At 72.6% G+C, this 56,138-nt stretch carries 55 protein-coding genes (2 of these 55 only partly in view); 24 read left to right on the forward strand and 31 right to left on the reverse strand.

Annotated elements, in window-relative coordinates; all coding sequences use genetic code 11:
- The 4 genes in view from ACE3QY_RS07775 to benA are tightly spaced (at most 49 nt apart) and all read right to left on the reverse strand, a layout consistent with a single transcriptional unit that may run on beyond the window.
- A protein-coding gene (locus ACE3QY_RS07775; protein ID WP_374455437.1) for an MFS transporter crosses the window boundary here: on the reverse strand, positions 1-546 show its 5' end (the start). 819 nt of this gene lie to the left of the window's left edge; 546 of the gene's 1,365 nt are visible here — the first part of the coding sequence; the start codon lies at positions 544-546; its stop codon lies beyond the left edge, outside the window.
- Between the two features lie 49 nt (positions 547-595).
- Positions 596-3,232 carry a benzoate 1,2-dioxygenase electron transfer component BenC gene (gene benC, locus ACE3QY_RS07780; protein ID WP_374455438.1) on the reverse strand — a complete coding sequence of 879 codons (2,637 nt, stop codon included), beginning with the start codon at positions 3,230-3,232 and terminating at the stop codon, positions 596-598.
- Positions 3,233-3,270: 38 nt separating this feature from the next.
- Positions 3,271-3,828 (reverse strand): benzoate 1,2-dioxygenase small subunit, encoded by a 558-nt coding sequence (gene benB / locus ACE3QY_RS07785; RefSeq protein WP_374455439.1) that lies wholly within the window; start codon positions 3,826-3,828, stop codon positions 3,271-3,273.
- Complete coding sequence (gene benA / locus ACE3QY_RS07790) at positions 3,825-5,192, reverse strand: benzoate 1,2-dioxygenase large subunit (protein WP_374455440.1); 1,368 nt, start codon at positions 5,190-5,192, stop codon at positions 3,825-3,827. The genes benB and benA overlap by 4 nt, the downstream gene beginning before the upstream one ends.
- 216 nt (positions 5,193-5,408) lie before the next feature.
- Between benA and ACE3QY_RS07795 the strand changes: the two genes are divergently transcribed.
- The 8 genes from ACE3QY_RS07795 (at position 5,409) to ACE3QY_RS07830 (ending at position 15,567) form a co-directional block, all read left to right on the forward strand.
- On the forward strand, positions 5,409-6,338 hold the full coding sequence (locus ACE3QY_RS07795; RefSeq protein WP_374455441.1) for a LysR substrate-binding domain-containing protein: 930 nt from the start codon (positions 5,409-5,411) through the stop codon (positions 6,336-6,338).
- Complete coding sequence (locus tag ACE3QY_RS07800) at positions 6,335-7,435, forward strand: mandelate racemase/muconate lactonizing enzyme family protein (protein ID WP_374455442.1); 1,101 nt, start codon at positions 6,335-6,337, stop codon at positions 7,433-7,435. The genes ACE3QY_RS07795 and ACE3QY_RS07800 overlap by 4 nt, the downstream gene beginning before the upstream one ends.
- A gap of 61 nt (positions 7,436-7,496) precedes the next feature.
- Positions 7,497-8,384 carry a catechol 1,2-dioxygenase gene (gene catA / locus ACE3QY_RS07805; RefSeq protein ID WP_374455443.1) on the forward strand — a complete coding sequence of 296 codons (888 nt, stop codon included), beginning with the start codon at positions 7,497-7,499 and terminating at the stop codon, positions 8,382-8,384.
- Between the two features lie 6 nt (positions 8,385-8,390).
- Positions 8,391-8,669 (forward strand): muconolactone Delta-isomerase, encoded by a 279-nt coding sequence (gene catC / locus ACE3QY_RS07810; protein ID WP_374455444.1) that lies wholly within the window; start codon positions 8,391-8,393, stop codon positions 8,667-8,669.
- Between the two features lie 163 nt (positions 8,670-8,832).
- Complete coding sequence (locus tag ACE3QY_RS07815) at positions 8,833-9,450, forward strand: YceI family protein (protein ID WP_374455445.1); 618 nt, start codon at positions 8,833-8,835, stop codon at positions 9,448-9,450.
- 361 nt (positions 9,451-9,811) lie between these two features.
- Positions 9,812-13,564, forward strand: coding sequence for an alkaline phosphatase family protein (locus tag ACE3QY_RS07820; RefSeq protein WP_374455446.1), 3,753 nt, complete (start codon positions 9,812-9,814; stop codon positions 13,562-13,564).
- 87 nt (positions 13,565-13,651) lie between these two features.
- On the forward strand, positions 13,652-13,909 hold the full coding sequence (locus ACE3QY_RS07825; RefSeq protein ID WP_374455447.1) for a hypothetical protein: 258 nt from the start codon (positions 13,652-13,654) through the stop codon (positions 13,907-13,909).
- A 170-nt stretch (positions 13,910-14,079) separates the two neighbouring features.
- The gene (locus tag ACE3QY_RS07830; protein ID WP_374455448.1) at positions 14,080-15,567 is read left to right on the forward strand and encodes an HNH endonuclease signature motif containing protein; all 1,488 of its coding nucleotides are present in this window, start codon (positions 14,080-14,082) and stop codon (positions 15,565-15,567) included.
- A gap of 130 nt (positions 15,568-15,697) precedes the next feature.
- On the opposite strand, the gene ACE3QY_RS07835 is transcribed toward ACE3QY_RS07830, so the two are convergent.
- Positions 15,698-16,168, reverse strand: a complete 471-nt coding sequence (locus ACE3QY_RS07835; protein ID WP_374455449.1) for an NUDIX hydrolase — start codon at positions 16,166-16,168, stop codon at positions 15,698-15,700.
- A gap of 5 nt (positions 16,169-16,173) precedes the next feature.
- Entirely contained in the window at positions 16,174-16,566 is a 393-nt protein-coding gene (locus tag ACE3QY_RS07840) for a hypothetical protein (RefSeq protein WP_374455450.1), read from the reverse strand.
- Between the two features lie 70 nt (positions 16,567-16,636).
- Between ACE3QY_RS07840 and ACE3QY_RS07845 the strand changes: the two genes are divergently transcribed.
- Positions 16,637-16,867, forward strand: coding sequence for a hypothetical protein (locus tag ACE3QY_RS07845; RefSeq protein WP_374455451.1), 231 nt, complete (start codon positions 16,637-16,639; stop codon positions 16,865-16,867).
- A 14-nt stretch (positions 16,868-16,881) separates the two neighbouring features.
- Here ACE3QY_RS07845 and ACE3QY_RS07850 read toward each other — a convergent pair whose 3' ends face one another.
- Positions 16,882-17,226 (reverse strand): DNA polymerase ligase N-terminal domain-containing protein, encoded by a 345-nt coding sequence (locus tag ACE3QY_RS07850; protein ID WP_374455452.1) that lies wholly within the window; start codon positions 17,224-17,226, stop codon positions 16,882-16,884.
- A gap of 55 nt (positions 17,227-17,281) precedes the next feature.
- On the opposite strand from ACE3QY_RS07850, the gene ACE3QY_RS07855 reads away from it, so the two are divergent.
- Positions 17,282-18,748 carry a YdiU family protein gene (locus ACE3QY_RS07855; protein ID WP_374455453.1) on the forward strand — a complete coding sequence of 489 codons (1,467 nt, stop codon included), beginning with the start codon at positions 17,282-17,284 and terminating at the stop codon, positions 18,746-18,748.
- A gap of 109 nt (positions 18,749-18,857) precedes the next feature.
- Here the strand turns inward: ACE3QY_RS07855 and ACE3QY_RS07860 are convergent, their stop codons facing one another.
- A complete protein-coding gene (locus ACE3QY_RS07860; RefSeq protein WP_374455454.1) occupies positions 18,858-20,465 on the reverse strand; it encodes an amidohydrolase in 1,608 nt (535 codons plus the stop codon).
- Between the two features lie 64 nt (positions 20,466-20,529).
- Here ACE3QY_RS07860 and wrbA point away from each other — a divergent pair, with 64 nt between their 5' ends.
- Genes wrbA through ACE3QY_RS07875 form a run of 3 tightly spaced genes read left to right on the forward strand, consistent with a single transcriptional unit; the run spans position 20,530 to position 22,930 of the window.
- A complete protein-coding gene (wrbA, locus tag ACE3QY_RS07865; protein ID WP_374455455.1) occupies positions 20,530-21,123 on the forward strand; it encodes an NAD(P)H:quinone oxidoreductase in 594 nt (197 codons plus the stop codon).
- Between the two features lie 54 nt (positions 21,124-21,177).
- The gene (locus tag ACE3QY_RS07870) at positions 21,178-22,605 is read left to right on the forward strand and encodes a short-chain fatty acid transporter (RefSeq protein ID WP_374455456.1); all 1,428 of its coding nucleotides are present in this window, start codon (positions 21,178-21,180) and stop codon (positions 22,603-22,605) included.
- Between the two features lie 31 nt (positions 22,606-22,636).
- Positions 22,637-22,930, forward strand: coding sequence for a hypothetical protein (locus tag ACE3QY_RS07875; RefSeq protein ID WP_374455457.1), 294 nt, complete (start codon positions 22,637-22,639; stop codon positions 22,928-22,930).
- Positions 22,931-22,954: 24 nt separating this feature from the next.
- Here the strand turns inward: ACE3QY_RS07875 and ACE3QY_RS07880 are convergent, their stop codons facing one another.
- Both ACE3QY_RS07880 and ACE3QY_RS07885 read right to left on the reverse strand, forming a co-directional pair.
- Positions 22,955-23,818 (reverse strand): universal stress protein, encoded by an 864-nt coding sequence (locus tag ACE3QY_RS07880; protein ID WP_374455458.1) that lies wholly within the window; start codon positions 23,816-23,818, stop codon positions 22,955-22,957.
- Positions 23,819-23,890: 72 nt separating this feature from the next.
- Positions 23,891-24,214 (reverse strand): putative quinol monooxygenase, encoded by a 324-nt coding sequence (locus tag ACE3QY_RS07885; protein ID WP_374455459.1) that lies wholly within the window; start codon positions 24,212-24,214, stop codon positions 23,891-23,893.
- Positions 24,215-24,287: 73 nt separating this feature from the next.
- Between ACE3QY_RS07885 and ACE3QY_RS07890 the strand changes: the two genes are divergently transcribed.
- Together ACE3QY_RS07890 and ACE3QY_RS07895 are read left to right on the forward strand one after the other, a co-directional pair.
- Positions 24,288-25,283, forward strand: a complete 996-nt coding sequence (locus ACE3QY_RS07890) for a 5'-3' exonuclease H3TH domain-containing protein (protein WP_374455460.1) — start codon at positions 24,288-24,290, stop codon at positions 25,281-25,283.
- A 54-nt stretch (positions 25,284-25,337) separates the two neighbouring features.
- Positions 25,338-26,165: a VOC family protein gene (locus ACE3QY_RS07895; protein WP_374455461.1), complete on the forward strand. Its 828-nt coding sequence runs from the start codon at positions 25,338-25,340 to the stop codon at positions 26,163-26,165.
- Positions 26,166-26,168: 3 nt separating this feature from the next.
- Here the strand turns inward: ACE3QY_RS07895 and ACE3QY_RS07900 are convergent, their stop codons facing one another.
- On the reverse strand, positions 26,169-26,420 hold the full coding sequence (locus tag ACE3QY_RS07900; RefSeq protein WP_374455462.1) for a DUF3253 domain-containing protein: 252 nt from the start codon (positions 26,418-26,420) through the stop codon (positions 26,169-26,171).
- A gap of 264 nt (positions 26,421-26,684) precedes the next feature.
- Here ACE3QY_RS07900 and ACE3QY_RS07905 point away from each other — a divergent pair, with 264 nt between their 5' ends.
- From ACE3QY_RS07905 to ACE3QY_RS07915, 3 genes are all read left to right on the forward strand, one after another.
- Complete coding sequence (locus ACE3QY_RS07905; RefSeq protein ID WP_374455463.1) at positions 26,685-28,628, forward strand: PhoX family phosphatase; 1,944 nt, start codon at positions 26,685-26,687, stop codon at positions 28,626-28,628.
- A gap of 32 nt (positions 28,629-28,660) precedes the next feature.
- Positions 28,661-29,464, forward strand: coding sequence for a ceramidase domain-containing protein (locus ACE3QY_RS07910; protein ID WP_374455464.1), 804 nt, complete (start codon positions 28,661-28,663; stop codon positions 29,462-29,464).
- A gap of 63 nt (positions 29,465-29,527) precedes the next feature.
- Complete coding sequence (locus tag ACE3QY_RS07915; RefSeq protein ID WP_374455465.1) at positions 29,528-31,345, forward strand: bifunctional UDP-sugar hydrolase/5'-nucleotidase; 1,818 nt, start codon at positions 29,528-29,530, stop codon at positions 31,343-31,345.
- Between the two features lie 48 nt (positions 31,346-31,393).
- Here ACE3QY_RS07915 and ACE3QY_RS07920 read toward each other — a convergent pair whose 3' ends face one another.
- The 12 genes from ACE3QY_RS07920 to ACE3QY_RS07975 all read right to left on the reverse strand — a co-directional run bounded on the left by ACE3QY_RS07920 (position 31,394) and on the right by ACE3QY_RS07975 (position 40,347).
- Positions 31,394-31,861, reverse strand: a complete 468-nt coding sequence (locus ACE3QY_RS07920; protein WP_374455466.1) for an Hcp family type VI secretion system effector — start codon at positions 31,859-31,861, stop codon at positions 31,394-31,396.
- Positions 31,862-31,882: 21 nt separating this feature from the next.
- The gene (locus ACE3QY_RS07925; protein WP_374455467.1) at positions 31,883-32,491 is read right to left on the reverse strand and encodes a hypothetical protein; all 609 of its coding nucleotides are present in this window, start codon (positions 32,489-32,491) and stop codon (positions 31,883-31,885) included.
- Positions 32,492-32,537: 46 nt separating this feature from the next.
- Positions 32,538-33,242, reverse strand: a complete 705-nt coding sequence (locus ACE3QY_RS07930) for a hypothetical protein (RefSeq protein ID WP_374455468.1) — start codon at positions 33,240-33,242, stop codon at positions 32,538-32,540.
- The gene (locus tag ACE3QY_RS07935) at positions 33,235-33,813 is read right to left on the reverse strand and encodes an RNA polymerase sigma factor (protein WP_374455469.1); all 579 of its coding nucleotides are present in this window, start codon (positions 33,811-33,813) and stop codon (positions 33,235-33,237) included. Before ACE3QY_RS07935 ends, ACE3QY_RS07930 begins: the two co-directional genes overlap by 8 nt.
- Positions 33,814-33,876: 63 nt before the next feature.
- Positions 33,877-34,788: a DUF222 domain-containing protein gene (locus ACE3QY_RS07940; protein ID WP_374455470.1), complete on the reverse strand. Its 912-nt coding sequence runs from the start codon at positions 34,786-34,788 to the stop codon at positions 33,877-33,879.
- On the reverse strand, positions 34,785-35,132 hold the full coding sequence (locus tag ACE3QY_RS07945; protein WP_374455471.1) for a hypothetical protein: 348 nt from the start codon (positions 35,130-35,132) through the stop codon (positions 34,785-34,787). The genes ACE3QY_RS07940 and ACE3QY_RS07945 overlap by 4 nt, the downstream gene beginning before the upstream one ends.
- Positions 35,133-35,493: 361 nt before the next feature.
- Positions 35,494-36,285, reverse strand: a complete 792-nt coding sequence (locus ACE3QY_RS07950) for an HpcH/HpaI aldolase/citrate lyase family protein (protein WP_374455472.1) — start codon at positions 36,283-36,285, stop codon at positions 35,494-35,496.
- A gap of 299 nt (positions 36,286-36,584) precedes the next feature.
- Positions 36,585-37,619 (reverse strand): citrulline utilization hydrolase CtlX, encoded by a 1,035-nt coding sequence (gene ctlX, locus ACE3QY_RS07955; RefSeq protein WP_374455473.1) that lies wholly within the window; start codon positions 37,617-37,619, stop codon positions 36,585-36,587.
- Positions 37,620-37,682: 63 nt separating this feature from the next.
- Entirely contained in the window at positions 37,683-38,765 is a 1,083-nt protein-coding gene (locus tag ACE3QY_RS07960) for a low specificity L-threonine aldolase (protein ID WP_374455474.1), read from the reverse strand.
- A gap of 1 nt (position 38,766) precedes the next feature.
- On the reverse strand, positions 38,767-38,970 hold the full coding sequence (locus ACE3QY_RS07965; RefSeq protein WP_374455475.1) for a hypothetical protein: 204 nt from the start codon (positions 38,968-38,970) through the stop codon (positions 38,767-38,769).
- A 53-nt stretch (positions 38,971-39,023) separates the two neighbouring features.
- Entirely contained in the window at positions 39,024-39,761 is a 738-nt protein-coding gene (locus tag ACE3QY_RS07970; RefSeq protein WP_374455476.1) for a thermonuclease family protein, read from the reverse strand.
- 64 nt (positions 39,762-39,825) lie between these two features.
- Positions 39,826-40,347 carry a 2'-5' RNA ligase family protein gene (locus ACE3QY_RS07975; protein WP_374455477.1) on the reverse strand — a complete coding sequence of 174 codons (522 nt, stop codon included), beginning with the start codon at positions 40,345-40,347 and terminating at the stop codon, positions 39,826-39,828.
- Between the two features lie 54 nt (positions 40,348-40,401).
- On the opposite strand from ACE3QY_RS07975, the gene cobT reads away from it, so the two are divergent.
- The 4 genes from cobT to ACE3QY_RS07995 are packed head-to-tail and all read left to right on the forward strand — an operon-like array spanning position 40,402 to position 43,226.
- Positions 40,402-41,439, forward strand: coding sequence for a nicotinate-nucleotide--dimethylbenzimidazole phosphoribosyltransferase (gene cobT, locus ACE3QY_RS07980; protein ID WP_374455478.1), 1,038 nt, complete (start codon positions 40,402-40,404; stop codon positions 41,437-41,439).
- A complete protein-coding gene (locus tag ACE3QY_RS07985) occupies positions 41,436-42,212 on the forward strand; it encodes an adenosylcobinamide-GDP ribazoletransferase (RefSeq protein WP_374455479.1) in 777 nt (258 codons plus the stop codon). Before cobT ends, ACE3QY_RS07985 begins: the two co-directional genes overlap by 4 nt.
- 13 nt (positions 42,213-42,225) lie before the next feature.
- Complete coding sequence (gene cobU, locus ACE3QY_RS07990) at positions 42,226-42,753, forward strand: bifunctional adenosylcobinamide kinase/adenosylcobinamide-phosphate guanylyltransferase (protein ID WP_374455480.1); 528 nt, start codon at positions 42,226-42,228, stop codon at positions 42,751-42,753.
- Positions 42,754-42,776: 23 nt separating this feature from the next.
- Positions 42,777-43,226 (forward strand): CBS domain-containing protein, encoded by a 450-nt coding sequence (locus tag ACE3QY_RS07995; protein WP_374455481.1) that lies wholly within the window; start codon positions 42,777-42,779, stop codon positions 43,224-43,226.
- Here ACE3QY_RS07995 and ACE3QY_RS08000 read toward each other — a convergent pair.
- From ACE3QY_RS08000 to glnA, 8 genes are all read right to left on the reverse strand, one after another.
- The gene (locus tag ACE3QY_RS08000) at positions 43,204-44,781 is read right to left on the reverse strand and encodes an MXAN_6640 family putative metalloprotease (protein WP_374455482.1); all 1,578 of its coding nucleotides are present in this window, start codon (positions 44,779-44,781) and stop codon (positions 43,204-43,206) included. The genes ACE3QY_RS07995 and ACE3QY_RS08000 overlap by 23 nt on opposite strands.
- Before the next feature lie 413 nt (positions 44,782-45,194).
- Positions 45,195-45,584, reverse strand: coding sequence for a hypothetical protein (locus ACE3QY_RS08005; protein ID WP_374455483.1), 390 nt, complete (start codon positions 45,582-45,584; stop codon positions 45,195-45,197).
- Entirely contained in the window at positions 45,581-46,561 is a 981-nt protein-coding gene (locus ACE3QY_RS08010) for a hypothetical protein (protein ID WP_374455484.1), read from the reverse strand. The genes ACE3QY_RS08005 and ACE3QY_RS08010 overlap by 4 nt, the downstream gene beginning before the upstream one ends.
- Before the next feature lie 40 nt (positions 46,562-46,601).
- Positions 46,602-47,336, reverse strand: coding sequence for a hypothetical protein (locus ACE3QY_RS08015; protein ID WP_374455485.1), 735 nt, complete (start codon positions 47,334-47,336; stop codon positions 46,602-46,604).
- Between the two features lie 52 nt (positions 47,337-47,388).
- Positions 47,389-48,036 (reverse strand): SatD family protein, encoded by a 648-nt coding sequence (locus tag ACE3QY_RS08020; protein ID WP_374455486.1) that lies wholly within the window; start codon positions 48,034-48,036, stop codon positions 47,389-47,391.
- Positions 48,037-48,079: 43 nt separating this feature from the next.
- Complete coding sequence (locus tag ACE3QY_RS08025; protein ID WP_374455487.1) at positions 48,080-51,079, reverse strand: bifunctional [glutamine synthetase] adenylyltransferase/[glutamine synthetase]-adenylyl-L-tyrosine phosphorylase; 3,000 nt, start codon at positions 51,077-51,079, stop codon at positions 48,080-48,082.
- On the reverse strand, positions 51,076-51,807 hold the full coding sequence (locus ACE3QY_RS08030) for a type 1 glutamine amidotransferase (protein ID WP_374455488.1): 732 nt from the start codon (positions 51,805-51,807) through the stop codon (positions 51,076-51,078). The genes ACE3QY_RS08025 and ACE3QY_RS08030 overlap by 4 nt, the downstream gene beginning before the upstream one ends.
- Before the next feature lie 22 nt (positions 51,808-51,829).
- Positions 51,830-53,173, reverse strand: a complete 1,344-nt coding sequence (glnA, locus tag ACE3QY_RS08035) for a type I glutamate--ammonia ligase (protein WP_374455489.1) — start codon at positions 53,171-53,173, stop codon at positions 51,830-51,832.
- 120 nt (positions 53,174-53,293) lie between these two features.
- Between glnA and ACE3QY_RS08040 the strand changes: the two genes are divergently transcribed.
- Together ACE3QY_RS08040 and ACE3QY_RS08045 are read left to right on the forward strand one after the other, a co-directional pair.
- A complete protein-coding gene (locus ACE3QY_RS08040) occupies positions 53,294-54,646 on the forward strand; it encodes a M20 family metallopeptidase (RefSeq protein ID WP_374455490.1) in 1,353 nt (450 codons plus the stop codon).
- A gap of 1 nt (position 54,647) precedes the next feature.
- Positions 54,648-56,138 carry the 5' portion of an AbgT family transporter gene (locus ACE3QY_RS08045; protein ID WP_374455491.1) on the forward strand. Its footprint extends 126 nt past the window's final position, so only the first 1,491 of its 1,617 coding nucleotides appear in the window; it begins with the start codon at positions 54,648-54,650; the stop codon falls past the right edge of the window.

Consider the following 56,138-nt stretch of genomic DNA (forward strand, 5'->3'; position numbering starts at 1 on the left):
GAGCCCGCGCCAGCCGATGCTGTCGCCCAGCGCGATCGCGGTGAGCGCCGCCAGCACGCCGCCGGCGGGCACGCCGCTGTAGACGATCGCGTTGTAGCGGTTGCGCTGGCCGGGCGGCGCGACCTCGGCGACGAGCGCGCCCACGGTGGCCACGAGCGCCCCGACACCGATGCCGGTGAAGAAGCGGAACAGGCCGAACGTCGCCACCGACTCGGTCGTGGCGGTGACGCCCATGCCGACGGAGAACCAGGCCAGGTTGACCAGCATCACCTTGCGGCGACCGATGCGGTCCCCGACGGCGCCCGCTGCCAGCGCGCCGACCAGCACGCCGACGAGGGCGTAGCTGCCCAGGGTGCCCGCCTGGGCGGGGGTGACGGTGCCGAGGTGGGACGGGTCGGCCAGCAGGACGGGCACGACCGTGCCGTAGACGACCAGGTCGTAGCCGTCGAAGACGAGCGCGGCAGCGGAGAGGACGACGACCCAGGCGATGCTGCGACGCCGGCGGGCGTCCTGCTCAGGGGTCGCCACAGTGGATGTTTCGGGCATGAGGGTGCTCCGAGAGGTGAGGTGGAGGTGGTGCGGGCGGACGGGGACGTCAGCCCAGGTCACCGCCGGCGACCGGGAGGACCGTGCCGGTGATGTAGGAGGCTTCCTCGCTGGCGAGGAAGGTGATCGCCGCCGCCTGCTCGTCGAGCGAGCCGTAGCGGTGCATCAGGGAGTGCGACAGGGTCTGGTCGATGTGGGCCTGGAACCACTGCTGCTCGCGCTCGTCCCGCGGTGCGGGGGTGCCGCGCGAGATCCGGCGCGGAGGGGCCTCGGTCCCGCCGGGGGCGGTGGCCACGACGCGGATGCCGTGGTCGGCGTACTCCAGGGCGAGCGAGGCGGTGATCGCGTTGATCCCGCCCTTGGCGGCGGAGTAGGGGATCCGGTGGATGCCGCGGGTCGCCGCGGACGACACGTTGACGATCACGCCCGACCCGCTGCGCACCATCGCCGGCAGCGCGGCACGGCACGCGAACAGCGTCGTCATCAGCGAGCGCTGCACCTCGGCGGTGATCTCGGCGTCGGTGAACTCGGTGAACGGCTTGAAGTTGATCGCGCCGCCGACGTTGTTAACGAGCACGTCGACCCGGCCGAAGCGGGCCACAGCCTGCTCGACCACGGAAGCCGCGCCGTCGTACGCCTCGAGGTCGGCGACCACCGCGACCGCACCGGGGCCGGTGGCGGCGAGGTCGTCGGCCAGCTCGTGGACGAGGTCGGAGCGGTCGACCAGCACCAGCAGGCCGTCCTCGGCGCTGATCCGGCGGGCGACGGCCTCGCCGATGCCCTGGGCGGCTCCGGTGACGACGACGACCTTGCCGGCGAAGCGGCCCGGTGTGGTGAAGCGCGGCCGCTCGGCGCTGCGGCTCTCGTCCATCGCGCGCCGCATGGTGGTCTTCGACCGGTCGGCGTGGGCGCTGACGAGCTCGCGGGCGCCGGCCCGGTCACCGCGCTCGATCGCGTCGACGATGTCGAGGTGGTCCTGGGCGCACCGCGGGTGGCACCACGTGGCCGACCGCAGCACCTCCTCCATCCGGCCCTTGACGCCGAGCGCCTGGTAGGCGCGGAGCAGGTGCTCGTTGCCGGTGAGGGTGAAGAGGTAGTCGTGGAAGGCGGCGTTGGTCTCGGTGTACGCCGCCGCGTCGACGAAGCGGTCGCCGTCGACGTAGGGCACGGTGGACTCCGCGAGCAGCCGGTAGCCCGCGACCTGGCGGGAGTCGATGCGACCCAGGACCAGGTCGAGGGCACCGAGCTCGAGCGCCATCCGCGCCTCGAAGATCGCGTCGGAGGCGTGCACAGACGGGTGCTCCTCGCCGATCTCGTAGCCGTCGGGTGCCTCGGTCCGCGGGGTGTCGACCGCCGCCGGCGCCACCAGGGGTGCGACGTCGCGGGACGGGAAGGCCGGTTGACCCGCCAGGGTGCGTGCGGTGGCGGCCACGGCGGCCGGGTCGACCGCCACGCCGCCGCGCAGCCCGGCGACCTCACGGGCCGGGAAGAGCTCCTGCCCGGCGATCGCACGGCCGGCGGAGCCGACGAGGAGAGGCTCGTCGTCGCGCTCGGAGACCGAGCGGACCGGCGCCGGCGCAGACACCGGCTCCTCGGCCTGCGGCTCGGGCTCGGCCGGGGCGTCGCTGATCTCGCCGACCTCGACGGCCGGCTCAGCGTCGGCCTCGGCCGTGGCCGTACCCGACAGCGCGAACTTCTCGTAGTAGAACCCAGTCGGCTCCACGCCCTGCTCGGTGAAGTGGCCGCGCACCGCCTCGACCATCGGCGGCGGACCGCAGAGGTAGACAGCGACGTCTCCGCCGTGGAGGTGCTCGGGCTCGATGAGGCCCATGACGTAGCCCTGGTGGGCGGCGGTGGTGGCCGGGTCGGAGACGCAGTGGTCCCAGGTGAGGGCGGGCATCGCCGCGGCGAGCTCCTCGAGCTCGGCCAGCTCGACGAGGTCGTCGTCGGTGCTGACGCCGTAGACCAGGTGGGTCGGCCGGGTGCTGCCACCCGCCCGCATGGTGCGCAGGATCGAGAGGATCGGCGCGAGCCCGGTGCCGCCGGCGATGAGCAGCAGCGGGCGGTCGGCCTCGCGCAGGAAGAAGCTGCCGTTGGGACCCGTGAAGCTGACCTCGTCGCCGACTGCTGCCTGCTCCGACAGCCACGTCGACATCACGCCGCCCGGGGTGAGCTTGACCAGGAAGCCGAGCGAGCGACCGTCGGTGGCGGTGCTGAAGGAGTAGGACCGGCTCTCCCCCGTGCCGGGCACGTCGATGTTGACGTACTGGCCGGGCAGGAAGGCGAGGTGGTCGCGCTCCTCGGTCTCCAGGGTGAGCGACATCGTCGTCGGTGAGAGCCGCTCGAGTCCGGTCACCGTCGCCTTGTACGTCGCCGCCCGGGTCTTCGCGACCGCGGAGGTGCTCGCGATCTGGAGCACCAGGTCGGAGCGGGGCTTCATGCTGCAGGGCAGCACCATGCCGGCGGCGGCCTCGTCGGCGGACAGCGCGTCCTCGATGTAGGTGCCGCCGTCGTACTCCCCCGACTCACATGTCGCCTTGCACGTGCCGCACGCGCCGTCACGGCAGTCCAGCGGGATGTTGATGCGGGCACGGTAGGACGCGTCGGCGACCGTCTGGTCCTCCGCGCAGGTGATGAAGCGGGTGACGCCGTCCTCGAAGGCGAGGGCGACCTGGTGGCTGCTCATGACTGCTCCAGACTCGAGCGGGCTGGGGGTCGGCGTGCTCAGAAGTGGTAGACGTCCACCACGTGGTGGATGTAGTCGTTCTTCAGCACCACGGTCTTGCGCCGGATCAGCGGGCTCTCGCCGGAGAAGTCGATCGTGTAGAAGGACGTCCCGTAGTAGGGGTCGACCGTCTTGTAGCGGAAGTACATGGTGTGCCAGTTGAAGCGCACGTCGACCACGTCGCCGCGGCGCTCGATGACCTCGACGTTGCTGATGTTGTGGCTGGTGCGCGGCTCGGGGATCGAGGTCGCGCTGGACCGCTCGGTGCGGATCCGGAAGACCCGGTCCTCGAGGCCGCCCTTGTTGGGGTAGTAGATGAGCGAGATGTCGGTCTGCGGGTCCTGGACGAGCTCGTCGTCGTCGGTCCACGCCGGCATCCAGTACTCGCAGTCGTCGGCGTAGCACTCCAGCCACTTCTCGAACTCGCGGTCGTCGAGGAAGCGCGCCTCGCGGTAGAGGAACTGCTCGAGCTCGTTCTGGGTGATCAGCCGGCTGCCGGTCGTGTCGGTCGTGTCGGTCGTGGCAGTCGTGGCGGTCGTGTCGGTCGTGGTGCTCATGCCTCGACCTCCGTCCCGGCCTCGCGGGCCACGGCGGCCCGCATCGTCTCCAGCCAGTAGCCGTGCTGGACGGGGTAGAGCCCCTCGTCCTCGTTCTTCACCCCGGCCGAGATGACGCCCGACATGTCGAGCGCCAAGGCGACCTCGTCGGGCCCGGACAGCCAGTGCTCGGCGCCGCGGCTCATGTCGTTCCACGGGGCGGCGGTGGCCTGGAACGTGAGCTGGCAGGAGCGGAACTCCTCCAGGTCGTCCGGGGTCGCCATGCCGGAGGCGTTGAAGAAGTCCTCGTACTGGCGGATCCGCCAGGCGCGAGACTCCTTCGACTCGCCCTTGGGCGCGATGCAGTAGATGGTGACCTCGGTCTGGTCCGGCGAGATCGGGCGGAAGTGCCGGATCTGCGTGGAGAACTGGTCCATCACGTAGACGTTCGGGTAGAGGCACAGGTTGCGGCTGCCCTTGACCATGAACTCGCCCTTGGCCTCGCCGTAGGTCTCCTTGAGCTGGTCGAGGCGGTCCCACAGCGGCCGGTCCTCGGGGTTGCCGGCCCAGGTCCAGAGGCACAGGTGGCCGTTGGGGTAGGACCAGTAGCCACCGCCCGACTTGCCCCAGCTGCCGGCGTCGAGGGTCTTGGTGGTGTTGGCCGAGTCGCCGGTGTTGCGGCGCGAGGTGGTGGCCGCGTAGTTCCAGTGCGTCGCCGTGACGTGGTAGCCGTCGGCGCCGTTCTCGGCCTGGACCTTCCAGTTGCCGTCGTAGGTGTACGTCGACGAGCCGCGCAGCACCTCGAGGCCGTCGGGCGACTGGTCGACCAGCATGTCGAGCACCTTCGTGGTGTCGCCGAGGTGCTCCTCGAGGCTCGTCACGTCGGGGTTGAGCGAGCCGAAGAGGAAGCCGCGGTAGCTGTCGAACCGCGCGACCTTCGTCATGTTGTGCGACCCGTCGGTGTCGAACGTCGCGGGGTAGCCGGCGCCATCGGGGTCCTTGACCTTGAGCAGGGTGCCGTCGTTGCGGAACGTCCAGCCGTGGAAGGGGCACGTCAGCGTGGTGCGGTTGTCGGTCTTGCGCCGGCAGATCATCGCGCCGCGGTGCGCACACGCGTTGATGAGCAGGTTGAGCTCGCCGTCCTGGCCGCGGGTGATCACCACCGGCTGGCGACCCATGTAGGTCGTGAAGTAGTCACCCTTCTCGGGCACCTGGCTCTCGTGGGCGAGGTAGACCCAGTTGCCCTCGAAGATGTGCTTCATCTCGAGCTCGAAGACCTCCTCGTCGGTGAAGATCCGTCGGTTGGCGCGGTAGACGCCGGCCTCGCGGTCGTCGACGACCGCGTCGGCGAGCACCTGCTCCACACGGGAGAGCGTCTCGGTCATGGGGTCCTCCAGGGGTTGGGTGCCCCGACCGTTCCACGACGTGTCGGTGGTCACACGAGCCAAGTGCCTAGGCCTGACCTAGGCATCCTTTGATCGCTCTGGCGTATCAATCCCCGCGAAACAAGTCCTTGTCCTCGATGAATATCCAGACCTACCGTGAATCAATCGCCGACGACGTGAGCGTCGTCACGCGGACCGTCACCGAGAGGAGGACCCATGGAGCTGCGCCACCTGCGCTACTTCGCGGCCGTCGCCGACACCAAGCACTTCGGCCGCGCCGCCGACCGGCTACACCTGGCCCAGCCCGCGCTCTCGCAGGCGATCCGCCAGCTCGAGGCCGAGCTGGGCACCCCGCTCTTCGTGCGCACCACGCGCCAGGTCGACCTCACACCTGCCGGGGAGTTCCTGCGGGAGGAGACCACGCGGATCCTGGCGGCGATCGACGACAGCGTGCGAGGCGTACGCCGGATCGCCGAGGGCCGGCAGGGCCTGCTGCGGATCGCGTTCACCGGCTCGGCCGCGCACACCCTGCTCCCCCGGATCGCGCGGACCGTCAAGCGCGAGCTGCCCGGCCTCGCCCTGGAGATCCACGCCGACCTGCTGACGCCTGCTCAGGTCGCCGGGCTCACCGACGGCAGCCTCGACCTCGGCGTGCTGCGCCCGCCTACCACCGGCGACGCGCTGACCGTGCGCACCATCACGCGGGAGCCGCTCGTGCTGGCCGTGGCCACCGACCACCGCCTCGCCGAGCAGCCGGAGGTCGCGATGGCCGACCTCCGCACCGAGGACTTCATCGCCTTCGCCGGCGAGCGGTCCGTGGTCAACGACGCCGTGCTCCGCAGCTGCCGCGAGGCGGGCTTCACCCCGACGGTCGCCCACGAGGCGGCCGGCACGACGGTCATGCTGCCGCTCGTCGCGGCCGGACTCGGTGTCGCGCTGGTCCCCGCCTCGGTCCGCGCGGCCCCGCTCGAGGGCGTCGTCTTCCGCGACGTGCCCGACGCCGCGTCGCTCGACCTCGCCCTCGCGTGGCGCACCGACGACCCGGATCCTGCCCTGCTCGCGGTCCTCGAGGTGCTCGAGGCCGCGGACCTGTTCACCCCCACCACCCCCGATTCCACACCCGAGCTCGACGAGGTCGTCCGATGAAGATCACCCAGGTGGAGGCGATCCCCTTCGCCATCCCCTACCGCAAGCCGCTGAGGTTCGCGAGCGGCGAGGTGCACGTCGCCGAGCACGTGCTCGTGCGGGTGACCACCGACGACGGCGTCGTCGGCGTCGCGGAGGCCCCGCCGCGCCCGTTCACCTACGGCGAGACGCAGGCCGGCATCGTCGCGGTCATCGGCTCGATCTTCTCCGGTCAGGTGGTCGGCCTCGACCTGATGGAGCGCGAGCAGATCCACGCCCGTCTCTCCCGCACGGTCGGCAACCCCACCGCCAAGTCCGCGCTCGACATGGCGATCTGGGACGCGCTCGGCCAGTCGCTCGGCTACAGCGTGACCGAGCTGCTCGGCGGCTACACCGACCGGATGCGGGTCTCCCACATGCTCGGCTTCGACGAGCCCGCCGCGATGGTCGCCGAGGCCGAGCGGATGCGCGACACCTACGGCATCACCACCTTCAAGGTGAAGGTCGGCCGCCACCCGTTCCGCCTCGACACCGAGGTCGTGCGCGCCCTGCGCGTCGGCCTGGGCGACGACGTCGAGCTGTACGTCGACGGCAACCGCGGCTGGTCGGCCTCGGAGTCCGCGCGGGCGATGAAGGAGATGTCCGACCTCGGCCTGACCTTCGCCGAGGAGCTGTGCCCCGCCGACGACGTGGTGGGCCGCCGCTGGCTGGTGAAGCAGCTCGACGTGCCTTTCATCGCCGACGAGTCGGTCGTCACGCCGGCCGAGGTGACGCGCGAGATCCTCGGTGGTTCGGCCACGGCGGCCAGCATCAAGACCGCGCGCACCGGCTTCACCACCAGCCGCCGGGTCCACCACCTCGCCGAGGGGCTGGGCATCGAGCTCGTCATGGGCAACCAGATCGACGGCCAGCTCGGCTCGCTCTGCACGGTCGCCTTCGGCTCGGCGTTCGAGCTGACCTCGCGCCGGGCCGGCGAGCTGTCCAACTTCCTCGACATGACCGACGACCTGCTCGCCGAGCCGCTCGAGATCCACGGCGGCGAGCTCGTCGCGCGGCCCGGGCCCGGACTCGGCGCCGTCATCGACCCCGACAAGCTCGCGCGCTACCGCCAGGACTGACCGCGCACCACCCACCCGTCCGACGTACACCCGACACACCCCCATCCCGAGGAGCAGCACCATGAGCACCACCCTGAACGAGAGCCAGACCGAGTCCGTGACCGAGACGGCCAGCGCGGCCGCGTCCGGCGCGAGCGCCACCGAGCGCTTCCACGCCGACAAGTCGCCCTTCGACGCGGTCAAGGACGTCCCCGCCGAGCGCGTCGACACCCTCGCCCGCGAGGTCCTCGACGCGATCTACGCGACGGTCCGCAGGCACAAGGTCACCTACGACGAGTTCAACGCCCTCAAGGCGTGGCTGATCAACGTCGGCGAGGACGGCGAGTGGCCGCTCTTCCTCGACGTGTGGCTCGAGCACGTCGTCGAGGACGTCGCGACCGAGCACCGCGAGGGCAACAAGGGCTCGATCGAGGGCCCCTACTACGTCCCGAACGCCCCCGAGCAGGGCGCGAAGGGCACCATCCCGATGCGCGACGGCGAGGGCGGCACCCCGCTCGTGTGGAGCGGCCAGGTCACCTCGACCGACGGCTCCGCGCTCGGCGGCGCCAAGGTCGAGCTCTGGCACGCCGACGACGACGGCTTCTACTCGCAGTTCGCTCCCGGCATCCCCGAGTGGAACCTCCGCGGCTCCTTCACCACCGACGCCGACGGGTACTTCGAGATCACGACCGTGCAGCCCGCGCCGTACCAGATCCCCACCGACGGCTCCTGCGGCAAGCTCATCGCCGCCGCCGGCTGGCACGCGTGGCGTCCCGCCCACCTGCACGTGAAGGTGTCGGCCCCCGGCCACGAGCTGCTCACCGCCCAGCTCTACTTCCCCGGCGACGAGCACAACGACGACGACATCGCCTCGGCCGTCAAGCCCGAGCTCGTCCTCGACCCCCAGCAGCAGGCCGACGGCTCCGCCACGGTGGCCTACGGCTTCGTCCTCGACCCCGCGAAGGACTGATCGCCCGTGCTCTACCACGTGCGCATGGACGTCCGGATCCCGCTCGACATGGACCCCGAGGTCAAGGCCGACCTGGTCGCCCGCGAGAAGGCCTACGCCCAGGAGGTGCAGCACTCGGGTCGCTGGCCGCACCTGTGGCGGGTCGTCGGCGAGTACGCCAACGTCTCGGTCTTCGACGTCGAGTCCAACGACGCGCTCCACGACCTGCTCTCCGGCCTGCCGCTGTTCCCCTACATGGACATCCACGTCACGCCGCTCGCGAAGCACCCCTCCTCGATCCACTGACACGCTCCATCGCGACCCGTCCCCGCCCGTCGGGGACGGGTCGCGGCCGGTCCGCGGCGTAAGACCCGGATCACACCGACTCGGGAATGAATCTCCTGCCCGCCTCGTTCGATTGATTGAACCGTCAACTACTTGGCACACCCCGACCTCCCAGGAGACCCCGATGTCCTTCTTCCGCCGCAGCAAGACCGTCGAGCAGGCCGCTACTCCCGCCGCCTCCCCGTCCGCCGCCGCCGTCGCCGAGCGCGACTCGATCACCGGTGACTACGTCCTCGACGCCAGCCACTCCCGCCTCGGCTTCTCGGCCCGCCACGCGATGGTCACCACCGTCCGCGGCCAGTTCGCCGACTTCGACGGCACCGCCCACGTCGACGCCGAGAACCCCGCCGCCTCGACCGTCACCATCGACATCCGCCCGGCCAGCATCTCGACCGGCACCCCCGACCGCGACGGCCACCTCGTCTCCGGCGACTTCTTCGACGTGGAGAACCACCCGGCCATCACCTTCGTCTCGACCCGCGTCGAGCGCGACGGCGCCGAGTGGACCATCACCGGCGACCTCACCATCAAGGGCGTCACCAAGCCGGTGACGATCCCCTTCGAGGAGACCGGCACCGCCGTCGACCCCTTCGGCAACACCCGCGTCGGCTTCGAGGGCGCGACCACCATCAACCGCAAGGACTGGGACCTCTCCTGGAACGCGGCCCTCGAGACCGGCGGCGTGCTGGTCTCCGAGAAGATCAAGCTCGAGTTCGACGTCTCGGCGATCAAGAGCGCCTGATCGCGGCGCCCCCACGCCGCCCCCACGCAGCGGGGGGGGGGCCCGCCCCCCCGGGGGGGGGGGGGGGGGGGGCGGGGCCCCCCCCGGTCGGCCCGCGGGGGGGGGGCGGCCCGCGGGCGGGGGCCCCCGCCCGGGCCCCGACCCGGTGGTGTCCGGGCTCGTGCGCGCTCTCCACCGTCTGAGCGCACGGCGGTCTGGACCGGACCGGCGTCGGGCAGCCTGCGCGCGGCACATACCCAACCGGGGGCCTTGACGCCACCGGGGCGCGGGTGGAGGTTCGATCCATCCCCGGGGGAGCCGCGCCTGGGTGCTGCACGGTCCCCGAGGGATCCGGCTCCCCACCCGGCCCTGGAGGGTTGCCGTGAACCGCACACACCGCCGTCCCGTCGTCGTCGCAGCAGCCACCGCGCTGATCGCCCCGGCCGCCGTCGCCGCCCTCGCCGTGGGCCCGACGCAGCTCGCCGCCTCGGCGCACGAGGGCAAGCACCATCCGCCGTCCCACAGCACCTCCCCCACCGACGAGGCGGTCTTCTTCGCCTCCGACGGGCTCCGGCAGGACCTCGTCGAGAAGTACGCCGACCAGGGCGTCATGCCGACGATGAAGAAGTTCCTGAAGAACGGCGTGAAGGCCCGCGGCAACGGCATGCTCACCCAGGCCCCGCCCAACACGGGCGCGGGCTGGTACACGATGGCGACCGGTGCGTGGCCCGGCGTGCACGGCTCGACCAACAACACCTTCCACAAGAACGGCGACCCGTTCGGCGCCAACCGCACCGCCGCGTTCGACCCCGGCGTCCTGCAGGCGGAGTCGATCGCGCAGGCGGCCGAGCGCGACGGCCTCAAGGTCGCGCAGGTGGAGTGGGCCGGCGGGCGCAACGCCTCGATCCAGGGCCCGACGATCGACTTCCGCAGCTTCTTCTCCGGCCGCGGCGTGACGACCAACTTCATCGGCCAGAAGGGCGATCCGCTCTTCGACGACGCTCCCTTCATCACCTCCTTCGGACTCCAGTTCGACCACCCGGCCGGCTACGCCGGGCGGGCACCCTTCCCGGCGGCGGCCCCGACCCCGGCCACCGGCTGGACCGCGGTGCCGACGTCGTACAGCCCGGCGCGGGAGATGCGGATGCGGGTGCTGGACGGCGCGACCGACAAGTACGGCCTGAACGCCTACATCTACGACAGCCGCAACGACGGCCGCACGCGGTACGACCGGGTTCTGTTCTCCCCGACGAAGAGCGGCGCGGACGCGGTCGGCGACCTGCGCCAGGGCGAGTGGGCCGACGTGAAGGTGAAGATCGTCGGCGGCGCGCTCGACGGCAAGACGGCCGGCATGCTCGTCAAGGTCGAGACGCTGTCCCCCGACCTGTCCCGCGTCCGGCTGTTCCACACCTCGGTGAGCCGCGCGATCGCGAGCTGGCCGACGTGGCCGGGCGAGCCGGGCTACACCGACTTCGACGAGTACCTCGCGGCCGAGTTCCCGACCTCGACCGCCGCCGACTTCGCGATCCTCGAGGCCGGTGTCACCAGCGAGGAGACCTACGTCGAGCAGGGCTTCTACTGGTCGACCGGCCACTGGCCGATGCTGGAGTACGTCGCCGAGACCTACCAGCCCGACCTGCTGATGGTCGGCATGCCGACGACCGACGAGTTCCAGCACCAGTTTCTCGGCCTGGTCACCAGGCGGCTGCCCAACGGCGCGCCCAACCCGGCGTACGACGACGTGGACCTCGACGGTGTCAAGGACGGCCGGGTCAAGGAGCGCGCCGCGTTCATCCGCGACGCCTACGCGGAGTCCGACCAGACGCTTCGGCTGGCGCGCCGGCTGGTCGGCAAGGACCCGACGACGTTCGTCGGCTCCGACCACGGCTTCGCGCCGCAGTTCCTCGCCATCGACGCCAGCAAGCCGCTGGTGGACATGGGCCTGCTCTCGACCCCGCAGACCTCGAACTGCCGCACGGCCGCGGGCGAGACGATCGGCAAGGCGAAGGCCTGCTGGGCCGGCGGCACGCTGCAGATCTACCTCAACCTGGCCGGGCGCGACCCGGTCAACCCCAGCTTCCAGCAGGTCCCTGCGGCCGAGGAGGCGGCCACGGTCGCGGCGATCAAGGCGACGTACCTCGGGCTGACCGACCCCAACGACTGGACGCACGACGGCAACCCCGAGGGGTGGAAGGTCATCGACCGTGCCTTCACCAAGGCCGAGGCGCGCTACATCCCCAACGGCCCGGGCAGCACCGCCGACATGGCGCACCCGACCCGCACCGGTGACCTGGTGGTCTTCTCCTACCCGCCCTACCAGTTCGACGCGGAGACCCCCGGCACGCTCGTGGCGCCGTCCCACTTCTTCGGGCAGCACGGCTACGTGCCCGACGTGCAGGACCTCGCCGCCAACATCAACATGCGCGCGACGTTCCTCGCCGGCGGCGAGGGCGTCGGCCACGGCAGGGTGTCGGCACGCTCGATCGACCTGGCCCCAACGCTGGCGTTCATGCTCGGGATCCCCGAGCCGCAGCACAGCCAGGGCAAGGTGCTGCTCGAGGTCGCCGACGGCGGCAAGAAGTACACCCCCGTGCCGATCGTCGGGCTCAACGACTTCCACGGCCAGCTCGACCCGACGACACGGGCGTACGACAACGCCATCAACGCGCGCGTCGGCGGTGCGTCGTTCCTCGCGACGATGTTCGACGAGGACCTCGACGCGCTCCCCGGCCAGGGCCTGATCCTGGCCGGCGGCGACAACGTCGGTGCCTCTCCCCCGAACTCGGCGCTGCTGGAGGACATGCCGGCGATCGACGTGGAGAACGCGTGGGGCCTCGACGCCACGTCGTACGGCAACCACGAGTTCGACTACGGCGTCGCGCGCCTGCTCGAGCACCAGGCGCGGGCCGAGTTCCCGTTCCTGGCCACCAACATCGTCGACGCGGACACCGGCGAGGCGCCGGACTGGGTCACGCCCTCGAAGGTGTTCCGGGTCAACGGCGTCAAGGTCGGCGTGATCGGGGCCGGGCTGGAGGGGACGCCCGAGCTCGTCGCCGCGGGTGCCACCGAGGGCCTGGAGTTCCTCGACGAGGGCCCGCGGATCAAGGCCGAGTCCGAGCGGCTGCGCCGGATGGGGGTCAAGGTCCAGGTCGTCGTCATCCACGAGGGCACCGCGCTCGGCGCCAATCCGGTCGGCACCACGCCCGGAGTGCCGTGGGAGGGCCCGATCCTCGACATCGCCGACGAGCTCCAGAGCACGACCGTCGACGCGATGATCGTCGGCCACACGCACCGGGTCTCGAACCTGATGCGGGGCGACATCCTCATCACCGAGGGCATCAACGCCGGTGCGTCGTACTCCGTGCTCCAGCTGATGGTGCGCAACGGCGACGTGGCGTGGGCCGGCGGCGCCACCCGGGTCGCCAAGAGCCTCGGCGTGACCGGTCGACCCGACGTCCAGGCGATCGTCGACCAGGCCAACGCGGAGACCGCGGTGCTGCGCAACCAGGTGATCGGCACGCAGGCCAACGACGTCCTGCGCGCGCCGACCCGACTCCTCGAGTCGGAGATGGGCAACATGGTGGCCGACGCGATGCGCGGGAAGTACCCCGGCATCGACGCGGCGTACACCAACTCCGGCGGGCTGCGGCAGGACCTCGTCTGCGCGCCGCCCAGCGCCGGGGAGCAGCCCTGCGAGATCACGTGGGGCGAGATGTTCGCGGTCCTGCCGTTCGGCAACCGCACCACGCTGCTCACCCTCACCGGCACCCAGCTGCGGCAGGCGTTCCTCAACGGCTTCTCCCCGGTGTGCAACCCGGCGATCGCCACGGGCCGCTTCCCGCAGGTCTCCGGGCTGCGCGCGACCTTCCACTGCGAGGGCACCACGGCGGTCGTCGACGGCATGTGGAGGACCCCGGACGGGATCGGCGGGACGCAGACACCGATCGCGGACGGCGACAGCATCCGGCTGGTGACCAACGACTTCATGTACACCGGCGGTGACGGCTACTCGGTCTTCGCCGGCGGCACCGACGTGCAGCAGCCCGGCGACGACCTGATGCAGATCGCGACGGACTACGTCACGGCCAACAGCCCGGTCGACCCGCAGGTCGAGGGGAGGCTCACCCAGAACTGAGCTCGCGCGGGCACGGGGTGGCGTACGCTGGCGGGGCCCGTCACGCCGTCGCACCGTGCGCCGGCCCTGCGGTCACTTGGGACGCCCATGCTGGATGCAGGACCCCGCTCCGACCCGCCCGACCGCCAGGACCTCGCCGTCCTGCTCAGCGAGGTGTCCTTGGCGCGCGATCGCCTCGGCATCGCGCGGCAGGGCGCCCGCGCAGCCGACCAGCTGCAGCTGCGTCGCGACCTGCTGCACGCCCTCGAGGCGTACGCGTCGGCCCTGGCCGGTCGCGGAGCACCCCTGCCCTACCGGCTGCGCGACGAGATCGAGCTCTACCGGGGGCTCGGCCTGCGCGGCTGACCGGCGGGCGGGCAAGGCACGAGCGCGTCGCCTTCGGTGGTTGAGGTGCGAGCGCCCTTTCCCGGTGGTCGAGTAGCCGAGCGAGGCACGAGCGACGGCGTATCGAGACCCATCCCCAGAGGTCGATCGGCCGAGGGTGACTGTCGGTGGGTTGCCGTAGTGTCGAACACATGATCGAAGCACAGGAGCGGGAGGCGGAGAGAGTCGCAGACGACCTCTCGGCCAGCAGCCTGCTCGCCTCGATCAAGACCTCCCGGCAGATCGAGCACGCTGAAGCCGCCCGCCAGCTCGACCTGGCCGCCCGCTGGGCCGACCTGCACCCGCCGGAGTCGATCCACTCCGCCGCGACCTTCACCACTCCGGGGTGTGAGCACGAGGAACCCATCGCCGGGCAGGGCACCCCTTTGGTGGCGGAGTTCTGCATCGCCGAGCTCGGCGGCGTGCTCGGCATCTCATCGACGTCGGCGAAGAAGCTCATCGGCCAGGCCCTCGAGCTGCGGCACCGCCTGCCGCGGCTGTGGGCGCAGGTGCACGCCGGGGTCGTGCCGGCCTGGAAGGCCCGCACGGTCGCCGAGACCACCATCCACACCGTCCCCGCCCTCACCGTCGAGGCCGCGGCGCACGTCGACGCCCAGGTGGCCGCGGTCGCCGGGCGGATCGGTCCCGCCCAGCTCGACCGGCTCGTCGCCGACACCATCAAGCGCTACGACCTCGCGCACCCGGATCCGGCGGCTGATCCGGAGGACGGCTACCTCGCGGTCGACCCCCGCCACGCCACGCTGCGTGACGAGGACGTGCACTTCGCCGGGACGATGCGTTTCGAGGCCGAGCTCGACATCGCCGACGCCCTCGACCTCAACAACGCCGTGGCCCAAGACGCCGAGACCCAGAAGGCCCTCGGCTCCACCGAGTCCCTCGACGTCCGCCGCTCCAAGGCCCTCGGCAACCTCGCCCGCACCCAGACCGCCCTCGACCTCACCACCGATGCCGCCTCTCAGACAGGTGGTCGAGCAGCCGGCGCGGACTCCCCAGGTGGTCGAGTAGCCGGTGAGGAACGAGCCGGTGTATCGAGACCCGACCAGGCGTCGGGCCGACCCGCCAGTCCGGCCGCCCGCGAGGTGGTGATCCACGCCCACTTCCAGGCCACCACCGCCGGGGAGGCGACGGTCTTCGGTCCCACCGGCCGGATCGAGGCAGGCCAGCGCCTGGTCCTGCTCGACCAGGTGAAGTCATGGTGCATCGACACCCTCACCAAGGTCACGATCAAGCCGGTCATCGACCTCAACGCCGAGCTGACCGCGCCGGGCTACGAGATCCCCGACCGGATCCGCGAACAGATCATCCTGCGCGACCGCACCTGCGTCTTCCCCTGGTGCACCCGCCCAGCCCGCAGGACGGATGTCGACCACATCGTCGAGTACGACCACCAGGCGGAAGCCGAGGGCCGACCACAACCCGGCCCCACCACGACGTCCAACCTGGCCTGCCTGTGCCGGTTCCACCATCGCCTCAAGACCCACTCCGCCTGGACCTACACGATGGTCGCGCCCGGAGTGTTCGAGTGGACCAGCCCCCACGGCCACCGCTACCGACGCGACCGCACCGGCACGACCCCGACCAACCCTGACGAGCCGCCGGACCCACCCGCCCGACCATGACCCCGCCCCACACCCCGCCCCTCACCAGACGGCGGGGCCACAGGCACGCCCAGGCAGCCTCAGCGCGGGCTCGTAGCGTCAGCCCGGAGGCTCCCATCAACGACTGGTTCTCCCGGCTTGCCTGGCGGGGTCAGGCGGGGCGCGGCTCGGTGATGTCGATCGGCGCCCCCGGAAGTCCGTCCTTCAGCAGCTCGGACAGGAGCCGACCGAGCTCGGGCGGGAAGACAGTGTCGGTGGTCTGCGACAGATCGTGTGCCGTCCACCACCGGAAGCCCGCGATGGTCCTGGTCTCGAAGGCGCTCAGACGCGCCGGCTCAGGGTCGAAGTGGTGCACCCTGTGCAGCAGCCAGTCCTCGTGGACCTCGACGGTCCGCCCGTCGTACTCGTAGATGTGGTCGCGGGTCCAGACGGGTGACCCCTCTGGCAACGACGGCAAGCCGGTCTCCTCGTGAGCCTCGCGGCGCGCAGCCTGCTGCAGGGACTCGCCCGTCTCGACCCCTCCTCCGACGGGATACCAGCACTGGGCCCCGGAGGTCGGGTCTGTCGAGCGGATCAGGAGGACGCGATCCATCTCGTCGAGCAGCAACAGCTTGACCGTCATCCGGCTCAGCAGGCCACCCACAGCGCGAAGGGCCTGGAACCGCCGTCAGGGACCCGGACCCAGCGGTAGCCGACCTCGGCGGGCACCCCCTCCCCCTCGCTCAGGCACGACGGGGTGCTGCGCTCGCCCTCCTGCCCGCCGTGGGACCAGACGACGGACCGGACGTCGAACCCGATCTGGGTGCCGTCCTCGCCCTCGAAGCTGGTGAACCCGCTCGCGTCGTCGTGCAGGACCACGACCCCTTCCTCGACCGTGAGCGGCACGCTGCCCCACGGCAGTCGCGAGCCGAGGAAGAGCCCGACGACCGCGGACACGACCGCGACGACGATGATCAACGGCATCCGTCGGGACGTGAGGGCCACGTCGCCGCGCTGCGGGGCGGCTGGGGTAGTGGTCATGCGCGGATCCTGCCACGCGACGTGCCCGCTCATCGGCAGCCACAGACCCGAGGTGTGCAAGCCTGAGCGCGTGACCAACGAGTCGATGGACCAGAAGCCAGCGTTGTGGATCGCCGTCGGGGTGCTGTCGTTCGTGGCAGGCGCCGGCCTCATCATGTGGACCGAGCTGACGCGGGCAGCCGGCGAGAGCGGCAGTGTGGGCGTCGCCGTGGGTGGCGCGCTGGTCGGGTTCGGCGTGTGGTCGTGGTTCCGGGGCCGCGTGCTGGCGAGGTCGCGGGACGGGCTGCCGCCGACGACGTGAGGTCCTGAGCCGAGCTATCCCTGGCCCTTCACCAGGTGGAGCAGCCACTGCTCGCCGCCGGTGTGGATCAACGCGTAACGCCGTGCACCGGAACGGCCGTGGAGGGTGAAGACGAGCCGCCGGTCGTTGCGGTCGTGCTCCTCCCAGGTGCCCTCGTCGGCGATCGACTTGTGCTCGTCCTCGTAGACGACGTGGTCGAGCTCGTGGTCGTCCACGGCGACGGCGAGGCGGTCATGGGCGGAGTCGTCGGGCAAGCCCTTCGGGACCGCCCAGCTCCGCAGCACGCCGTCCTCCTCGAGCCGCAGGTCGAAGTGCGGGCGCGGCTTGCGGTGGTCGTGCAGCACGAACCGGGACGTCACCCGCCCATCGTGCCTGACGCGACCCTGCTACGCCGCGCCCCGTATCGTCGACCATGTGAGCACGCGCGTGGTCCCGACCGTCGACCTCGGCCACCAGTACGCCGACGACCTCGCCGGGCTGGCGCTGCCGTGGCAGGCCGCCGAGGTGCCCGACCCGCGCCTGCTCGTGCTCAACGAAGCCCTCGCCGCCGACCTCGGCCTCGACCCCGACTGGCTGCGGACCGCCGAGGGCGTCGGGCTCCTGACCGGCACCCGGGTCCCCGAGGGCGCGACCCCGGTCGCGCAGGCCTACGCCGGCCACCAGTTCGGCGGCTACTCGCCGCGCCTCGGCGACGGACGCGCCCTGCTGCTCGGAGAGCTGACCGACACCGAGGGACGACTGCGCGACCTGCACCTCAAGGGCTCGGGACGTACGCCGTTCTCCCGCGGCGGCGACGGCTACGCCGCCGTCGGGCCGATGCTCCGCGAGTACGTCGTCAGCGAGGCGATGCACGCGCTCGGCATCCCGACGACCCGCTCCCTGGCCGTCGTCGCGACCGGCCGCGTGGTGCACCGCGAGACCGTGCTGCCCGGTGCGGTGCTCGCCCGCGTCGCGAGCAGCCACCTGCGGGTCGGCACCTTCCAGTACGCCCGCGCCACCGACGACCGCGAGCTGCTGCGCCGGCTCGCCGACCACGCCATCGCCCGGCACCACCCCGAGGCGGCCGACGCCGACCAGCCCTACCTCGCCCTCTTCGACGCCGTGGTGGCCGCGCAGGCGTCGCTGGTCGCCCGGTGGATGCTCGTCGGCTTCGTCCACGGCGTGATGAACACCGACAACATGACCATCTCGGGCGAGACCATCGACTACGGCCCGTGCGCGTTCATCGACGTCTTCGACCCGGCGACGGTCTTCAGCTCGATCGACACCGGCGGCCGCTACGCGTTCGGCAACCAGCCCGTCGTCGCCGAGTGGAACCTCGCGCGCTTCGCCGAGGCGCTCCTCCCCCTCCTCGCCGACGAGCAGGACGACGCGGTGGCCCTTGCCGTCGCCTCGCTCGAGAGGTTCCGCGGCCTCTACTCCGAGGCGTGGCGGGCCGGCATGCACGCGAAGATCGGGCTGCCCGATGGGCTGGCCGACGACGTCACCTCGGCGCTGGTCGCCGACCTCGTCACCCTGATGCGCGACAACCACGTCGACCACACCTCCTTCTTCCGCGGCCTCTCCGCCGCCGCCCGCAGCGATGCCGAGCCCGCGCGCGGGCTCGTGCTCGACCTGGCGGCGTACGACGCGTGGGCGGAGCGCTGGCTGGCGCTCGCCCCCGACGCGGCGGCGATGGACCGCGTCAACCCGGCCTACATCCCCCGCAACCACCTCGTCGAGGAGGCGCTGGCAGCCGGCACCGACGGCGACCTCGCCCCGCTGCAGGAGCTCCTCGAGGTCCTGTCCGCGCCGTACGACGTGCGCCCCGGCCTCGAGCGCTTCGCCGAGCCCGCGCCGGAGTCCTTCGGTCGCGGCTACCAGACCTTCTGCGGCACCTAGACCTGCTCAGGTCGACCGACGCCGCGCACACGTGTCCGACCTCTTGCCCTTCACCCGCCGATCCGAGGGCCACGTCGCGGACACGTGTCCGACGTCTGCGCTCGAGCCGTCAGGCCTCGAAGACGCACTCCCCGTCGACCCACGTCGAGCGCACCCGTGCCGCCCCGATCTCCTCCGGTGTGCGGAACGGGTCGACGTCGAGCACCACCAGGTCCGCGACGGCACCGACGGTCACCGTGCCGGCGTCGTCGCGGTGGTTCACCCAGGCCGAGCCGCTGGTGTAGGCGGCGAAGGCCACCTCGATCGGGAGCGCCTGCTCGGGGAGGAACGGCTCGGTGCCGGCGGGCGCGGGCTCGCCGTACGACGTCCGGTGCACTGCGGTGTGGATCGCGGCCAGCGGGTCCGGCGTGCTGACCGGCCAGTCGCTGCCCGCGACGAGCCGCGCCCCGGCGGCGTGGAGGTCGGCGAACGGGTACTGCCGGCCGGCCCGCTCGGCGCCGAGGAACGGGATCGTCAGCTCGGTCATCTGCTCGTCGTGGCACGCCCACAGCGCCTGGATGTTCGCCGCGACGCCGAGCCGGCCGAACCGCGGCACGTCGTCGGGGTGCACCAGCTGGAGGTGCGCGACGTGGTGGCGGCGCGCGGGGTCCGTGCCCTCGAGCGCGTCCAGCGCCTCCCGCACGCCGCGGTCGCCGAGCCCGTGGAAGTGCACCTGGAAGCCCTGCGCGTCGAGCGCGGCGACGTACGACGGCAGCCGCGCCGGGTCGACGAAGGAGATCCCCGAGTTGCCGGTCGCGTGGCCGCACCGGTCGAGGTAGGGCTCGACCAGGGCGGCCGTCCCGTTCTCCGCCACCCCGTCCTGCATGATCTTCACCGCCGTCGCGGCGAAGCGCCCACGCGACCAGTCACCGCGCTTCGCGACGAGGTCGGCGACCTGCTCGACGCCGCGGTCGCGCTCCCACCACAGGGCCCCGACGACGGTGGCGGTGAGGTCGCCCGCGGCCGCCGCTCGGGCGTACGTCGGTCCGGCGTCGCGCATGCCCGAGTAGGCCCCGACGATCGCGTCCTGCCAGCTCGTGATGCCGAGCGAGTGGAGGTACCGCTGGCCCTCCAGGAAGCCGGCGTACAGCTGCTCGTCGTCGGCCGCCGGGATCACCCCCGAGAGCAGGTCCATCGCCCCCTCGTGCAGCACGCCGGCGGGCGAGCCGTCGGCGCCGCGCTCGATCCGGCCGTGCGCGGGGTCCGGCGTCGAGGCGGTGATGCCCGCGAGCGACAGCGCGCGGCTGTTGGCCCACATGCCGTGGTGGTCGCGGTTGACCAGGGCGACCGGTCGGTCCGGCACGACGGCGTCCAGCTCGGCCGCGGTCGGCAGCCCGCCGGGGAACGCCGCCATCGCCCAGCCCCCACCCTGGATCCAGCCGGGGCCGGGGTGGGCGGCGGCGTACTCCCCGATGTGCGCGAGGTAGGCGACGGGGTCGACCGCGAGCCCGGACAGGTCGCAGGCCAGACGCTCGAGCCCGCCCTGGACCGGGTGCACGTGCGCGTCGGTGAATCCCGGCAGCAGCAGCCCTCCCCCGACGTCCACGACGGTCGCGCCGACCGGCGCGGCGTCGTCCCCGATACCAGCCACCCGGCCGCCGGACACGACGACGTCGCCGACCGCGCCGAGGTAGGAGTGCCCGTCGAAGACCGTCGCGTTGCGGAAGACCGTGCTCACGCGCCCATCATTCCCACCCCGAAGGGCGGTGGACAGTGTCCCCGCCGGGGCTACCGTCCAACAGATGACGAAGCTCGCGATCGTGTACTACTCCGCCTTCGGGACCGGTCACGCCATGGCGACCCGGCTGGCGGAGACCGCCGAGAAGCAGGGGGCGGAGGTGCGGCTGCGACGGGTGCGCGAGACCGCCCCCGACGAGGTGGTGCAGGGCGTCGATGCGTGGGCCGCCCACGCCGCCTCGGTCGCGGACCAGCCCGTGGCCGAGCCCGACGACCTGGCGTGGGCCGACGCGGTGATCATGGGGTCGGGCACCCGCTACGGCCACGTCACCAGCCAGCTGCAGGCCTTCATCGACACCCTCGGCCCGCTGTGGCAGGAGGGCAAGCTGGCCGACAAGGTCTACTCCGCGTTCACGTCGAGCTCGACCCTGCACGGCGGCCAGGAGTCGACGATCCTGGCGATGATCACCACCTTCTGCCACTTCGGCGGGATCATCGTGCCGCCCGGCTACACCGACCCGACCAAGTTCGAGGACGGCAACCCCTACGGCGTCGGCGTCGTGACCGATGACTCCGACGAGCTCTCGGAGACCGACCTCAACGCGCTGGACCACATGGTCGAGCGCGTGCTCGAGGTCGCCGGTCGACTGCGGGACTGAGCAGAGCACCACCACCCGCGGGCGCCGACGTCGCGTCCGCTACGTTCGTGAGCCATGTCGACGATCTCGGGCACGACCGACGAGCGAGGGCTGGCCCGCCTCGCCCAGCGCAGCGCAGCATGGACCGAGAAGTGGTTCCCGGACGCGTACGTCTTCGCCCTCGCGGGCGTCGTGCTGGTGTCCGTGGCCGCGATGGTCAACGGCTCGAGCCCGGTCACCGTCGCCGAGACCTTCGGCGGCGGCTTCTGGGACCTGGCCACCTTCACGCTCCAGATGGCGATGGTGGTCCTCACCGGCTACGTCGTCGCCACGTCCCCGCCGGTCGCGCGGGTGATCGAACGGATCGCGCTCTACCCGTCCAGCCCCCGTGGCGCGGTGGCCTTCGTGGCGCTGCTGTCGTGCCTGGTCTCGATGCTCAACTGGGGCCTCAGCCTGGTCTTCAGCGGCCTGCTCGCCCGCGCCATCGCCCGGCGCACCGACCTGCGTGCCGACTACCGCGCGCTCGGCGCGGCGGCCTACCTCGGCCTCGGCGCCGTGTGGGCGCTCGGCCTGTCCTCCTCGGCCGCGCAGCTCCAGGCCACCCCGGCGTCGCTGCCGCCGGAGCTGCTCGAGATCACCGGCGTGCTCGACTTCGGCACGACGATCCTCACGTGGCAGTCGCTCGTCATGGCCGCCGTCCTGATCGTGCTCAGCGTCGCCGTCGCGTGGGCGTCCGCCCCGCAGGGCAAGGCGATCCGGACCGCCGAGGACATGGGCGTCGACCTCTCCGACGAGGTCGAGCCGATGCCCGAGCGCGGCCGGCCGGGCGAGTGGCTGGAGTACTCCCGCATCCTGCCCGTCCTCGTCGGGCTGCTCACCCTGGGCTGGCTCGTGCAGCAGCTCGCGACGCTGCCGTTCCTGAGCGTGATCAGCAGCCTCAACGGCTACCTCATGGTCTTCCTCATCCTCGGCCTCGTGCTCCACGGCACCCCGCGCGGCTTCCTCAACGCGGTCGCCAAGGCCGTCCCGACCACCGCCGGCGTGCTCGTGCAGTTTCCTCTGTACGCCGCCATGGCCGCGGTGCTGACCCGGGCCGAGGGCCGCGGCGGCGTCACGGTCTCGGAGCACCTCGCCGACCTGTTCACCAGCATCGGCGGCGGTGGCGCGTTCGCCGTCGTCATCGCGATCTACACCGCGCTCCTCGGCCTGCTCGTCCCCTCGGGCGGCGGCAAGTGGCTCGTCGAGGCGCCGTACGTCATGCAGTCGGCCACCGACGTCGGGATGAACCTCGGCTGGACCGTGCAGATCTACAACGCCGCCGAGGCGCTGCCCAACCTGGTCAACCCGTTCTTCATGCTGCCGCTGCTCGCCGTGCTCGGCGTCCGGGCGCGCGACCTGGTCGGCTTCACCTTCCTGCAGTTCGTCTTCCACCTGCCCGTCGTGCTGCTGCTCCTCTGGCTGCTCGGCACGACCTTCGAGTTCGTGCCCCCGGTGATGCCCTGACCCGCTCCCGGCCCGGGGCTAGCGTGGTGGGGTGGCGGAGGAGCAGCTGAGGCGCTCGGTCGACGCGGCGATGCTGCCGATCGTCGCCTCGCTCGCGCCGGCCGGCGTGCTCGAGGCCCACTGGCTGCCCGACCGCGTGGGCGACCCGGTCGTGTGGATCCGGGTCCACAGCGAGGTCGACCGGGCCGCGATCGAGTCCTACACCTGGGTGCTGCCGCAGGTGCAGATCATCCTCGCGCGCCTCGGTCTGGCGCCCGACAAGGTGCTGGCCCTGCGGCTCGAGGTGACCTCGGGCGAGGCCGAGGACCGGCTGTTCGACGAGTGAGGTCACTCGCGGTCAGGTCGGCGGTCAGCGCACGACGGCGACCGGGCACTCGGCCCGGTGCAGCACGACCTGGCTCACCGAGCCCAGGAGCAGGCCGCTGAAGAACCCGAGCCCGCGCGAGCCGACGACCACGAGCGAGGCGCCCGCGGACGCGTCGACCAGGGCCTGGCCGGGCGCCACCGCGACGACCCCGTGCTCGAGCCGTACGTCCGGGTGGTCCTCGCGGACGCCCGCGAGGCTCTCGGAGAGGAGCCGCTCGCGCTCGTCGCTGTCGACGCTGCGGGCGTCGCTGCTCCAGACGTCGGTGGAGGGCGCGTGCACCCGCCACGCGTGGATCGCCACGACCGTCTCGCCGGTGTCCTCGGCCCGCCGGCAGGCGTAGTCGAGGGCGGCCGAGCTGGACGGCGAGCCGTCGATGCCGACCACGATCCGGCGCGCCCCGGGGTCGCGCGCGGGACGGACGACGACGACCGGGCACGTCGCATGCCGAGCGAGGTGCTGGCTGACCGAGCCGATCAGGGCTTCGCCCGTGCGGCCGTGGCCGTGGCTGCCGACCACGAGGCTGGATGCGGAGTCGGCAGCGCGCAGCAGCTCGTCGACGACGTGCCCGGTCGCCTGGTCCAGGGTCGCGGACCCGACACCGGCCTCCGAGAGCGTCTTGCCGGCCCGCTCGAGGAGGGCCGAGGAGTCACCGGCCGGGATGTCGACCATCCCTGCCATGCCCACGGCACCCGTCATCCCGCCCCAGGTGGGCGGCAGCACCGCGTTGACCGCCAGCACACGCACGGGGACTCCGGTGCGTAGCGACTCGGCCGCGGACCACTGCAGGGCGCGCTCGGCGTCGGCCGAGCCGTCGTAGGCCACCAGGATCGGGAGTGTCGTCGTCATGCCTCCACGCTCGCCGGGCCGGCGCGCGCGGTGCAGGGCCCGAGGTCCCGGATCCGCGGGCGAAGGTCCCCCTCAGTCGACCCGGAGCTCGCCGAGCTCGTTCCAGCCGTCCTGCTCGACGGCAGTGGAGACGATGTCGGGCGTGCGCGAGAGGTACGGCGGCAGCTCGGCCTGCGCGGCCTTGAAGTGGTCGGAGCCGACGTGGGCGGCCCCGGCGTCACCGTCGCGGAACGCCTCGACGAGGACGTACTCAGTGGGATCGTCGAGGCTGCGCGACCAGTCGAACCACAGGCAGCCCTCCTCGGCGCGGGTGGCGTCGGTGAAGGCCCGGGAGATCTCCGGCCACGCCTCGGCGTGCTCGGGCAACACGTGGAACTTGGCGGTGATGAAGATCAAGGCGTCTCCTGTGGGACGAGTGCGGACGACTGCGCTGAGCCTACGAGGACGGCCTAGGCTGACGCTGATCGCCATGGACCACCACGACACCCGCCCCCGCCGGCTGCTGCTGGTCGTGGACGCCCCCTCGCTCCTGCACCGCAACCACCACGCCCGCGCCCACACCGGCCTCCGTGACCGGTCGGGGCGCCCGATCTGGGCCCTGCACGGGATGCTGCGCCAGATCCTGGAGTCGATCGACTCCTTCGCGCCCGACGCCGTGCTCTTCGGCCTCGACGACCGCACCGGGTCGGTGCGCCGTGACGCCTACCCCGACTACAAGGCCGGACGGGCGGAGAAGGACCCCGAGCTCGTCGACCAGCTCGACCGGGCCGGCGCGCTGCTCGACGCGCTCGGGCTGGCCACGCTGACCCCGCCGGGGCTGGAGGCCGACGACGTCAACGCCTCCGGCGCCACCTGGGCCACGGCCAACGGCTGGGACTGCGTGATCGTCACCTCCGACCGCGACGCCTTCGCGCACATCAGCCACCACACCCGGGTCCTGCGCCTCATCGACGGCGGCATCCACGGCTCGCCGATGCTCAACCCGGCCAGCCTCTTCAACATGTACGGCGTCCGGCCGGCCAACTACCTCGCGTTCGCCGCCCTGCGCGGCGACGCCAGCGACAACCTGCCCGGCGTCCAGGGCATCGGCGAGAAGACTGCCGCGATCCTGCTCGACGTCGCCGGGTCGATGGACGCCGCGTGGGCCGACGTCGACCACCTCGGCGGCCGGTCGCTGGCAGAGGCCCTCGACGACTGGGCGGCGGAGAACGGTGCGCGCCGCCTCGGCGAGACCGTCGTACGACGCCTGTCGGCGCCGGGCGCCCGGGCGCGCTACGAGTTCAACGTGCAGATGATGGCCGGCCGTGACGACCTCGACCTCGGCCTGACCCCGGACGTCCCCGGCTCCCGGGGCCTGCTCCCGCTCGACCTGGACCGGGTGACCAAGGTGGTCGGCTTCCTCGACAACGACTTCACGACCGACCTGGCCGTCCGGGTGCTCACCGCGCGACCCGCCTCCGGCTGACAGGTCCTCCCTTGCGGCCAGCCCCTGACCTGATGGCGCCCTAGCGTCGCAGGCATGGACACACAGCAACGGACCTATCCCGACGGCGTCCCCTCGTGGATCGACCTCGAGCAGCGCGACCTCACCGCCACCCGCGAGTTCTACGGCGGCCTCCTCGGCTGGCAGTTCGAGGTGGTCGGCGCCGGGCAGTACGTCATCGCCAGCCTCGACGGCCGTGACGTCGCCGGCCTGGCCGAGCCCGAGGGCGACTGGGCGACGGGCGAGTGGAACACCTACGTCGCGGTCGACGACGCCGACGCGGGCGCGGCCCGGGTGACGGCGGCGGGCGGCAGGGTCGTCGTACCCGTGCGCGAGGCGGGCCCGGCCGGACGGCTCGCGGTGTGCGAGGACCCGGCCGGGGCGCGCTTCCGGCTCTGGCAGGCGGGCCGTCGGCTCGGCGTCCAGGCCGCCAACGAGCCCGGCGCGTGGGTCTTCAGCAACCTCCGGGGCGTGGACGCCGCGAGCGTGGCGCCGTTCTACTCCGACGTCTTCGGCTGGGAGGCCTCCGACCTCGGCTTCACCCACCTGGTCCGACGGCCCGGCTACGGCGACCACCTCGCCGGCACCACCGACCCCGGCATCCACGAGCGCCAGTCCTCCGACTTCGTGCCCGAGGGCTTCGCCGACGCCGTCGGCTGGATCGACCGGCGCGATCCCGCGGTCCCGAGCCACTGGCACACCAGCATCGGCGTCGCCGACCGCGACCGTGCGGTGGCGGACGTGGAACGGCTCGGCGGCACCGTGCTCGCGACCGAGGAGTCCGAGTGGACCCGCGAAGCCCTCGTGCGTGACCCGCAGGGGGCCGAGCTCACCCTCAGCCAGTTCACCCCGCCCGAGGGGTGAGGCTCACCGCCGCCTGATCCGGACCGGCCCCCTCGCCGTGGCGAGGTCGACCTCGCGCCCGCCCTGGGTGACCTCGACCTCGCCCCGGTCGACGAGGCGGGCCGCGGCCTCGCGCGCCGGGTCCATCAGGTCGCGCCAGGAGTCCTCGTCGCCGACCGCGCGGGCCGCGTCGGAGGGACAGATCGTGGCCGTCGGCGCACGCCGCGACAGCAGGTCGAGGATGGCGGCCTCGAGCCGCTGGTCGATGTCGGGCACGACCCCAGTGTGCCCCGGCAGGCCGACCCGGTGACCGGTTCGGTGACCGCCGAGTAGTTCACCTGATGTCCACCTGCGCGCCTCCCCCGGGAACCCACCGGCCGGACAGAGTGAGCGCGACGGCACATCGCACTCACTCGGCACGGAGACACCATGACGGACACCGCCCCTCGCCCGCTCCTCCCCCTGCTCCCGATGGCAGGCCGCACGCACGGCAACCGCAGCGCCGTCACCTGCCACCTCCGGTGCGGTGACGCGTGCTCCATGACGGCACCCAACACGACCGAGACGTCGTACTTCCGCGACGTCGCCGCCCATGCCCTGCGCCGCCGCACCGTCGTGGGCGCGAGCCTCACCGCGGCCGCCGTCGGCGTCGTCGGGGCGTCGCCGGCCGCGGCCGGCAGGGGCGGCCACGGCGACCACGGCGACCACGGCGACCACGGCCACGGTGGCCACCACGGCGGCTCGCTGACGTTCGCCGCGATCGCACCCGTCGCCAGCACGGTCGACGCGCTCACCGTCCCGTCGGGCTACGACTGGCGGGCCATCATCCGCTGGGGCGACCCGATCCTGCGCGGCGCCCCGGCCTTCGACCCCGCCCGGCAGACCCCCGAGGCGCAGGCCGGGCAGTTCGGCTACAACAACGACTACCTCGACATCATCGAGACCAACCGCTCGGGCACCAAGGCCCTGCTGGTGTGCAACCACGAGTACACCAACGAGGGCATCATGTTCCCGCCCGGCACCGACCCGACGACGCTCGTACGCACCGCCTGGGCCGCGCACGGCATGTCGGTCGTCGAGCTCGTGCGCCGCCGCCGCGGCGACACGTGGCGCTACGCCCCCGGCGCCCGGCTCAACCGCCGGATCACCCTGGACACGCCGTTCGTCCTCGACGGCCCGGCCGCCGGGTCCGACCTGCTGAAGACCGCCGAGGACCCCACGGGCACGAGAGTCCGCGGCACCATGAACAACTGCGCCGGCGGCACCACGCCGTGGGGCACGGTGCTCTCCGGCGAGGAGAACTTCAACCAGTACTTCAAGGCCACCGGCACCAGCCCGCGCGAGTCGCGCTACGGCCTCTCCGCCACGCAGGACGCCCGCAACTGGCGGGCCGTCGACCCGCGCTGGGACGCCACGCAGGCGGCGTACGCCAACGAGCCCAACCGGTTCGGCTGGATCGTCGAGGTCGACCCCTCCGACCCGCGCTCCACCCCGGTCAAGCACACCGCGATGGGCCGCTTCAAGCACGAGGGCGCCAACGTCATCGTCAACCGCGACGGCCACGTGGTCGCCTACATGGGCGACGACGAGCGCTTCGACTACCTCTACCGCTTCGTGTCGAAGGACCGCCTCCACGGCCGCGGCGGCAGCTGGCGCCGGCACGGCAGTCGGTCGCCGTTGAGCGAGGGCGATCTCTCCGTGGCGCGCTTCACCGGCGACGGCCTCGAGGACGGCGTCAGCGACGGCACCGGCGAGTGGATCCCGCTGACCAGGGACGGCCAGTCGATGGTGCCCGGCTTCAGCCTCGAGGAGGTGCTGGTCTTCACCCGCCTGGCCGCCGACGTGGTCATGCCCACCAAGATGGACCGCCCCGAGGACGTGCAGCCCAGCACCCACAACGGCAAGGTCTACGTCGCGTGCACGAACAACACCGACCGCGGCAAGGTCGGCAAGGAGGGCCCCACCGAGCCCAACCCGCGCGCCGCCAACAAGGACGGCCACGTCGTCGAGATCACCCCGACCGGCGGCGACCACACCGCCGACACGTTCAGCTGGGACCTGTTCCTCATCTGCGGTGACGCGGCGTCCGCCGGCACCTACTTCGGCGGCTGGACCGGCCCGGTGTCGCCGATCTCCTGCCCCGACAACGTCGCCTTCGACACCGCCGGCAACCTCTGGATCTCCACCGACGGCCAGCCCAGCGCCATCAAGCTCGACGACGGCCTGTTCAAGGTGCCCGTCGAGGGCCCCGAGCGCGGTCGCGTCCAGCAGTTCCTGGCCGTGCCCGCCGGCGCGGAGACCTGCGGCCCGGTGATCCACGACCGCGACGGCTCCGTCTTCGTCGCCGTGCAGCACCCGGGCGAGGACGGCACCTGGGACGCTCCCCAGTCCCGCTTCCCCGACTACGTCGCCGCGGGCGCCACACCGCGCGCCGGCCAGTTCGCCGGACCGCGACCCTCGGTCGTCCAGGTCACCCGCGCCTGACCGGAGCCCGGTCCCGTCCCTACGATCGGGCCATGGCCCGCCCGCTCGCCGTGACCACCACGGTCGCCGTCGCCTCGACGGTGCTGCTGGTGGTCGCGGTCGGGCAGGGCTGGCTCGGGCCCGACGTCGGGCGCGGTGGGAACTTCTGCGAGGCACCCCACGACGGCTGGATCCGGCAGCCGGCCAACACGCTGTCCAACGCGGGCTTCGTGGTCGCCGGACTCCTCGTCGCCGCGCGGGCCGTGCGGCTGCCGCACGACGGCGTGATGTCCTCGACGGTCGCGACGGTCTACGCGTGCGTGGTGGTGCTCCTCGGCCCCGGCTCGGCAGCGATGCACGCCACGCAAAGCGCGTGGGGCGGCCACCTCGACATGCTGAGCATGTACCTCATCGCCGGGTTTGCGGCCGCGTGGGCGTGGGTCCGCTGGACCCGCCGCGGGACGGCCGCGTTCGTGACGGCGTACGCCGCCTGCGTGCTGGCGTGCGAGCTCGTCGGGCTCTGGTCGGACCCGGTGCCGGTGGTGCACTACTCCGGCAACCTGGCGTTCGGGGTGCTGCTGGCCTCCGCGGTCGTGCTGGAGACCCTGATCTGGCGGCGCGGCGAGACCGCCACCGTCTTCCGCCACGGCGTGGTGTCCCTCGCCGCGATGCTCGTCGCCTTCACCATCTGGCTGCTCAGCAACGCCGGCTGGTGCGACCCGCACTCGCTGGTCCAGGGGCACGCCGCGTGGCACCTGCTGTGCGCCGTGGCGGCGTACTGGCTGTTCCGGCTCTACGCGTCCGAACGCTCGGTGAACACCGCCGAGGGGAGGTTGACCCGGGCCGAGGTCGTGTAGGTAGATGGACCGGCTCCCGGGCACCCCCGGGCGCGCTCGGATCTCTCGGAAAGCGGTTCCTGCATGACCTCGCAGCTCACTCCCGCCCGTCGCACCGTCCTCACCGGGGCGGCCGCACTCACCGCCGCCGGCTTCGTCGCGCAACCGATCCCGGCGCTCGCGCACGGCGGCAGGCACCGCACGCGGCTCACCGTGCTCGGCACCACCGACCTGCACGGCAACGTCTTCAACTGGGACTACTTCAAGAACCTCGAGTTCGACAACGCCGCCCGCGACGACATCGGCATCGCGAAGGCCGCCACCCTGATCAAGGCGGCACGCGCGAAGCTCGGCCGCCAGCCGGTGCTGACCCTCGACGCCGGCGACACCATCCAGGGCACTCCCCTGGCCTACTACTACGCCCGCATCGAGCCGATCGGCCGCCGCACCATCCACCCGATGGCCCACGCGATGAACCTCGTCGGCTACGACGCGGCCGCGCTCGGCAACCACGAGTTCAACTACGGACTCGACACGCTCCGCACCTTCGAGTCCCAGCTGAACTTCCCGCTCCTCGGCGCCAACGCCGTCGACCCCGCGACCGGTCGCCCGGTCTTCCCGCCCTACGTCATCAAGCGCTACAAGGTGCACGGCGGACCCGACCTCACGGTCGGCGTGCTCGGCCTGACCAACCCCGGCATCGCGATCTGGGACAAGGCCAACGTCGAGGGCCGCGTGGAGTTCCCCGGCCTCGTCGAGCAGGCCCGCCGCTTCGTGCCCGAGCTCAAGCGCCGCGGCTGCGACGTCGTCGTGATCAGCGCCCACAGCGGCGCCGACACCTCGTCGTCGTACGGCGACGCGCTGCCGTGGCCGGAGAACGCCGCGTCGCTGGTGGCCGAGCAGGTCCCCGGCGTCGACGCGATCCTCGTCGGCCACGCGCACCGCGACATCCCGCAGCGCTTCGTCACCAACTCCCGCACGAAGCAGGACGTGCTGCTGTGCGAGCCCGCCTACTGGGGCATGCGCGTCGCCGTCATGGACCTCGACCTCCAGCACCACCACGGCCGCTGGAAGGTCGTCGGCTCCCACGGGCAGACGCTGAACTCCAACACCGTGTCCGGTGACCCCGCCGTCCTCGCAGCGGTGCGACGCCAGCACGAGACGGTCGTCGACTACGTCAACTCCCCCGTCGGCACCTCGGCCGCGGCGCTGTCCGCGGCGCGCGCGGTCGTGGAGGACGTGCCGATCATCGACTTCGTCCAGTTCGTGCAGGCCGACGCGGTCAAGGCCGGCCTCACCGGCGCCGACGCGGCGCTGCCGGTGCTCTCGATCGCCGCACCCTTCAACCGGGCGGCGTCGTTCCCGGCCGGGCAGGTGACGGTCCGCGACGTGGCCGGGCTCTACATCTACGACAACACGCTGCTCGGCGTGAAGGTCACCGGCGCGCAGGTCAAGGACTACCTCGAGTTCTCGGCGCGCTACTTCCAGCAGGTCTCCGGATCCGGCCCGTTCATGATGGCGCAGGTGACCAACCAGGTCACCGAGACCGCACCCAACGGCACGCCCGACTACAACTTCGACACCGTCGCCGGGCTCGACGCGCCGCTGACGTACGACATCGACATCGCCCAGCCCGTCGGCTCGCGCATCCTCAACCTGTCGTACGACGGCCAGCCAGTCGCGCCGGGCCAGGAGTTCGCGATGGCGGTGAACAACTACCGGCAGTCGGGAGGCGGCGGCTTCCCGCACGTGAGCACCGCGCCGGTGGTCTACAACCGCCAGAACGAGATCCGCCAGCTCCTCATCGACTGGGTGACGGCGAACGGGACGATCGACCCGGCGGAGTTCGCCTCGGTGGACTGGCGGCTCGTCTCCGGCGGCCAGCCGATCACCATCACCTGAGCGGTCGACCAGGACGCCGGCGCGACTGCTCGCTGTCGAGCCGGCGTCCTAGATGGTGTGGCCGAACGTGCTCTCCCCCGCGGGGCGGCCCTTGGCGTTCTGCGCGTGGTACGTCACCTCGAAGGAAGCGAAGGCCAACGTCACCGACTCGGTCAGCTGGTCCCCACCCTCGGAGCCGCTGGTCTGGCAGCTGGTGACCATCACGTCCTTCATGGTGATGCTGTAGTACTCGTGCCTGGCGTTGCCCCCGGCCCTGCGAACGATGATCTTCGCCTCGGGGAGGTGCGTCCCGAGCGACACCGCCTTCAGCAGCTCGGTCGACGAGAGGTCGATGAACTTGGTGATCGCGATGTCCTGGAAGGTCGCCTTGGCGGACCCGCCACCACCGCCCGACCGAGGCGGACCTGAGTTGCTGACGGCCCACGACCACGCGAGGATGTCGATCTTCCCGGCATGCACCTTGTCCTGCGACTCGCCCTTGATCGGGCCGAGGTCCAGGAACATGTCGAGTGGCATGCTCGATGGTAGCCCCGCCCGTCACGAGCTGATCAGGACCCGGCGCGGCTCCTCCTCGACGCGCCGGCGTCCTGCCGCGACGCCGGCGAGCAGGCCGAGCAGCGCGCCGGGGACGAGCCAGCGCCAGCCGGACAGTGAGACCCAGGACGAGTCGTCCGCTGCCGCAGCCGGGGTCTCCTCGGGTGCGGACGTCGCCTCGGCGGGCACCGACACGACGGCGGGCCCGCCACCCTGCTGAACGACGCCGTCGAGCAGGTCGACGACACGCTGCGCCGAGCCGAGCTCCTGCCACTGGCCTGCGCCGTCCTCGGTCACGGTCGTCGACACCCAGGCCGTGCCGTCGCCGGCGACGTGCACCCGGTCCCACCGCCATGCCGTGACGTCGTGGATCATCCAGGTCAGGTTGTAGGTGGCGCCGTCGTAGCCCGGCGGCTGGGTCGTCCCCGAGGTGGCACCCTCGGGCAGCAGCCGCACGAGGGCGTCGTACGCCTCGTCGGTGTAGTAGAGCGCGCCTGCTCCGGCGCCCACGTGGGTGACCAGCACGCTCGTGGGGCCTCCCGCGTGGGAGGTGGCGGGCAGCCCGACGAGGGCTGACAGGGCGAGCACGACGACGGCCAAGGTCCTGCGCATGGCTCCTCCTGCGGAGAGGGAGTGGGTGCCCGGGATACACCGCCGACTACGGCGAGGTTCCCTCCTCGACCGACTCCGCGACCGCCACGGCCTCGTCGAGCCGGAGGTCGCCCTCCAGCCGCAGCGTGAGGTCGCCGTGGAGCCACACCAGCGTCGGCGCGGCCAGGCGGGAGGGCAGGTGCCGGACGTCGCCGCCCGGGGTGAGGACGGTGACCCGGTGGGGCGACGGCAGCCAGAGCGCGTCGCGACCCGCGACGGCCGCGTGCTCCGCCTCGGGTGCGGTCTTCCAGAAGAGCGGCTCGACAGTGCCGCGGAACTCGTCGAGCCGGACGGTCCGCCCGTCCGTCGTCCAGCTCAGGGAGACCACGGCCCCGTCGCCCGTGACCTCGACGGCGTCGGGGGCGCCCAGCGCCCCGGGCACGACCGGCGTGAATCCCGCGAGGTCGGCCGCGTCCTCGAGCCGGACGTCGCCGACGGCCGGTGGGACGGTCGGGCTCTCCGTCACCGGGTCGCCGGAGGTCACCGCGACGCCGTGGAAGCCGAGCCACTCGCGGATCGTGGCGCCCACCGGAGAGGCCACCACTCCTCCGGCGAGGAGGCCCAGGAACGCGCCGGCGACCCAGCGTCGCCAGCGTCGGCCGGGTCGAGTCTGTCGCACCCGTGCCATGACGGCGTCCTCGAGCCCGTCGGGGGTCTCCACCCGCAGGTCCCGCGCCAGCTCGGCGAGGCGCTGCTCGATCGCGTCAGGCATGGTCCACCCGCTCCGTCGTCGTGCCGAGGTCCTCGCGCAGCCGGCGCAGCCCCCGGCTCAGCCGCGACTTCACCGTGCCCCGGGGCAGGCCGAGCACAACCGCGGTCGTCGCCTCGTCCAGGTCGAGCAGGCACCGGCACACCACCACCCGCCCCATCGCCTCGGGCAGGCGGTCGACGGCGGCCAGCAGCTGCTCCTTGCCCTCCCGGTCGGCGACCTCCTCGGCGGGGTCGATGAGCTCCTTCGGCAGGGACCTGGTCGCGCGTTCTTCGCGCGCCGATCGTCGTACGGCACCGCGGTGGGCGTTGCGGGTCTCGTTGGCCACGATCCGCAGCAGCCACGGTCGGAACGGCCGGTCGGCACGGAAGCGGTCCAGTGTCCGGTACGCCTTCACCAGCGCCTCCTGCACCACGTCCTCGGCATCGCTGCCCGCACCCAGCAGCACCGCCGTCCGCATCGCCATCGGGGCGTGCCGGCGCACGAGGACGGCGTACGCGTCGGTGTCACCGCCGCGCACCCTGCCGATCAGCTCGGCATCTGGCGTCGCATCGTCGTCGGCGCTGATCGTCACTCCCGTCCAGAGGGTCCCAGCACCGTGTCTACACCGCCGGAGCGGCGGAGGTTCCCGTCCGGCCTACGTCCGTCGGGCGAAGGTGACCTTGGTGTCGGCGTGGGCGGTCATCGCGTACCGCGCGTCGTGGGCGAGGCCGTGGTGGCGGGGGCACAGGAGCCGGCCGTTGGTGAGGTCGGTGCGGCCGCCGCGGGACCAGGGGTCGTCGTGGTGGGCGTGGCAGCCCGACGCGGTGGTCTCGCAGCCGCGGGCGGTGCAGCCACCGTCGCGCAGGCCGAGGGCGATGCGCTGGGCTCTGGTGAACAGCCGCCGGGTCCGGCCGAGGTCGAGGGGGATCGAGTGGCTGTCGAGGACGACGGGGATGATCCCGGCCTCGCACGCCAGCCGCCGCGCCTGCCCTGCGCTCATCCGGGTGCCGTCGTCGAGCAGCGCGGTCGCGTGCTCACCGAGGAGCTGCTCGAGCGTCATCGTGATCACGATGGTCGCGTTCACCCCGGCGGTCTGCGGGGTGGCCTCGACCGGGTAGCGCTCGACGTACTCGATGAACGCCTCGCCGAGGCGCCTGCGCAGCGGCTTCCACCCGCCGGACTCGTCACGCAGCTCCGCGTCGGAGTGGCGGGCCGGGTTGGCCAGCGCGAAGAGGTGCCGCCTGAGCATCGCCCCGATGTGGGACGGCAGGGAGAACCGGCCGTGGCAGCGACCCTCGCCGTCGTCGTTCATCTCGAAGTCGGCGGTCGCATCGGCGCGGGCCTCCTCCCGCTCCAGCGTGGCCGCCTCCTGCGCCTCGCCCAGCTCGGGGGCGACCACCTCGAGGATCCGCCTCCCCAGCCGGCGCAGCACCTTCGAGTCGTGCTCGACCGCGGCGGCGAGCAGGTGGTCGCGGGCCTGCGCCCGCACCCCTGCGTCGATGATCCGCGTGATGCCGTCGACGGTGCGGACACTGACGGGGATCGCGTCGACGGCCTGGACGATCACGCGTGCTGCTCCACCCGGAGCTCCCCGGCGGCCAGCGCCCTCCCGGTCGGGGCGTGCAGCTCGTCCTCGAGCGCGCGTGCCAGCTTGGACTGCCTGGCGGCGTCGGCGTGGGTGTGGCGGCTGCGCCCGGCCCACCACTGGTGGACGTGCCGGGCGCCGGTCGCGTCCCCGAGCCGCCGACGGTCGGCCTCGGCCACCACCCGGCACAGCTCGCGGGCGAGGCGACTCGTCACGCCGTCCAGCTCGTCGACCAGCCGGACCACGTCGGCATCCGACAGACCCCCGAGCGACACCTCGCCCACCTCGGTGAGCGCGGAGTGCACCCGCGCGAGTGCGTGGCTCACCAGCGGCGACGCCTCCGGCTGCGCTCCGGGAGCATGCCACGCACTCTCATACAGCTCGGCAGGTACGGCGCTCACTGGCTGGCCCTTCCGCACCCTCGCCGGGCGCATGGACGACTACGGTCGTGGGCCTGGTGTCAGTGAGGTGCGTTCAGCCGGAGGTGTGGCTTCAAGTAGGGCCCGAGCTCGCTCGCTCGAAACTGTGTTCGATTGTACGCCTCTGTTCCGACACCGTCAACGGCGGTGTCCTCAAGCCTCGGGGCCGTACCCGCCTGAGCATCCGCCCCGCATCGGGGCGACGCCATCAGGCCGGCGACCGGAAGACGCACCGCTTGCGCCCAGGATTGCGCCCGGGCTTTTTGTTTCAGCCAGGATCGGAACGCGACTCCGCGGCGGCCGGACTGGCGCGCCATTGCGCGGCCTGCCGGACGGACTGTCCAAGGATGAGGACATCGAAGCCGTGCCACAGGAGGCGATATCCCTTGTCCAGGAGCGTTTGTGCCTGTTGCGGGGTGAACGCGGCTCCACCGAGGGGGACCCCGGCCGCGAGCACGACCTGCTCGGCGTGGCTCACGGCTTCGAGGAGCTCGGGGGCATCGAGCTGGCCTGAGACGCCGAGCTCGGTCGACAGGTCGAAGGGCGCGATCACCAAGCAGTCCACCCCCTCGACCTGACAGATCGCCTCGAGGTTCTCGATCGCGCTTCGAGTCTCGATCAGAAGCGTGCAGACTGTCTGCTCGCCTCGACTGTCCAGGTAGTCGAAGAGTCCCACGCCCCACCGAGAATGGGCCACGAACGGGCCCCAACCTCTCCTCCCGCGAGGCGGGAACCTGCACAGCTCGACACAGGCAGCCGCAGACGTCGCGTCCGTCACCAAGGGGAACACGATGCCCTCCGCGCCAGCGTCGAGCGCAGTCTTGACCAGTCCCTCATCGCACGAGGAGACGCGGACCCAGGGCGAGCACGCGGTACCCGAGGTGCTCGCGATCATGGCGTGCATGCTCTCCGGCCCGATAGGGCCGTGCTCCTGATCGATGAGCACCACGTCCGCGCCCGACGCAGCCAGGACCTGGGTGACCACAGGAGACGGAACGAGGTTGATGAACCCGCCCAGCGGTTCATTGCCGGACCTCAGGCGCTCGCGGATGCTCACCACGGTTCCAGACTGCCGCTCGGAACCCGTCGGCTGCAACCATGCAGTCCCTGCCGGCCGCATGCCACTGCGCGGACGACCGGGCTGGGCCAACCGAGCTCACCAGCGTGGGGAGACAAGACCCGCGACTTGTTCAAGCTGCTCCTTGCGGTGGCGCCGCCGGGATTCGCCGTCTACGAGGAAGGGGAAGTGCCAGGGCCGCCCGCATGAGCATCTGGTGCTGTCCGATCGCCGCACGGTTCGCAAAGCAACCTACGTTCTGAGGCCGCGGGGTGCACCCGCCTGATCCAGTCCAGCCTGCGTCAGACGTAGTCCTTGGCCACGTAGCGCCCGTCAGGCGTAATGGGGTCGTCGACGTTGATCGCCTCGACGGCCTCGGTGAGCTCGGCCTCCTCCAGCGGTGGGCGGTGGTCGAGGTGGATGCCGGCGATCATGCAGCGCACCGACCCGCCGGCCAGCTCGATGGTCGGGATCTCGACCGCGACGATCTCGCACGACTCCTCGATCGCGGCGACCTGCTCGGGCCGCAGTGAGCGCCTGGCCCGGGCGGACATGGCCATGACGTAGCGGCGCTTGCCCTGCGGCGTTCGCCCGCAGAGCTCGACGGCGTTGCCGGCGAACTCCCGGATCTGGTCCTCAGTGAGCTCGATGATGGTGCGGCCGGTGACGGCGAGGCGCTCGCGGACCTGCTCACGGCGGTGGAGGTCGGGGATCATGTCGAGGGCGATCATCGCGACGTCGGTGCCGATGCAGGCGATGACGTTGGTGTGGTAGACCGGCACCCCGTCCGAGTCCACCGCGTCGAAGGCCATCGGCTCGTAGTTGAAGTCAGTGCAGAAGCGCTCCAGGACCGCGACGTCGGCGCGGTAGCTGCGCGCGGTGTAGGCGACGCGCGACACGTGGTCGAGCACCATCGCGCCGGTGCCCTCGAGGAAGATGCCGTCGGGCTCGAGGCCGGAGTAGTCGATGATCTCCTGGACGCGGTACTCCGACTTGAGCATCTCCAGCACGTCGGCGCGCCGCTCGTGACGGCGGTTGGAGGCGTACATCGGGTAGACCGCGACGGTGCCGCCCGCGTGGGTGGAGACCCAGTTGTTCGGGAACACGCTGTCGGGCCGGGTGTGGTCGTCGTCGTCGAAGACGTGCACCCGCACGCCGACGTCACGCAGGGCCGCGGCGAGGGCGTCCATCTCGGCCAGCGCCTTCTCCGAGGTGGTGAAGTCGGACTGGCCCTCGGGCGCGTCGGCCTGGAAGGCGTTGTCCGCGGCCGTTGCCGGGTTGGGGACGAAGCTGGTCGCGCGGATGAGGATGACTGCGGAAGGGGCCTGGGCACTCACGGGAGGAATGTAGGGGACGCCGGCGCGTGGCACGGCATCTGCAACCCGGTGCGCGGGGGTGGTTCAGGCCACCACGGCGGCGATCTGCTCGGCCACGTCCGCCGGGTCGCGGTCGGCGGCCGAGTCGTAGCAGGTCAGCTCGGTCACGACCCAGCCCGGCACCTCGCTCGCGCTCCACATGCCCGAGGGCACGATCCCGTGCTCCTCGACGTACGCCACCAGCCGCTCGTTGACCTCGTCGGCCTCCCCCGGCGCGTACGCCAGGAAGGTCGCGATGTGCGGTTCCTCGGGGAAGGTCCGGATCCCCCGCTCGCGCAGCTCGCCGGCCAGCGCGATGGCCCACGAGCGGTAGCCCGCGAAGCGGCCGAGGTGCTCGCGCAGCCCCTTCAGGCCGCCGATCGCCGCCGCGGTCATCGAGAAGACCGTGCCGCCCATCCGCGTACGCCAGGAGCGCAGCTCGCCGGCGAGGTCCTCCGGGCACACGACGAGAGCCCCGCTCGTGCCGCCGAGGCCCTTGTAGAGCGAGACGTACATCGAGTCGACGAGTGCACCGACCTCGGCGAGGTCCTTGCCCCAGTGCGGGACCGACTCCCAGATGCGCGCGCCGTCGGCGTGGAACGGCACGCCGCGCTCGCGGGCGGCCTCCGACAGCCCGACCAGGTCGTCCCACGACGGCAGCAGGCAGCCGGCGTCGCGCAGGGGCAGCTCGACCATCACGGCGCCGAGCCGGCCGCCGATCGCGGCCAGCGACTCCGCGGTGGCGGTCTCCCGTCCGGTGGTCAGCCACTCGAGCTCGAGGCCGAGCACCCGGCGCGGGCCGTCCTGCTCGTGGTGGACGAGGTGCGAGAGGTCGGGCAGTGCGACGCGGCGCGACGCGGACCGGTCGCACCAGGCCCGCAGCGCCGCCTGCTGCGCCATGATCCCGCTCGGGAACATCACGGCGGCCGGCTTGCCGAGCAGCTTGGCGACCTCCGTCTCCAGCTGGGCGACCGCACCGCGCTCGCCGTAGCGGTCCCACTCGACCTCGTGCTCCTCGGCGTACGCCGCCAGCTCGGCGAGCATCGCCGCCGGGGTCGACGGCGGGCGCCAGAAGATCGTCTCCGCGGTGGCCGACGCCGCGCGAAAACGGTCCTGCAGCTCGCTCACCTCACGCCTGGCGCTTGAACCAGTACGTCGTCTCCGGTCCGGGGATGACCTGGACGAGCTCCCAGCCGTTGACGCCGAGCGTGGAGAGCAGGTCCTCCCACGACTCGGTGCCCTCGACGAGCGCCTCCGGATCGGCGTTGTAGCCGCCGACCTCGACGTTGCCCTGGTCGTCGACAGTGATCTCGAGGTGTGCCCAAGAAGCCATGCGCTGATCCTGCCATGCGGGTCAATGCACCGCCTCGCACGGACCCGCCGGGATCAGCGCCAGCAGCGCGACCACGAGCCGCGGCGAGCCACCTGCGCGCGCTGCTCGGCGCGCTGGTAGGACCGGGTCCGCGTGAACGGGTCGTTGCGGTAGACGTACACCTGGGCGTGGCCCGACAGGATCTGCTTCCGCCCGACGTCCGTGCCGCGGCGCTGCACGTAGCGCAGGAGGCGGTCGTAGCGGTCACGGTCGGCCTGGGTGGGGTCGGAGACCAGCACCACCCGCGAGCCGACCGGCGCCAGGCGGTCCATCGCGCGGCTGGCGTCGGACCCACCGCACTCCCGCCTGCCATGCACCTCGGGCGTGTCGATGCCGAGGAGGCGGACGTACTCCTCGGTGCCGCCGGCGAGCCGGACCTTGAGCGTGTCCCCATCGGTGACCCTCACCACGCGCGCCGTGTCGCGTCGGGTCGGACCGCTGTTGCCCGAGCCGAGCGGATCGGTCGTGGGGGTGGCAGTCGGGGTGGGGGCGACCGGGGTGGGCGTCGGGGTGGGGCTGCCGACGAGCGGGACCGGCGCCGTCGAGCACGGGCACGGGTTGCCCTCGCACGCGATGCCGTCACCGTCCGAGTCGAGCCGGTGCGGGTCTCCGGCGCCGGCGGCGACGAAGAACGCCTGGGCCTCGGCCTGGGTGGCGAAGTCGCCGCAGTCCATGTCCGTGGCCGAGGCGGGCGGCAGCACCAGGAGCGAGGTGCCGAGGAGGACGAGGACGAGCAGGGCGAGGCGGCGCATGGGACCACCTCATCGCCACCTCCGCGACCATCCGCCCGGATCGGTCCGAAATGGCCCGAAGGGACTAGCCCAGCCGCCACTCCTGCTTCACGTGGCAGTCGCCCGTCTCCCACCACGCCAGCTGCAACCGGTCGAGCACGGCGTCGACGGGCAGCACGCCGCGCAGCAGGGCCGCCGTCGAGGCCAGGTCGACGTCGTCGGAGGCCGCGTCCACGGTGAGATGCGGCTGCACGTCGGCCCCGAACTCCCCGCCGTACGGCGGCCAGCCGGGGAAGGCGGCCACCAGCCGGGCGGTCAGGTCCCGCAGCGCGTCGTCGGGGTCGGGCACGACGTGGATGATCCCGTTGGGGAACTGCGCGAGCTCGGCCAGCCGGACGCGCACCGGTGGTGTCCCGGCCGCGAGGTCGCCGATGAGGGTGAGGGCGTCGGGCGACGGGTCGGGGTCGAACGGTCCGAGCGCCGTGATGTGGGCGTGCCCGAAGCGGGCGTCGTCGGAGACGAAGCCCCCGTCGTAGTGGGCCGTCCGCGCCCGCACCCACTCCTCCAGCGCAGGCACCGGCAGCTGCAGGACGGAGTGGCCGGTCACGGGCCAAGACTGGCAGGTGCCCCGGTCCGGGCGTGGCCCTAGGCTGGCGGCGCCATGGACCAGACCCGCATCTCCCCGCCGTCGCCCGACACCGCCGCCCTCGCTCGCGAGCGCCTCGCCGGGCTCGCCACGCCGCCCGGGGCCCTGGGCCGCGTGGGCGAGCTGGGCGCGTGGCTGGCGGCCGTGCAGGGCGAGGTGCCGCCGCGTCCGCTCGACGACGTACGCCTCGTGGTGCTCGCCGGTGACCACGGCGTGGCCGCGCACGGGGTGTCGGCGTACCCGCCGGCCGTGACCGAGGCGATGGTGCGAACGATCGCCTCCGGTCGCGCGGGCGTCTCCGCGCTGGCGAAGGAGCACGGCGTGGTCGTCCGGGTGGTCGACGTGTCCGTCGACGCCGACCTCGGCGACCTCCCGGCCGAGGTCACCGCGCACAAGGTCCGGCGCGGCTCGGGCGCGATCCACCTGACCGACGCCCTCACCCGCGCGGAGACCGAGCAGTCGCTCGCCCTCGGCGCGCGGCTGGCACGTGAGGAGGTCGAGGCCGGTGCGCAGCTGCTGATGACCGGCGACCTCGGCATCGGCAACACCACCCCGGCGGCGGCGCTCGTGGCCGCGGTGCTGGGGCTGCCCGCCGACGAGGTGACCGGTCGCGGCACCGGCATCGACGACGAGGGCTGGGCCCGCAAGCGCGACGTGGTCTCGCAGGCGCTCGCGCGGGCCGAGGGTCGCACCGACGACCCGGTCGAGGTCCTCACGGCCCTCGGCAGCGCCGACCTCGCCGCCACGACCGGCTTCCTGGTGGAGGCCGCCCGGCTCGGCACCCCGGTGCTGCTCGACGGGCTGATGTCCGTGGCGTGCGCGGTCGTCGCGGAGGCGATGGCCCCGGGGGCGAGCGCGTGGTGGGTCGCCGGGCACCGGTCGACCGAGCCTGCGCAGACCCACGCCCTCAAGTCGCTCGGCCTCGAGCCCCTCCTCGACGTCGGGATGCGACTGGGCGAGGGCTCCGGTGCGGTGGCCGCGCTGCCCCTGCTGCGCTCGGGTGTCGCCGTGCTGCGCGACGTCGCGCTGCTCTCCGAGATCCTGCCTTCGTGAGCCGAGCCGCGACCCTGCGCGACGGCTGGCTCCACGCGACGGGGACGCTCACCGCCGTCCGCGTGCCGCCGCCGAGCCGGGTCGACCGTGGCGTCGCGGGCACCGCGATGGTCCTCGGGCCGCTCGCCGCACTCCCCCTCGCCGCCGCCGCGGCGCTGGTCGTCGCGGCCGCCGACCTCGTCGACCTGCCGCCCCTCGCGACGGCGTACGTCGTCCTGCTCGCGCTCGCGCTCGGCACCCGAGCCTTCCACTGGGACGGGCTGGCCGACACGGCCGACGGCCTCACCGCGTCGTACTCCCCCGCGCGCTCGCTCGAGGTGATGCGCACCGGCCCGGTCGGGCCCGCGGGGGTGGTCGCCGTGGTCCTGGTCGCCGGCCTGCAGGCAGCCGGCCTCATGGCCGTCGTGCGGCACGACCACGCGTGGTGGGCCGTCGGGCTGCTGGTCTGCGCCTCCCGCGCCGCGCTCGCCGTGGCCTGCGTGCGCGGGGTGCCGCCGGCCCGGGCCGACGGGCTCGGGGCGACGCACATCGGCGCCGTCCCGGTCGTCGGGGCGGTCGCCACCCTGCTCGTGGCCGCCGTCGCGGTCGCGTTCGCCGGGCAGGCGCTGGGCTCCGCAGTGCCGACGCTGGTCGGCCTCGCCGTGATGGTGGCCGCCGTGGTCGCGCTGCTCGTCCGGTGCGTACGCCGCCTCGGTGGGATCACGGGCGACGTCCTGGGCGCGGCCGTCGAGCTGTCCTTCGCCGTGCTGGTGCTGGCCGCCGCGACGGCCTGAGAGGATCATCGCCATGCGGATCCTGGTGACCGGCGGCGTCCGGTCGGGCAAGTCGTCCCACGCCGAGGCGCTGGTCGGCGAGGGACCCGCGACCTACGTCGCCGCCGGGCCCTCGCCCGACGTCGAGACCGACCCCGACTGGGCCGCGCGCATCGCCGCCCACCGGTCCCGCCGGCCGGCGAGCTGGACCACCCTGGAGACGCAGGACCTCGCCACCGCCATCCGGGAGGGCCAGGACCCGGTGCTGGTCGACTGCCTCGGCACCTGGCTGACCGCCGTGGTCGACGAGGCCGACGCCTGGGAGCAGGACAACGACGCGGTCCTCGACCTCGTCGTCTCCCGCGTCGACGAGGTGGTCGAGGTGCTGCGCGGCAGCGAGCTCGACGTCGTCCTGGTGACCAACGAGGTCGGTCTCGGGGTCGTCCCCGAGCACCGCTCCGGCCGGCTGTTCCGCGACCTCCTCGGCACCGTCAACCAGCGCGTCGCCGCCGCCTGTGACGAGGTCCACCTCGTCGTCGCGGGCCGCGTGCTGCGGCTGTAGCCGTCCTCTCCTAGAGTCGATCCATGACCGGACCCGTGGCCGAGGTGATGCTGAGGTCGCCGATCGTGCTCGAGGCGTCGGCGACGGTCGACGAGGTGCGCACCGTCTTCGCCAGCACCCACGTGCACATGGTGCTGCTCACCCCGACCGGTCATGTGGGCGAGCCGCTGCTCGGCACGCTCGTCCGCGACGACCTCGTTGCGCCCGACGTCGCCCGCGGCCCCGCCCTCGCCCACGCCCGGCTCGCCGGCCGGACCGTGGGTGCCGACCTGATGGCCGACGACGTACGCCGCTCGATGCGGGCAGCCGGGCAGCGCCGCGCCGCGGTGGTCGACGCCGACGGCCTGCTGCTCGGCCTGCTCTGCCTCAAGCACCACGGCGGCGGCTTCTGCACCGACGCGGGCGTCGCCTCGCGCCGGGCCGCCCGCAAGGTCGGCCAGGCGTCGGCGGTCAGCCGACCGCCTGGAACCTGACCTCGGCCGCGAGCCCGTCGTCGGGGCTGGTGCCACCGCAGGCGTACGCACTCCCGCCGCCGCACCCGGTCATCCGCGTGCTGCCGTTGGCCAGGGTGACCTCGACCGAGGAGACCGTGCCGTGGACGAAGGGCACGACCACGAGGCCCTTGCCGTTCCTGGCCGTGGGCACCGGGGTGGTCCACGTCGCACCGCCGGTGCGGTGGACGGTCACCACGACACGCGCGACCTTCGCGTCGTCGAGGTCCACCCGCACGAGGAGCAGCTTGCTGCCCGCGAACGGCAGCACCTCGCCGGTCGCGCTGGTGAGATGGTCGAGCACGACGCTGCGGCGGGCCTGGGGCGACTTCCGCGCGAGCTGCACGGTGTCGATCGAGTTCGGCGCGGTCGGGTAGCCCTGCTCCACGGCCTCGTCGTAGACGTCGGCCGGGTGCTGGTTGGCGTCGGCGAAGGCGGCGTACTGCTCCGGCGTGGAGGTGCGGCGTGCAGCGAGCACCTTGTCGATCGCCTGCAGCGAGAAGAGCGTGTTGGGCCGCCTCGTGGTGTCGAGGGCCTCCCACACCTGGCGTACGAGGTTCGGGACGCCGGCGGTCTCGTCGTCGTACTTCTCGGTCAGGAACCGCCAGAAGCCCCAGTTGCCGTAGGCGTTGATGTCGAAGGAGTCGAGCGGCGTCGCCGGCCCGGCGGGCGGTCCGAACACCGCGGGGTCGCCCATCTGTCCGTAGTTGAGGAAGAACGCGTTGTCGTTGACGTCGTCGTAGAGCTCGTCCTCCATCGCCGTGGCCGTGGACTCCATCAGCCAGCCGTCGTCCTCGGCGTCGTAGGCGAACTGGACGGCGTGGAAGTACTCGTGCGCGACCGTGATCCCGAGGGCTGCGGTGGGCGTGAGCCACGGGGTGCTGGCGTAGTCGTTGTCGAAGCCGCAGTAGGCGTACCACGCGCTGCCGACGACCGGGCCGTCCGCGTCGGAGCGGCAGTAGCCGAGCGCGCCGACCGAGTCGATGTCGCCGAGGTAGAAGTCCATCCGCGTGTCACCCTCCTGCCCGGAGTCCGGCAGCGGGCGCTTGAAGCCCGCAGCGGCGTAGACGCCGGCGACGTGGGTGATCGTGTCGAACGCGGTCGCGGCGAACTCCTGCGTCGCGGCGTGCGGGCCCTCCTCGACCCAGTGGAGGCAGAACGCCGCGCTGCACTGCGTCTGGAGGTCGGCGTCCGGGCCGTAGTAGATGTCGCGCGGGTCGTTCGGGTCGTCCGGCGGCGTGGTCGGGCGGGCCAGCAGCCGCTCGGCGGCGGCCCGGTCGGCGCCCCGGAGGGCGTCCTTGGCGACGAAGAGGTCCCGCATCGCCAGCGTCTGGTCGACGCCCCGTCCCTGGCCCTCACCGGCCAGTGCGTCCTGGGCCGCGTCGAGCGCCGCCTCGGCCGCCTTCCGCTCCTGCGCGGTCGTCCCGGCGGAGCCCGGATCGTCGGCAGCACCGGCCGTCGGTGCGACGGCGAGCGTCGTACCGAGGGCCAGCGTCAGCAGCGGGGCGAGCAGGGCGGCGGGGGTCCGGGGGCGCATGGCGCAATCTCAGCAGCACCACGGGTCCCGGCGCAGCCCCGCGCCCATCAGGCGGATGGGCGCGCATCAGGGTGGCGGCGTACGACACCGGATCGCCCCCGAATCATGTCGTCCGCCGCCACCCTCACAGCGCGCACTTCCAAGGTGGCGGCGTACGACACCCGATCGCCCCCGAATCATGTCGTCCGCCGCCACCCTCACAGCGCGCACTTCCAAGGTGGCGGCGTACGACACCCGATCGCCCCCGAAACATGTCGTCCGCCGCCACCCTCACGGCACGCACTTCCAAGGTGGCGGCGTACGACACCCGATCGCCCCCGAAACCTGACGTCCGCCGCCACCCTCACGGCACGCACTTCCAAGGTGGCGGCGTACGACACCGGATCGCCCCAACATGTCGTCCGCCGCCACCCTCACCGGCCGCGGCGGCGTGCGCGCAGCACGAGCTCGGTGACGGTCAGCACGACCACCAGCCCGACGAAGCTCCCGACGAGCAGGAACACGGCTCCGACCGCCCACAACCCCGACTCGTCGGTGGACGCCGCGTGCACCGACCAGGGCACGGCGAAGCCGACCGTGGCCGCGGCGGCGAGCAGGACCGCACCGCGCCCGGCCCAGACCCGCGCCACGACGGCCGCGGCGCAGATCGCGAGGCCGCAGCCGACCACCTGCCAGGCGCGGTAGGGCCCCTGGGCCACGCCGTCGACCTCGTAGTAGTCGTCGTCCCACCCGAGCCATGCGAACCACATCGCGGTCGCGAGAAGGACGAGCCCCAGGACGGCGGCGGCGAGCCGGGAGGTCACGGCGAGCACGTCGGTGCCGCCCACTGCCTCATGTCCGTGGTGTCGAAGCGCGCCAGCATCGGCGTCATCGGCCGTCCCTTCTCCTGGTAGAGCCGTGTCCCTGACTCACTGACCACCCACAGCTGGTCGGGTCCGGTGAGCGCCATCCCCTCGGCTCCCGGCACGAACGAGCGACTCCGGCCGTCCGGGCCGACGAGCACGCCGCACGTCGTGTTCGACCGCGCCAGCCACAGCCCCGGACCGACTCCGCCGAGCTCGGCCCAGAGCGCACCTTGGGTGTCCGGCGGGACCCGCACCGCGTCGACCGCGTCACCCTCGTCCAGGACGTACGCCGGCGAGGCGAGGAGGTCGTCGACGTCGAACCACCACAGCCGGGCGGGGTTCTCCGCCCGGAAGCGGCCCAGCCCGAGCCGGCCGTCGGGGCCGAGGACGGCGAAGGACCCGCGCACCGGATCGGTCAGCGCCCACCCGCGCACCGGCTCGAGCGTCTCGGGGTCGAGCAACCACAGCCGCAGCGTCTCGGCGAGCCAGACGCCGTGCCCGTCGGCCACCACTCCTCCGCCGTGCCGGCACTCGGTCGGCTGCCGCGGCCCGACGCGCCCGACGACCGGGTAGCGCGACCGGATCAGCTCGCCGGTCCTCAGCTCCATCGACTGCATCGTGCAGAGCCGCTGCCCGGCGAGCTTGGTCCCGTCGAAGCTCGCGACGTAGGCCGTGCCGTCCACGATCGTCATGCCTTGCGGCACCAGCCACTCGTCGGCGCCCGGCACCCAGCGACCGGCGCACATGGCGTGCTCGTTGACGAAGGGCGCGAGCTGCTCCGCCGCGTAGGAGGGCCGGTGGCCACGCACGTCGGCGTACGCCACGGGTCCACATCCGCCCGCCGACGCCGGATCGCCCTCGGAGCGTGGCAGCGAGCACCCGCTGGTGAGCAGCACCGCCACCAGTCCCGCGATGCACAGCCGGACCCCCGTCACCGTGCCCACGCTACGCGGTGCGGCAGGCCGAGGAACGCCATCAGAGGAGCAGGACGTAGGACGCCAGGGCCACGAGCCAGGACACGAAGGAGCCGAGCAGGAAGTACTCGGTCATCTCGTGCACCGTCTGCTGCTCGTGCCGCGAGGACAGCTCGGGGAACCGGAGCAGGCCCTTGGCCGCCACGACGATGCTGGCCGCCGTCACCTGGCCGCCGAGGGCGAGCGAGAGGATGAAGACGCGCTCGAGCGGACCGAGGAGGCGTCCGCCCTTGAGCTGCGTGGGCGGCAACCCACCGTCCTTGCGGGGGTTGATCGTGCCGGTCGACTTCAGGGCCAGGCGGACGAGCACGTTGCCCGTCGAGAGCTGCAGGCCGAAGGCTCCGAGCAGGAGCAGGAACCGGTCGACGCCCAGTCCCTCGACGGCCGGCAGCGACACCGAGTCGAGCCAGCGCTCGAGGGGGCCGCCCGCCTCGGGCGCCAGGCCGGAGCAGGCGACGCCGGTCACCAGCGCGGCGACGAAGACGCCGAGCGGCAGCCACGCGGCAGCCTGCGCCGGGTGGCCGAAGCCCCACGTCACCGCGAACCCCCAGGCCAGCACCGCGACCGCGACCGCGAGGAGCGCGAGGAGGTCACGCCCGGTCGTCAGGTCGGCGAGGGCACCGAGCACGAGCGCGACGAGCGCACCCACCACCTGCGGCAGCACCTTGACCTTGCGCACCGAGTGCGTCAGGTCGGTGACGGCGAGCCCGACCAGCAGGATCCCGAGCCAGCTCATTGCGCGCCTCCCACGTTGGTTGCCTCGACTCCGCCTCGCACCGCTCCCGACCTCACAGCTGGCGCGCCAGCTCGTCGGCCGCCAGCAGGACACCGAGCCCGTCGGCGCGGATGCGCTGGGACACCGCCGACGGGCTGATGCCCAGCTCCTCGGCGATCTCCTGCTGCTGCCTGCCCCTCAGCAGACCATCCAGCACCGACATCGAGCGCTCCGACAGGCCGCTGACGACCTGGTCGCGTGTCATCAGGGCGGCGTTGACCAGCGCCGGGTCGGGGCCGGGCTGGCCCTCGGCGGCGGCGTACGCCGTGCGCACCGCACGCAGCGCGGCCTTGCGCTCGTAGGCCTCCACGGCCTCGATCGCGGACCGCGCGGCCCACCAACCGGGGCCGTCCTCGACCCGTGGCTCCTCGGCCAGCACCAGCACGCGACCCCACCCGATGCCCTGCCGCACGTCGACGTCGGGCCACAGCGCCATCCGCACCCGGAGGGTGGCCGCCATCGCCGACCCGAGGTCGGCGAAGATCCCCTGGAACTCGTCGCCCACGCCGATGCGCAGCGGCACGGGCGGTGCGTACTCCGCGTTGACGGCGTCGACCGCCTTCACGAACAGGGCGTGCACGGCCGCTCGGTCCTCGCGCAGGCGCGAGCCCACGAGGTCACCAATGATCGTCACTGAAGCATCCTGCTTCACGTCACTCATATGAAGAGAATACCTTCTTCTGAGCGAGATGAATAGATGATCTTCACTCCCAGAAGACCCGCTCCACCACGGCGTGGGCCCGCCTCGTCGTGCGGAGGTAGTCGTTGACCATCTGGTCCGACGAGCCCTGCGGGTAGCCCAGCACCCGGGCCACCGCCGCCCGCTCGCGTGCGTCCCGCGGCAGCTGGTCGGCAGGGCGGCCCCGCACCAGGGTCACCGCGTTGCGCACCCGGCTGACCAGCCGCCAGGCCTCGGCCAGCGTGCGGGCGTCGTCCTCCCCGATCAGCCCGGCGGCGGCCGCCGCCTCCAGCGCGGGCAGCGTCTGCGGGGTCCGCAGCTCCTCCACCCGGCCGGCGTGGCGCATCTGGAGCAGCTGCACGGTCCACTCCACGTCGGCCAGTCCCCCGCGACCGAGCTTGAGGTGGGTCTGCCGGTCGGCGCCGCGCGGCAGCCGCTCCTCGTCCACGCGCGCCTTGATCCGGCGCACCTCGACCACGTCGGCCTCGGAGATGCCCTCGGTCGGGAACCGCAGCGGGTCGATCAGCGCGGTGAACTCGCGTCGCAGCTCCTCGTCGCCGGCCACGGGGTCCGCGCGCAACAGGGCCTGGAACTCCCACACGTGCGACCACTTGGCGTAGTAGGCGGCGTAGGACTCCACGGTGCGCACCATCGGCCCGTTCTTGCCCTCCGGGCGCAGGTCGGGGTCGACCTCGAGCGGCGGGTCGCTCGCCGGCAGCGACAGCAGCCGCCGCACCTCCGAGATCACCGCCGTGGCGAAGGACGAGGCGACCTGGGGCTCGACGCCCTCGACCGGGTCGTGCACGAACATCACGTCGGCGTCACTGCCGTAGGACAGCTCGAAGCCGCCGTAGCGGCCCATCGCGATCACCGCGATGCGGCTCGGCGCGGCGTCGAGGGCACGCTGCCGCCGGACCGACTCGGTGGCGATGTCCAGCGTCGCCTGCAAGGTGGCGTCGGTGAGCCGGCTCAGCCCCTGCCCGACGAGCGCCACGTCGGTCCCGGCCACCAGCTCGCCGCACGCGATGCGCAGCAGCTCCCGGCGGCGTACGGCACGCACCGCGCCCACCGCCGCCTCCGGGGAGTCGGCGCGCTCGACCAGCGCCTCCATCTCCGTCAGGGCCGCCTCGGCGCTCAGCGGGACCAGCGACTCCCCCAGCATCTTCACGCCCTGGGGCTCGCGCTCGAGCAGGTCGGTGGCGTAGCGCGAGGTGCCGAGGACATACGCCAGCCGCTCGGCGACCTCGCCCTCGTCGCGCAGCATCGTGAGGTACCACGGCGTGCGTCCGAGGCTCTCGCTGATCCGTCGGAACCCGAACAGCCCGGCGTCGGGGTCGGGCGAGTCGGCGAACCACTCGAGCAGCACCGGCAGCAGCGTGCGCTGGATGTCGGAGGTGCGCGAGACCCCGCTGGTCAGGGCCTCGAGGTGGCGCAACGCGGCCTTCGGGTCGGCGTAGCCCAGCGCGGACAGCCGGGCCTCGGCCGCCTCGAGGGAGAGCCGTGCCTCGGGCCCGGCGAGCTTGGCGACGGCACCCAGGAGCGGCCGGTAGAAGAGCTTCTCGTGCAGCCGGCGCACCTCGCGCCGGTGGTAGCGCCACTGCTTCTCCAGCTGGGCGACCGGCTCGGAGAACAGCCCGAGCGAGCGTCCCAGCCGTCGCAGCGAGGCCTCGTCGTCGGGCAGGACGTGGGTGCGCCGCAGCTGGTGGAGCTGGATGCGGTGCTCGAGGGTGCGCAGGAAGGAGTACGCCTCGTGCAGCTTCTCCCCGTCCTCGCGCCCGACGTAGCCTCCTGCGGTCAGCCGGGCGAGCGCGCTCAGCGTCGCCCCCTCCCGCAGCGACGGGTCGGCACGGCCGTGCACGAGCTGGAGCAGCTGGACGGCGAACTCGACGTCGCGCAGGCCGCCCGACCCGAGCTTGAGCTGGCGCTCGGCCTCGTGGGCGGGGATGTGGTCGACCACGCGGCGTCGCATCGCCTGCACGTCGGCGACGAAGCCGTCGCGCTCGGCGGCGCTCCACACCATCGGCTCGATCACGTCGAGGTAGTCACGCCCGAGCGCTGCGTCGCCGGCCACCGGGCGCGCCTTGAGCAGCGCCTGGAACTCCCAGGTCTTGGCCCACTTCTCGTAGTAGCCGCGGTGGCTGGCGAGCGTGCGGACCAGCGGCCCCTGGCTGCCCTCGGGGCGCAGGTTGGCGTCGACCGGCCAGATCGTGCCCTCGCGGGTGTGGTCGGAGCAGACCCGCATCAGCTGCGAGGCCAGCTGGGTGGCGGCCCGCAGCGCCGTGCCCTCGTCGGCGCGCTCCCCCGAGTCGAGCACCGCCGGCTCGTAGACGTAGACGACGTCCACGTCGGAGATGTAGTTGAGCTCGTGGCCGCCGCACTTGCCCATCGCGATGACGGCCAGCCGGGCGGTCGCCGCCGTCTCGCCGACCCGCGCCCGGGCCACCGCGAGGGCGGCCTCGAGGGTGGCGGCGGCCAGGTCGGAGATCTCCGCCGCGGCGTCGTCGAGGCCGACGTGGTGCGCCAGGTCGCGCGCGGCGAGCCGGAGCAGCACCCGGCGGTACTCCACGCGCAGCGCGTCGACCGCCCGCGCGTCCGGCAGCGACGACACCGGCGTGGCGTCGCGGTGGTCGGCACCCACGGCCGCGAGCAGCGACTCGCGCACGGCGTACGCCGGCACGCGGGTGCTGCCGAGCGTGGGGTCGGTCAGCTCGCGCCAGTGCTCGGGGTGGCGGACCAGGTGGCTGGTCAGCGCGGCGGAGGCGCCCAGCACGCAGCAGACCCGCATCGCGGTGCCCTCGTCGTCGGCCAGCTCGGCCAGCATCGCCGGCCCGGAGCCGGGCTCTCGCTCGTCGAGGGCGTCCGAGAGGCGCAGCAGACCGGCGAGCGCGGCGTCGGGGTCCGCGGTGGCGGCCAGCTGGTCGGTGAGCGGCCGGCCGGCGTCGCCGAGCCGCTCGATGCCCTGCGCCGCGGCGGCACCGTCGACGAAGCCGATGCGCACGAAGGCGCCGCTGGAGGTCGGGCTCATCGCCGCGCCTCCGCGCGCACGTCGGCGACGATGGCCGCGAAGCGCTCGGCCATCGGCTTCCAGTACGACGTCAGGGCGGGCGCGGCCTGGTCGATCGCCGCCAGCACCGCCTCCTCGTCGAAGTCGCGCGCCACCTCGTCCTCACGGTCGGTCTCGACCCAGCGCCGGATGATGCCGGCGTGCGCCTCCGGGTGGGCCTGGATGCCCCACGCCCGGGGCGCGAAACGGGCCGCCTGGACCTCGCCGTCGGGCGTCCGCGCGAGCACCACGGCACCCTCGGGCAAGGTGACGACCACGTCGTTGTTCCAGTGGATCGCCCGCTCGTCGCCGGTCCGACCCGCTGCCCAGTCGTCGTCAGCTGCGTCGTCGCTCCAGCCGACCGGTTGCAGCCCGACCGTCTGGCCTCGCGAGTTGCGCTCCACGACGCCACCCAGCGCGACGGCCATGAGCTGGTGCCCCAGGCAGATCCCGAGCACGGGCGTGCCTGCGCTGACCGCGTCACGGATGCCCGCCTTGAGCGGCGCCAGCCACGCGTGCGCGGCGTCGTCGTTGGCACCCATCTCGCCGCCCAGCACCAGCACGCCGTCGTACGACGTCAGGGCGGGCAGCGCGTCGCCGAGGTAGGGACGGCAGACCTCGAGCGTGCAGCCCACGCCCACCAGCCACTCGCCCACGAGCGCGGGCGGGCAGGAGTCCTCGTGCTCGACGACCAGGATGCGCGGGCTCACGTCAGGACGCTCCACGGCCCGGTCAGAGGACGGGGAGCATCCGGTCGCGCTCGTAGGCGGAGACCTGGGTGCGGTACTCCTCCCACTCGGCGCGCTTGTTGCGGAGGAAGTAGTCGAAGACGTGCTCGCCCAGCGTCTCGGCGAGCAGCTCGGAGTCCTCCGCGATGCCGATGGCGTCCCACAGGCTCCTGGGGAGCGGCGCGATGCCGAGCGCCTTGCGCTCGCGCTCGGTGAGCGACCAGACGTCGTCCTCGGCCTCGCGCGGGAGCTCGTAGCCCTCCTCGATGCCCTTCATGCCGGCGGCGAGCACCACCGCGAAGGCGAGGTAGGGGTTGCACGCCGGGTCGATGGTGCGCAGCTCGATGCGCGTCGACTGGCCCTTGTTGGGCTTGTACATCGGCACCCGGACCATGGCCGAGCGGTTGTTGTGTCCCCAGCACACGCCCGAGGGGGCCTCGCCGCCGCCGAGCAGCCGCTTGTAGGAGTTGACCCACTGGTTGGTGACCACGCTGATCTCGCTGGCGTGGCGCAGGATCCCGGCGATGAACTGCCGGCCGGTCCTGGAGAGCTGGTACTGCGCACCGGCCTCGAAGAAGGCGTTGCGGTCGCCCTCGAAGAGCGAGACGTGGGTGTGCATGCCGGAGCCCGGGTGGGTGGTGAACGGCTTGGGCATGAAGGACGCCCAGATCCCCTGCCCGAGCGCGACCTCACGCACCACCGTGCGGAACGTCATGATGTTGTCGGCGGTGGTCAGCGCGTCGGCGTACCTCAGGTCGATCTCCTGCTGGCCGGGCCCGCCCTCGTGGTGGCTGAACTCCACCGAGATGCCCATCGCCTCGAGCATGGTGATCGCCTCGCGGCGGAAGTCCGACCCGCGTGACTGGGCGGTGTGGTCGAAGAACCCGCTGCGGTCGACCGGCTGCGGCTCCTCGCCCGCGCCGGGCACGTCCTTGAACAGGTAGAACTCGATCTCGGGGTGGGTGTAGAAGGTGAAACCCTGGTCGGCGGCCCTGCTGAGCGTGCGCTTCAGCACGTGCCGCGGGTCGGCGTACGACGGGCTGCCGTCGGGCATCACGATGTCGCAGAACATGCGGGCCGTGGCCGGGCCCTCGTCGCCGCCGCGCCACGGCAGGATCTGGAAGGTCGAGGCGTCGGGGTGGGCGAGCATGTCGGACTCGTAGACGCGGGCGAAGCCCTCGATGGCCGACCCGTCGAAGCCGATGCCCTCGTCGAAGGCGTTCTCCAGCTCGGCCGGCGCCACGCTCACGCTCTTGAGGAAGCCGAGCACGTCGGTGAACCACAGCCGGACGAACCGGACGTCGCGCTCCTCGAGCGCGCGGAGTACGAAGTCCTCTTGCTTGCCCATGGCACCAGCCTAGGGGTGCGTGCGCGCCCGGCGGCGCGGTGGCTGAGGTGTGGGCGGTGCTAGCGTCGCGGACCCAGCCCCCACTCGGGCCCGCTCACCACGGGAAAGGGACGCTGCACGATGAGCCACACCCACGACCTGCCCTCCGACACCTCCGCTCCACTGCCCCCGGACGGCTTCCTGCTCGGCCACCTCGCCGAGGAGACCAGGCGCCGCGCGCGCACGGCGCGCGCGGCGGGAGCGACCACCACCGGGGCACCGGCCGAGGTCCTCGCAGCGCTCCGGGAGGCGGTCGACGACCTCGGACCCACCCTGCTGGACGCGAGCCACGACCTCGCCGCCCACCCGGAGGTCTCCTTCGAGGAGCACCGCTCCGCGGCTGCGCTCGCCGACCTCGTCGAGTCGCGCGGCATCGACGTCGTCCGCGCGGCCCACGGGCTGGCCACGGCGCTGCGTGCCGAGGCCGGTCCGGCCGACGCACCCACCATCGCGGTGCTCTCCGAGTACGACGCCCTGCCCGGCATCGGCCACGGGTGCGGCCACAACGTGATCGCCACCGCCGGGCTGGGCGCGTTCCTCGCCCTGGCCGCCCTCGGCGACCGGCTGCCGGGCCGGGTCGTGTGGCTCGGCACCCCGGCCGAGGAGGGCGGGGGCGGCAAGGAGCTCATGGCGGCGGAGGGCGCCTTCGACGGGGTCGGGGCCGCGCTCATGGTGCACCCCTTCACCTTCGACATCGCCGAGCCGCTGTTCCTCGGTCGCCGCCAGCTGCGCGCCACCTTCCGCGGCATCACCTCGCACGCATCGGCGCAGCCCTTCATGGGCCGCAACGCCCTCGACGCCGTGAACCTGATGTACACCGGCGTCGGCCTGCACCGGCAGCAGATGCCGCCCACCGACCGGGTGCACGGCGTGGTGACAGCCGGGGGCGAGCGCCCCAACGTGATCCCCGAGCACGCCGAGATGCTGTTCTACCTCCGCAGCGAGCACCCCGAGGGCCTCGCGGTCCTCAGCGACCGGCTCGGCGACATCGCCCGCGGCGCCGCGCTGATGACCGGCTGCGGGGTCGAGCTCGCCTGGGACGAGGCGCCTGCCTACCTCCCCGTGCGCGGCAACGGACCGCTCGCGGCCGCCTGGACGACGCGCTACGGCGAGCGCGGGCGCACGGTGCTGCCGCCCGACGTCGTGCCACGGTTGTTCGCCGGCTCGACCGACTTCGGCAACGTGTCCTTCCGGGTCCCCGGCGTGCACGCGATGGTGAGCATCACCGACGCCGACCTCTCGCTGCACACGCGCGAGTTCGCGGACGCGGCGGTCAGCGAGGAGGCCGACCGCGTCGTCCTCGACTCGGCCTGGTCCCTGGCCGCGGTCGCCGCGGACTGGCTCAGCGACCCCGACCTGCGCGACGCCGCAGCCGCGGACTTCGAGGCCGCCGGGGGCGCCGTCGACATGCCCTCCTACTTCGGGGAGGCCTGAGGTGTCCTCCGACGTCACCGAGACGACCCGCACCGACCGCGCGCTGGCCGCGGTCGAGCGCGTGGGCAACCGGCTGCCCGACCCGTTCCTGCTGTTCCTCGGCCTGTTCCTGCTGGTCGGGGTCGTGTCCACGGTGCTGCAGCTGCTCGGCACCGCCGTGACGATCCCCGGGGCGGACGAGGAGACGGCCGTCCGCGGGCTCTTCACCGGCGAAGGCCTCACCTGGCTGACGGTCAACCTCGGCGCCAACTTCATCGGCTTCCCGCCGCTCGTCACGGTGGTCACCATCCTGCTGGCGGTCACCGTCGCCGAGCGCACCGGCCTCCTCGCCGCCGCGATCCGGGCGAGCCTCGGCTCCGCACCGCGCTGGCTCCTGCCGTACGCCGTCGGCTTCGTCGGCGTGAACGCCTCGGTCATGGCCGACGCCGCCTTCATCGTGGTGCCGCCCCTCGCGGCGATGGTGTTCAAGGCCGCGGGCCGCCACCCGCTGGCGGGCCTGGTCGGCGGGTTCGCCGCCGTCGGGGCGGGCTACTCCACGTCGATGCTGGTGACCAGCCTCGACGCCCTGTTCGCCGGCATCACGAGCTCGGTCACCGGCGGCCTCCCCGACCCCGGCGCCGCGGTCACGCCGATCTCCAACCTGTGGTTCAACATCGCCTCGTCGGTGGTCCTGGCGCTGGTCGCCGGCCTGGTCGTCGACCGGCTGGTCGAGCCGCGCCTGGTCCGCGAGGGCGCGCCCGTCGACACGGTCGAGCAGGAGGACGCGGACGCCACGCTCGAGGGCGGTGCGGACGCCGGCGACGACGTCGCTCCCGCGCTCCGGCCGACGCCCGAGGACCTCTCGCCCGACCTGACTCCCGCCGAGCGCCGCGGGCTGCGCGTGGCCGGCGTGGTGTTCCTCGCGCTCGCGGCCCTCGTCGTCGCGGCCGTGGTGCCCGGTGGCTCGCCCTGGCGCAACGACGACGGGGGCTTCCTCCCGGAGTCGCCGCTCCTCGACTCGACCGTGTTCATCGTCTTCGCGCTGTTCCTCGCCCCCGCGCTGGCGTACGGCTTCGTGAGCGGCTCCCTGCGGCACGCCGCCGACGTGCCCAAGGTGATGGCACTGGGCATCAAGGACATGGCGGCGTTCATCGTGCTCGCGTTCATGCTCGGGCAGTTCATCGCGCTCTTCAACTGGAGCAACGTCGGCTCGGCCCTCGCCGTCGCGGGCGCCCACGGCCTGGAGTCGATCGGGCTCACCGGCTACCCCGCGATCATCGGGTTCATCCTGCTGGCGTCGGTCCTGAACCTCTTCATCGTCAGCGGTTCGTCGATGTGGACCTTGATGGGTGCGGTCTTCGTGCCGCTGTTCGCCCTGCTGGGCTACGAGCCGGGCTTCGTCCAGGCTGCCTTCCGGGTCGGCGACTCCGCGACGCAGGTCATCACGCCGATGAACCCCTACATCTGGATCTTCCTGGTGATGCTGAAGAAGTACGAGCCGGACGCCGGGCTG

The organism is Nocardioides sp., assembly GCF_041913365.1.
Lineage (GTDB): Bacteria > Actinomycetota > Actinomycetes > Propionibacteriales > Nocardioidaceae > Nocardioides.

Excerpts from the sequence above, each read along its gene's own strand:
- benC (WP_374455438.1), bottom strand. The coding sequence starts at position 3,232 with ATGAGCAGCCACCAGGTCGCCCTCGCCTTCGAGGACGGCGTCACCCGC.
- benB (WP_374455439.1), bottom strand. The coding sequence starts at position 3,828 with ATGAGCACCACGACCGACACGACCGCCACGACTGCCACGACCGACACG.
- benA (WP_374455440.1), bottom strand. The coding sequence starts at position 5,192 with ATGACCGAGACGCTCTCCCGTGTGGAGCAGGTGCTCGCCGACGCGGTC.
- ACE3QY_RS07795 (WP_374455441.1), top strand. The coding sequence starts at position 5,409 with ATGGAGCTGCGCCACCTGCGCTACTTCGCGGCCGTCGCCGACACCAAG.
- ACE3QY_RS07800 (WP_374455442.1), top strand. The coding sequence starts at position 6,335 with ATGAAGATCACCCAGGTGGAGGCGATCCCCTTCGCCATCCCCTACCGC.
- catA (WP_374455443.1), top strand. The coding sequence starts at position 7,497 with ATGAGCACCACCCTGAACGAGAGCCAGACCGAGTCCGTGACCGAGACG.
- ACE3QY_RS07815 (WP_374455445.1), top strand. The coding sequence starts at position 8,833 with ATGTCCTTCTTCCGCCGCAGCAAGACCGTCGAGCAGGCCGCTACTCCC.
- ACE3QY_RS07825 (WP_374455447.1), top strand. The coding sequence starts at position 13,652 with ATGCTGGATGCAGGACCCCGCTCCGACCCGCCCGACCGCCAGGACCTC.
- ACE3QY_RS07830 (WP_374455448.1), top strand. The coding sequence starts at position 14,080 with ATGATCGAAGCACAGGAGCGGGAGGCGGAGAGAGTCGCAGACGACCTC.
- ACE3QY_RS07835 (WP_374455449.1), bottom strand. The coding sequence starts at position 16,168 with ATGACGGTCAAGCTGTTGCTGCTCGACGAGATGGATCGCGTCCTCCTG.
- ACE3QY_RS07840 (WP_374455450.1), bottom strand. The coding sequence starts at position 16,566 with ATGACCACTACCCCAGCCGCCCCGCAGCGCGGCGACGTGGCCCTCACG.
- wrbA (WP_374455455.1), top strand. The coding sequence starts at position 20,530 with ATGACGAAGCTCGCGATCGTGTACTACTCCGCCTTCGGGACCGGTCAC.
- ACE3QY_RS07870 (WP_374455456.1), top strand. The coding sequence starts at position 21,178 with ATGTCGACGATCTCGGGCACGACCGACGAGCGAGGGCTGGCCCGCCTC.
- ACE3QY_RS07880 (WP_374455458.1), bottom strand. The coding sequence starts at position 23,818 with ATGACGACGACACTCCCGATCCTGGTGGCCTACGACGGCTCGGCCGAC.
- ACE3QY_RS07890 (WP_374455460.1), top strand. The coding sequence starts at position 24,288 with ATGGACCACCACGACACCCGCCCCCGCCGGCTGCTGCTGGTCGTGGAC.
- ACE3QY_RS07895 (WP_374455461.1), top strand. The coding sequence starts at position 25,338 with ATGGACACACAGCAACGGACCTATCCCGACGGCGTCCCCTCGTGGATC.
- ACE3QY_RS07905 (WP_374455463.1), top strand. The coding sequence starts at position 26,685 with ATGACGGCACCCAACACGACCGAGACGTCGTACTTCCGCGACGTCGCC.
- ACE3QY_RS07910 (WP_374455464.1), top strand. The coding sequence starts at position 28,661 with ATGGCCCGCCCGCTCGCCGTGACCACCACGGTCGCCGTCGCCTCGACG.
- ACE3QY_RS07915 (WP_374455465.1), top strand. The coding sequence starts at position 29,528 with ATGACCTCGCAGCTCACTCCCGCCCGTCGCACCGTCCTCACCGGGGCG.
- ACE3QY_RS07920 (WP_374455466.1), bottom strand. The coding sequence starts at position 31,861 with ATGCCACTCGACATGTTCCTGGACCTCGGCCCGATCAAGGGCGAGTCG.
- ACE3QY_RS07925 (WP_374455467.1), bottom strand. The coding sequence starts at position 32,491 with ATGCGCAGGACCTTGGCCGTCGTCGTGCTCGCCCTGTCAGCCCTCGTC.
- ACE3QY_RS07930 (WP_374455468.1), bottom strand. The coding sequence starts at position 33,242 with ATGCCTGACGCGATCGAGCAGCGCCTCGCCGAGCTGGCGCGGGACCTG.
- ACE3QY_RS07965 (WP_374455475.1), bottom strand. The coding sequence starts at position 38,970 with ATGGCTTCTTGGGCACACCTCGAGATCACTGTCGACGACCAGGGCAAC.
- ACE3QY_RS07970 (WP_374455476.1), bottom strand. The coding sequence starts at position 39,761 with ATGCGCCGCCTCGCCCTGCTCGTCCTCGTCCTCCTCGGCACCTCGCTC.
- cobT (WP_374455478.1), top strand. The coding sequence starts at position 40,402 with ATGGACCAGACCCGCATCTCCCCGCCGTCGCCCGACACCGCCGCCCTC.
- cobU (WP_374455480.1), top strand. The coding sequence starts at position 42,226 with ATGCGGATCCTGGTGACCGGCGGCGTCCGGTCGGGCAAGTCGTCCCAC.
- ACE3QY_RS07995 (WP_374455481.1), top strand. The coding sequence starts at position 42,777 with ATGACCGGACCCGTGGCCGAGGTGATGCTGAGGTCGCCGATCGTGCTC.
- ACE3QY_RS08000 (WP_374455482.1), bottom strand. The coding sequence starts at position 44,781 with ATGCGCCCCCGGACCCCCGCCGCCCTGCTCGCCCCGCTGCTGACGCTG.
- ACE3QY_RS08015 (WP_374455485.1), bottom strand. The coding sequence starts at position 47,336 with ATGAGCTGGCTCGGGATCCTGCTGGTCGGGCTCGCCGTCACCGACCTG.
- ACE3QY_RS08020 (WP_374455486.1), bottom strand. The coding sequence starts at position 48,036 with ATGAGTGACGTGAAGCAGGATGCTTCAGTGACGATCATTGGTGACCTC.
- ACE3QY_RS08025 (WP_374455487.1), bottom strand. The coding sequence starts at position 51,079 with ATGAGCCCGACCTCCAGCGGCGCCTTCGTGCGCATCGGCTTCGTCGAC.
- glnA (WP_374455489.1), bottom strand. The coding sequence starts at position 53,173 with ATGGGCAAGCAAGAGGACTTCGTACTCCGCGCGCTCGAGGAGCGCGAC.
- ACE3QY_RS08040 (WP_374455490.1), top strand. The coding sequence starts at position 53,294 with ATGAGCCACACCCACGACCTGCCCTCCGACACCTCCGCTCCACTGCCC.